The sequence below is a fragment of the Streptomyces sp. CNB091 genome (genome assembly GCF_000377965.1).
Genome location: NZ_KB899012.1, coordinates 56,158 through 113,828, shown reverse-complemented (window position 1 = coordinate 113,828; position 57,671 = coordinate 56,158). Strand labels below are relative to the sequence as shown.

Here is a 57,671-nt window from a genome sequence, read left to right as displayed (position 1 = left end):
GAAATGTCGCACACCGCCGTACTGCTCGCCGCCGCGTCCGAGGAGCAGGGACCGGGTGACACCCTCCGGATCGTGTTGCTCGTCTCGATCCTCGGAGCGGTGCTGCTCGCGTGGTTCCTGCTGCGCGGATACCGCAACGACGACAACAACGACTGAGTCGCCGTGAGCGTGCCCGGGGGGCCCGCATACGATGTGACCGACGTCTTCCTTCCGATTCACGATCGATAGGTCCTGCCGAAGATGAGCCTCACGAGCACCGCACACCAGCTGGTCACCCTCGCCTCCGAAGGCGGCGAGGGCGGCAACCACGAAAGCCTCAACCCCTACTTCGTCGGCGCCGGGGCGTTCCTCGCGCTGATGTTCCTGCTGTGGGTCACCACCCGCTTCAACCGCGACCGCTGAGTCAGAGGCGTACAGCTGTGCCAGTAGGCTCTGCACGCATGGGAGAGCAGGAAGTGCCTACCGGCCCCGGCAAACGCCGCATCGGCGTGATGGGCGGGACATTCGACCCGATCCACCATGGACACCTGGTGGCGGCCAGTGAAGTGGCCGCCCAGTTCCATCTCGACGAGGTCGTCTTCGTCCCGACCGGGCAGCCGTGGCAGAAGAGCCACAAGAAGGTCTCCCCGGCCGAGGACCGCTATCTGATGACGGTCATCGCCACCGCGTCCAACCCGCAGTTCTCCGTCAGCCGGAGTGACATCGACCGTGGCGGACCGACGTACACCATCGATACGCTGCGGGATCTGCGCGAGGTCCACGGCGACGCGGACCTCTTCTTCATCACCGGCGCCGACGCGTTGTCCCAGATCCTCACCTGGCGCGACGCGGAGGAGCTGTTCTCGCTCTCCCACTTCATCGGTGTGACCCGCCCGGGTCACGTGCTCACGGACGACGGGCTGCCCGAGGGCGGTGTCTCCCTCGTGGAGGTGCCCGCGCTGGCGATCTCGTCCACGGACTGCCGTGAGAGGGTCGCGCAGGGGGAGCCGGTCTGGTACCTGGTGCCGGACGGCGTGGTCCGCTACATCGACAAGCGCCAGCTGTACCGCGGCGAATGAGCCACGGAGAGGGGCACCGGTGAACGACCCGCAGAACCCGTACGACCCGTACTACCAAGAGCCGCAGATCATCGGCTACGACGCGTACGGGCAGCCGGTCTACCAGCAGCAGGGGCAACAGCAGTACGACCAGCAGGGCCAGTACGACCAGCAGGGTCAGCAGGGTCAGGGTTACGACCCCTACGCCGCTCAGCCGGGTCAGGGACACCAGGCCCAGGACGCCGGCTACGGCTACGACGCGTACGGCAACCCCCAGCAGCAGCCCCGGAGTGACGACCCCTACGCAGCCCCGCATCCGGGACAGGCGCCTCAGCCGCCCCGGACGCAGCAGGGCCAGGGCACGGACCAGGGGTACGGCTACGGCTCCTACACCGACTACGGGTACGCCACCGGGCAGCAGCCCGCCGCGGTCGACACCGGTCAGCACTGGAGCATCCCGCAGCAGGGCGTGGCCCCCGCACCGGAACAGGCCCCGCAGCAGCCTCCCGCTCGGCATCCGCAGCCGTCACAGCATTCGCAGCAGTCACAGCATTCGCAGCAGTCACAGCAGTCACAGCAGTCACAGCAGTCACAGCAGTCACAGCAGTCACAGCGGTCGGCGGAAGACGCGGCGGAGCCGGACGCGGAGCCCGCGCTTCCGGGGCAGCGCAAGCCCGCCCCCGACTACCGCACCGAGCAGTTCTCGTTCATCGAGGAGCCCGACGAGGACTCCGAAGACGTCATCGACTGGCTGAAGTTCACCGAGAGCCGCAGCGAGCGGCGCGAGGAGGCGCGGCGCAAGGGCCGCAACCGGATGGTCGCCCTGATCGTCGTCGCCGTTCTCGTCGTCGTCGGCGGGGCCGGCTATCTCTGGTCCGCCGACATGATCCCGGGCCTGTCCGGGGCGGAAAAGAAGAAGGCCGTGGCCGCCGGCGCCCAGCAGCGCGACATGATGGTGGTGCACCTGCACGACACGAAGAGGGGCGGCACCTCGACGGCGCTGCTCGTCGACAACGCCACCACCAGACAGGGCACCACCGTCCTGCTGCCGAACTCCCTCGCCGTAGCCTCCGACGACGGAACCACCACCACACTCGGCAAGTCCGTCGAGGACGACGGCAGGACCGGCACCCGGGAGGCGATCGACACCCTCCTGGGCACCCGGATCACCGGCACCTGGCGGCTGGACACCCCGTACCTGGAGAACCTCGTCGAGCTGGTCGGCAACATCGAGGTCGACACCGACACCGATGTGCCGGGCGCGAAGAAGGGCGAATCGCCCCTGGTGAACAAGGGCGAGGGCCAGACGCTCAGCGGCGCGATGGCCGTCGCGTACGCCACCTACCGTGCGCCGGGGGAGCCCGAGGTCAAGCAGCTGACGCGGTTCGGCGAGGTCATGCGGGCCACGCTGCGCAAGATCTCCGAGGATCCCAAGGCCGCGACCGTCACCATCGAGACGCTGCTCCAGGTCCTGGACCCGTCGCTGCCCGAGAAGGACCTCGGGGCCTCGCTCGCCAAGCTGGCCTCGCGTGCCAAGGTCGGCGACTACAAGACGGCCCTGCTGCCGGTCCAGGAGGACGGCACGCTCACCGAGGCGGACACCCGTGACGTCGTCAAGGACATCCTCGGCGGCACGGTGAAGGCCCCCGAGGCGGGAGCTCCGCTCCGGGTCGCCGTCCGCAACGCCACCGGTAACGAGAAGGCCGCGGAAGCCGCCCGGATCCAGCTGGTCAACGGCGGTTACGCCTTCGTGGACAGCGGCAAGGCAGGGTCCGAGACGTCGTCCGTCGTGCTCTACCGGTCCGCCGAGGACAAGGAGAAGGCCGTCGAGGTGGCCAAGACCCTGGGCCTCTCCGCGGGTGACGTGAAGAAGGGCGAGCCGGCCGCCAACGCCGACGTGTCCGCGGTCCTCGGACAGGACTACGAGGTCCCGTAACCCGCCCGGGACCACCGGTCGGCGCTCCGGCGCCGGCCGGTGGCCGCGTCCGAACTCAACCAGGAAACGCAGTTCCGTTCGGTCAGGAAACGCAGTTCGGTGCGGCCGGGAAACGGAGTGAGGCCCGGCCGGGAAACCCGGTGAGGCCCGGCCGGGAAACGCAGTAAGGCTCTGTCGGCGGTCCGTGAGACCCTAGAGGTTGCATCCGACCGCCGACGAAAGCCTGCATGTGACCGCCACGGACCGCTCCATCGAGCTCATCAACGCCGCCGCTCAGGCGGCCGCCGACCGGCTCGCGCACGACATCATCGCCTACGACGTCAGCGATGTGCTGTCGATCACCGACGCCTTCCTGCTCGCCTCGGCCCCCAACGACCGCCAGGTCAAGTCGATCGTCGACGAGATCGAGGAGCAGCTCCAGAAGGAGCTCGGCGTCAAGCCGGTGCGCCGCGAGGGCGACCGCGACGCCCGCTGGATCCTCCTCGACTACGTCGACATCGTCATCCACGTCCAGCACAGCGAGGAGCGCGTCTTCTACGCTCTGGAGCGCCTGTGGAAGGACTGCCCGGAGATCGCCCTCCCCGAGGACGCGGTCAAGACCCGTGGCAAGGCCGAGGAGCACGCACAGCTCAACGGCGGCACGGAAGGTGATCAGAGCTGAACGGCAGCAGCAGCGGCACGGGCCGCCGAATCGTTCTCTGGCGGCACGGCCAGACGGCGTGGAACCTGGAGCGCCGTTTCCAGGGCTCCACGGACATCGAGCTCACCGAGGCCGGCGTCGGGCAGGCCCGCCGCGCCGCCCGGCTGCTCGCCTCGCTGAAGCCGGACGTCATCGTCGCCTCCGACCTGCGACGGGCGGCGGCCACAGCTGCCGAGCTCTCCGCCGTCAGCGGCCTCTCCGTCGCCCACGACGCCGCACTCCGTGAGACGTACGCCGGTGCCTGGCAGGGGCTGACCCACCAGGAGATCATCGAGCGCTTCGGTGATCAGTACGCGGCGTGGAAGCGCGGAGAGCCCGTGCGTCGCGGCGGCGGCGAGCTGGAGACCGAGGTCGCCGACCGGGCGGCGCCGGTCGTTCTGGAGCACGCCGAGAAGCTTCCGCAGAACGGCACGCTCGTCGTGGTCAGCCACGGCGGCACGATCAGGACGACGATCGGCCGGCTGCTGGGCCTGGAGGCGCACCACTGGGAAGGGCTCGGCGGGCTGTCCAACTGCTGCTGGTCCGTCCTCGGTGAGGGTGCGCGCGGCTGGCGCCTGCTGGAACACAACGCCGGCACGCTCCCCGAGCCGGTCCTCGGCGACGACGACTAGACGCCGTCCGGAGGCAGTTGAGAGGCCGTTCGCGGGCCGTCCGCGGGCGGCGCGGGCCGGATTTCACTTTCCGGCCGGTCGCAGGCTAAAGTTCTTCTTGTTCGCAGCGCGGAAACGCAGGGAAACAACAGCGAACAGCGGGGCTATAGCTCAGTTGGTAGAGCGCCTGCATGGCATGCAGGAGGTCAGGAGTTCAATTCTCCTTAGCTCCACAATCAGGATCCCGTCCCCATCAGGGGGCGGGATCTTCTGTATAGGGAGCACCGAGCGGGCTGACCCCCTTGCGGGGCCATGGCAGAATCGGAACGCCGGAGGGGGCGACGTACCGATCGGGAGGGAGCGCGATGCCTGCGAGTCGCGAACACGTCCCCGACCAGCCTCTTGTCGCCGCCCCGTACCCCGACCCCGTACCGCTCGAAGATCGATCCCGCCTCGGCTGCCCGTCCTGCGGTTCGTCCCATGTGGCCCAGGTTCTGGGTGACAACGGAGGGGTCTCCTACGTGTGCACGGCCTGCGGCCACAGCTGGAGCTGACTGATGGGTGCACACAGGCGTAAGTGCGACTGGTGCGGCAGCGGTACGCCCATCGTCAGGGACATGGACCCGGTCAACGCGGAGTACCAGTACTGGTGCGAGGAATGCGCGCGGGCGCTGATCATAAAAGGCGACCCCATCGAGACCTACCGGGAACTGGAGGGGGAGCCGATCTACGGGCGGCTCCTGGAGGAGCACTGCACCCTCAAGCGCTTCTACTCCTTCGCGACCGCCTGACCTCGCGGCCGCCTGACCTGCGGCTGACGATCCACTGTTCGGGATGATTCGGGCGTATCGGTGCGGACCGGAAACGATTTGGTGAAGCACCGGGGGGACCGTGTAATGTTCTCGATGTCGCCAGGGGAAACCGGGCGGCACACAGCAAGGGGCTATAGCTCAGTTGGTAGAGCGCCTGCATGGCATGCAGGAGGTCAGGAGTTCAATTCTCCTTAGCTCCACAAGATCGACAGTGAAGAAGCGGGCCACCCGGATCGGGTGGGCCGCTTCTCTGTCCGCTTCTCTGTCCGCTTCTCTGTCCGGTTCTCTTCTCCGGATCACGTATGTCCGGAGATCGGCCTCGGCCTGAGCCGGCCGCGTCCCCTGCCCAGCGCCCGCCGGCCCGTGACCGCGTTCCCTCCGCCGGGGCGGACGCCCCGGAAGCCGTACTCCCCGCTCCCTTCCGAACCCGTGCGGTACCCTGACGCCATGCGTGCCGTACGCCTTCTGCTTAGCGAGCCGCGCTGAACAGTCCCGACCGGTGAGAACGCCTGGTCGGAGTCAGCGCGGCGTCCCCTCCTGTGCGAGGGGATTTTTCGTTTCCCGGCAGATGACGATCGATGGAGCTTTGAGGATCATGAGCGAGACGAATTCCGCAGCCGAGACGGCCGCGCCGCACCGCTACACGGCGGCGATGGCCGCCGACATCGAGGCACGCTGGCAGGACTTCTGGGACTCCGAGGGGACGTACGAGGCGCCGAACCCCACCGGTGACCTGGCGGGCGACCCGGAGCTGGCCGCCAAGCCGAAGAAGTTCATCATGGACATGTTCCCGTACCCCTCGGGTGCGGGGCTGCACGTCGGACACCCGCTGGGCTACATCGCCACCGATGTCTACGCCCGCCACCAGCGGATGACCGGCCACAACGTGCTGCACACCCTGGGTTTCGACGCCTTCGGCCTGCCCGCCGAGCAGTACGCCGTCCAGACGGGCACCCACCCCCGGGTCTCGACCGAGGCCAACATGGAGAACATGAAGGCCCAGCTGCGCCGGCTGGGTCTGGGCCACGACAACCGCCGTTCCTTCGCGACGATCGAGGCCGAGTACTACAAGTGGACGCAGTGGATCTTCCTGCAGATCTTCAACTCCTGGTACGACACCGAGGCCGACCGGGCCCGCCCGATCGCCGAGCTGGTCGAGCAGTTCGAGAGCGGTACGCGCGCGACCCCCGACGGCCGTGAGTGGAGCGCGCTGAGCGCCACCGAGCGCGCCGACCTGCTGAGCGAGTACCGCCTGGCGTACGCCTCCGACGCCCCGGTGAACTGGTCGCCCGGGCTGGGCACCGTCCTGGCCAACGAGGAGGTCACCGCCGACGGCCGCTCCGAGCGCGGTAACTTCCCCGTCTTCAAGGCCAAGCTGCGCCAGTGGAACATGCGCATCACCTCCTACGCGGACCGGCTGCTGAACGACCTGGACGGGCTGGACTGGCCCGAGGCCATCAAGCTGCAGCAGCGCAACTGGATCGGCCGCTCCGAAGGCGCCCGGGTCGAGTTCCCGGTGGACACCGCCGGTGGCATCACCGTCTTCACCACCCGCCAGGACACCCTGTTCGGCGCGACGTACATGGTGCTGGCGCCCGAGCACGACATGGTCGAGCGGATCATCCCGGCAGCCTGGCCGGAAGGCACCCACCCGGTGTGGACCGGCGGCCACGCGAGCCCGGCCGAGGCCGTCACCGCGTACCGCAAGCAGGCCGCGGCCAAGTCCGACGTCGAGCGGCAGGCCGAGGCCAAGGACAAGACCGGCGTCTTCACCGGCGCGTACGCGACCAACCCGGTCAGCGGCGAGAAGGTCCCCGTCTTCATCGCCGACTACGTCCTGATGGGCTACGGCACCGGCGCGATCATGGCCGTACCGGCGCACGACGCGCGCGACTTCGCCTTCGCGCGCGCCTTCGAGCTGCCGATGCGCTGCGTCGTGCAGCCCTCCGACGACCGTGGAACCGACCCCTCCACGTGGGACGACGCCTTCGCCTCGTACGACGCGAAGCTGGTCAACTCCGCCAACGAGGAGGTCTCGCTGGACGGCCTGGGCGTCGTCGAGGCCAAGGCGAGGATCACCGACTGGCTGAAGGAGCACGGCGTCGGCGAGGGCACCGTCAACTTCCGGCTGCGCGACTGGCTGTTCAGCCGGCAGCGCTACTGGGGCGAGCCGTTCCCGATCGTGTACGACGAGGACGGCATCGCCCACCCGCTGCCCGAGTCGATGCTGCCGCTGGAGCTGCCCGAGGTCGAGGACTACTCCCCGCGTACCTTCGACCCGGAGGACGCGACCGCCCAGCCCGAGACCCCGCTGTCGCGCAACGCCGACTGGGTCAACGTCACGTTGGACCTGGGCGATGGCCCGAAGAAGTACCGCCGCGAGACCAACACCATGCCCAACTGGGCCGGTTCCTGCTGGTACGAGCTGCGCTACCTGGACCCGAACAACGACCGTCAGCTGGTGGACCCGGCGATCGAGCAGTACTGGATGGGCCCGCGCGAGGGGCAGCCCACCGGCGGTGTCGACCTGTACGTCGGCGGCGCCGAGCACGCCGTGCTGCACCTGCTGTACGCGCGCTTCTGGTCCAAGGTGCTGCACGACCTGGGCCACATCTCCTCCGCCGAGCCGTTCCACAAGCTGTACAACCAGGGCATGATCCAGGCGTTCGTCTACCGCGACAGCCGGGGCATCGCCGTTCCCGCCGCCGAGGTGGAGGAGCGCGACGGCGCCTTCTACCACGAGGGCGAGAAGGTCAGCCGTGTCCTGGGCAAGATGGGCAAGTCCCTGAAGAACGCGGTCACGCCGGACGAGATCTGCGCGGAGTACGGCGCGGACACGCTGCGCCTGTACGAGATGGCGATGGGCCCCCTGGACGTGTCGCGCCCCTGGGACACCCGGGCCGTGGTCGGCCAGTACCGGCTGCTGCAGCGTCTGTGGCGCAATGTGGTCGACGAGGAGACCGGTGAGATCACCGTCGTCGACACGGAGCCCGGCGAGGACACGCTGCGTGCCCTGCACAAGGCCATCGACGGGGTCGGCCAGGACATGGCGGGGATGCGGTTCAACACCGCCATCGCCAAGGTCACCGAGCTGAACAACCACCTGACGAAGGCCGGCGGCCCCCTGTCGCGCTCCGTCGCCGAGCGGCTGGTCCTGCTGATCGCCCCGCTGGCCCCGCACATCGCGGAGGAGCTGTGGCGGCGGCTGGGCCACACCGGGTCGGTCGTGCACCAGGACTTCCCGGTGGCGGACCCGGCGTACGTCGTGGACGAGACCGTCACCTGCGTCGTCCAGATCAAGGGCAAGGTGCGGGCCCGCCTGGAGATCTCGCCCGCCATCACGGACGAGGAGCTGGAGGCGCTGGCCCTGGCCGACGAGGCGGTCGTCGCGGCGCTGGGCGGGGCCGGGATCCGCAAGGTGATCGTGCGCGCGCCGAAGCTGGTGAACATCGTCCCCGCGTGACGACTGCTGTGTGACCACTGCGCTGTGTGACGACGTTCGTGTGACGACGTTCGTGTGACGGCGGCCGGGCGGTGGCGGCCGGGTGATGGCAGCCGCGTGATGGTCCCTGGACGTGGTGGGGGCCATCCCCTACGGGCAGGTTGGGGGTTCCGAAGGAACCCTCGGCCTGCCCGTTCCGTTTACGGTGGAGGGGGCGACCGGTATCGGCGGCCGCATCGAGACATCGAGGGGCATTCATGGAAGCCGCGATCACGATCCTGGCGTTGTTCTTGGTCGCGTTCGTCGCGCTGGGCGTCTACGCGACCGTGAAGGCCGTCGGCGCGGCCAAGCGAGGTGTGGACCGCACGATCACGCAGGCCCGGCGCACCGTGGAGGACACCACGCTCCGGGCCAAGAGCTTCGGGCAGACGGGTGTCGCCGGCGAGCTGGCGCAGCTCCGGCTCGCCCTGCGCACCTCGATGCGCGCCACGCAGGACGCTCTGCACGCCGGTGCCGCCGAGGACGCGTCCCTGGCCGAGTCGGTGGCACTGTTCCGGAGGCTGAGCGAGCACGGCCTCGAACTGGACGACGAGCTGAAGCGGCTGGAGCGCGAGCCGGACCGGGCGACGGTCGGCGGCCTGCTGCCCAAGCTGAGGGAACGCACGCAGCGGATCACGCACTCGGCGGAGTCGCTGCGCTGGGCGGCGCGGGACAGGGCGCGGCAGTTCGCCGACGACGACCTGGACGCGCTGAACGCGCAGATCGACATCGAGGCCGGCGCGCTGCGGCACTGGACCGTCGAGGAGCCGCCGCAGGCATCCGGCGCGGGGGCACCCGCCTCGACACCGGGCCAGGGCCCCGGGACGGACTGGCCCGAGCCGGCCGCCTCGACGGACCCCTCGGCCGGGAACAGCAGCACGGCCGACCAGGCGTGGTCCGGGCCGGCCCGCGAGGAGAGCCCGCAGGCGATCACCGCCCCGGACCCGCGGCTGCGCACGACCTACCCCTGGCAGAAGTCCACCCGGCCGGAAACGACGAACTGACGCACACGCGACGGCTCGCCCGTATCCACGACCCGGCCGGTTACGCCCCGAAGCGGCCATGAATGATCAGAGGGCCGGGGCCGGGCTGCCGCACTCCCACCACGCCAGGTAACCTCCGGCTCATGTCCCGCCATGTCGCTATCGTCACCGATTCCACGGCCTACCTGCCGCGCCCGACGATGGAACGGCACGGCATCACCGCAGTGCCGCTGACCGTCGTCCTGGGCGACCGGGCGCTGGAGGAGGGCACGGAGATCTCGGCGCGCTCGCTCGCCCTGGCTCTGCGGAAACGCCACTCCGTGACCACGTCCCGCCCCAGCCCCGAGGTCTTCGCCGCGGCCTACCGGGCGGCGGCCGAGGGCGGCGCGGACGCGGTGGTGTCGCTGCATCTGTCGTCGGAGTTCTCGGGCACGTACGCCGCCGCGCTGCTCGCGGCGGCGGACGCCCCCGTTCCGGTGCGTGTGGTGGACACCGGCATGGTCGCCATGGCCCTGGGATTCTGCGCTCTGGCGGCTGCGGAGACCGCCGAGGCGGGCGGCGGCCTGGACGAGGCAGTGTCGGCCGCGGAGAAGCGGGCCGCAGGCACGTCGGCGTATTTCTATGTCGACACGCTCGACTATCTGCGCCGGGGCGGACGCATCGGTACGGCGCAGGCCCTGCTGGGATCCGCGCTGGCGGTGAAACCGATCCTGGAGCTCGACGCGGGACGGATCGAGATGCTGGAGAAGGTGCGGACGGCGTCCAAGGCCATTGCCCGCCTGGAGGAGATCGTCGCCGAGCGGGCGGGGGTGGCCCCGGTGGACATCGCCGTCCACCACCTCGCCGCCCCGGAGCGCGCGGAGCGCCTGGCCGAGCGGCTGCGCGAGCGCGTTCCCGGCCTGGTCGACCTCCACGTCAGCGAGGTCGGCGCGGTGATCGGGGCGCACACGGGGCCGGGGCTGCTCGGCGCGGTGATCTCTCTGCGGTGATCTCACCGCGCGGATCTCACCGCGCTGCTTTCCCTGCGTTGCTTTCCCTGCGCTGATCTCCTCGCGCTGAGCGGGATTTCACCCCGTGGAGTGGTCGAGTTGTCCACAACCGCCGGTCTTTCCACAGGAATCGGTGCTGCTCAGCGGGTTCGGGCGGATGTGCCTAACGTCGTGAGGCATGGCCCTTCGATCTTCTCGAGCGTCGGCTCCCGATGCTCCTTCCGTCTCTGCCCTGTCATCCGACGCATCGTCCACGTCTCCACCTCCGCCCTCGCCTGAGCCGCCCGACCCGTTGTCGGCGAGGACGCCCGCACGGGTGCGGCGTGGTTCCGGCACGCGCCCGAGTGGCCGGGCGGGCGTGGGCCCCGGTGCGCGTTCCGACGCACGCCATGGTGGGCGGCTGTCCGCGCGGGGGCGTTCCGCCCGTGCCGCGGCGGCCGCGCGTCGTCGGGCGGACGCGCTGATGGCAGGTGTCCCCGGGCCAGGGCGCGGTTCAGCGCCCGTACCGGTACGTGAGGTTGAGGCGGAGCCCGTGCCCGTACCGGCACGTGAGGCGGAGCCCGTGCCCCTATCGGCACGTGAGGCGGAGCCCGCGCCCGTACTGGTACGTGAGGCGGAGCCCGCGCCCGTGCCCGTGTCGGAAGCCCCGGGGGTGGTGCCCGGGGGTACGGCCAGGGCGGGCCGTCTCGTGTCGGCCGTTCGGGAGCGGCTGCCGTTGTGGTTGCGGCTCCGGTGCGGGATGGCGCCGCGCACGCCGGTGGTGCTCGGACTGGTGCTGCTCGCCGCCGTGGGTGTCGCGGCGTTCCACTTCTGGTCCGTACGCCCCCAGGCCGTGCGCCCGCCGGAGCCGGTCGCCGACGAAGCGGCGGCGCCCGCGCTGCCTCCGGACCCGTTATGGTCCGGGGGCACCGGACAGGCCCCCCGTCCGACCGCAGGGGCGCCACCGGGCGTGGTTGCGGGCGGGGGAGGGCAGATCGTCGTCGACGTGAGCGGCAAGGTGCGTCGGCCGGGGGTCCGCCGGCTTCCGGCGGGCTCGCGGGTGGCGGACGCGCTCGACGCGGCGGGGGGTGTGCGAGCGGGCACGGATGTGACGGGGATCAATCGGGCGCGGGTCCTGCTGGACGGTGAGCAGGTCGTCGTGGGTCTGCCGCCCGGCCCGCCGGTCCCCGGGCCGGGCGGTGGCGGGCACGCCGGGGCCGACGGGCCGGGCGGCGTGCCGGACGGGCCCGGACCCTCGGCACCGCTGAGCCTGAACACGGCGACCGCGGAGCAGTTGGAAACGCTGCCAGGGGTCGGGCCCGTGCTGGCCCAGCACATGATCGACTACCGCACGGAGAACAACGGATTCCGGTCCGTCGACGAGCTCCAGCAGGTCAACGGGATCGGCGACCGCCGCTTCGCCGAACTCCAGCCGCTCGTACGGCCATGAGCGGCCGGGAGGCCCGGCCCTACGTCCGGGGAGCGGGCGATGCCGCAGGCAGTTCGGCGTGTGCGCCGGGAGTTCCGGGAACGCCGGGTGATCCGGGAACGCCGGGTGATTCGGGTGCGCCGAGCGTTTCGGGTGCGCCGGGTGATTCGGGAACGCCGGGTGGGGCCGGGGCGCGAGCGGATGGGCCCGCGGACCTGCGGCTCGTTCCGCCCGCCTTGGCGGTCTGGGCGGCTGCGGCGTCGACGCTGGGGCTGCCGGGGCGGTGGGTGGCCGCCGTGGCCGCCGCCTGTCTGGTTCCGGCGGTCGTTCTGCTGCTGGTGGCCTCGCGCACCTCGCGGGAGGGGCGGGGGAGGCCCGCCGGACGGTCCCGGGCCGTCGCCGCCGGGGGAGCCGTCCTGCTGTGTGCGGCGGCGGGCGCGGCCGTGGCCGGACTCCACGGGGCCGATGTGCGGCGCGGTCCGGTCCCCGGGCTGGCGGAGGAGTACGCGCGGATCGACGCCGACGTACGGGTGACCTCGGATCCCCGGACGACCCGCCCGGCGGTCCGGGGCAACCACAGCGCCCCGACCCTTCTCCTGATCGACGCCGAGGTCATGGAGGTGCGGACGCCGGACGGCTCGGGCACCCGGGTCCGGACACCGGTGCTGCTCATGGTCGCTGCGGGCGACCACCGGGCGGACTGGCAGAAGCTGCTGCCGTCCACCCGGCTCCGGCTCGGCGGCAGGCTCTCGCCCCCCGCCCATGAGGGCGAACACCTGGCAGCGGTCCTCCGGGTGGACGACGAGGGGGCGCCTCGGATCACCGGTCCGCCGACGCGGGTCCAGCGCATGGCAGGGGAACTGCGCGCCGGGTTGCGCGAGGCGACGGACGATCTGGACGCGGACGCCCGTGCGCTGTTGCCGGGGCTGGTGGTCGGTGACACCTCCAGGGTCCCGCCCGAACTCCACGACGCCTTCAAGGCGACCGATCTGACACACCTCCTGAGCGTTTCCGGGGCCAATCTCTCGATCCTGCTCTTCCTCCTCGTCGGGCCGCCGGGGTCGGCGCTGAGCGCGGAACGGCGCGGTCTGGCACCGATGTTGGGGATCTCCCTGCGCGGGACCGCGTTGATCGGCGGCGGGCTGACCCTCGCCTTCATCGTCGTGTGCCGCCCGGAACCGAGCGTGCTCCGCGCGGCGGCCTGCGGTCTCATCACGCTCCTCGCGATCGGAACGGGCCGCCGGAGGTCCCTGATTCCCGCCCTGGCGGCGGCTGTCGTCCTCCTGGTCCTCTACGATCCCTGGCTCGCCCGGAGCTACGGCTTCCTGCTGTCCGTGCTCGCCACCGGTGCGCTGCTGACCCTCGCACCACGGTGGAGCGCCGCTCTGCGGGCGCGGCGGGTGCCGGGGAGGCTCGCCGAGGTGCTGGCCGCTGCGGCGGCGGCGCAGGCCGTGTGCGCACCCGTGGTGGTGGTCCTGGCCTCACGGGTCAGCCTGGTGGCGGTCCCGTGCAACCTGCTGGCGGAGTTCGCCGTGGCACCGGCGACCGTGCTCGGGTTCGCGGCCCTGGCCGTCGCCCCGGTCTCCCCTTTGGTGGCCGAACTGCTGGCCGGGATCGCCGGCTGGCCGGTCGGGTGGATCGCCACGGTCGCCCGCACGGGGGCGGGGCTCCCCGGAGCGGAGGCCCAGTGGCCCGGAGGGTGGTCCGGCGCGGCGCTGCTGGCCGGCCTCACGGTGGCGGCCGTGTTCCTGGCGCCGAGGCTGGCCCGGCGCCCGTGGATCTGCGCGGCCACCGGGCTGCTCCTCGTGCTGGCGGTGCTGAGGCCGGTTCCGCTGACCCGGATCATGACCGGATGGCCGCCGCCCGACTGGGCGTTCGCCCTCTGCGACGTGGGGCAGGGCGACGCGATGGTGCTCATGGCGGGGGAGGGCACGGGGGTGGTCGTCGACGCCGGACCCGACCCCCGTGCGGTCGACCGGTGTCTGCGTGACCTCGCGGTGACCCGTGTCCCCCTCGTGGTCCTCACCCACTTCCACGCCGACCATGTGCGCGGGCTGCCTGGCGTGCTCCGGGGCAGGGCGGTGGGCGCGATCCAGACGACGAGCCTCGAAGAGCCGCCGGAGCAGGCCGCGTTCGTACGGCGGACAGCGGCTGCGGCGCGGATCCCGACGATGCGGGCCGTGGCGGGTGAGCACCGCCGGGCGGGCCCGGTCGACTGGCGGGTCCTCTGGCCGCGCCAAGGGCCCGGGGGAGCGGGGACGCTGGTGCGGGAGCCGAACGACTCCAGCGTCACGCTGCGCGTACGGGCGGCCGGCGGGCTGACCCTGCTGCTCCTCGGGGACCTCGAACCCCCGGCCCAGCGGGAGTTGCTGCGCGGCCGGGAGGTTTCCGGTCCCGTGGACGTCCTCAAGGTGGCCCACCACGGCTCGGCCTTCCAGGACACCGGGCTGCTCCACGGCGTACGGCCGAGGCTGGCGCTCATCTCCTGCGGCGCGGACAACCCGTACGGACACCCCTCGGCCCGTACGGTGGCCGCCCTCAGGGAGGTCGGGGCCCGGGTCCTGCGCACCGACACCGACGGTCCGATCGCCGTGACGGGCACCGGGAAGGCGCTGCGGGCGGTGGGCCGGTCATGACATGGCGCGGGTCAGACCAGCCACGCTCCGGCGAGCATCAGGTCGCGGTCGGCCAGTTCGTTCACCTCGCGCCAGGCGCGCACGGTGTGGGGGGTGATGTGCAGAAACACCCAGACGGGGGTGCGCGGGTCCCATCGGAGCTTCGCGGCGAAGGCTTCCCTTGCCGCAGAGGGAAGGTCCGCCCCCTCCAGGACCCTCGCCCCGCCCTCGATCAGCACCACGTCGCGCGTGGGGCCGAGGGTGATGCGGATCGGACCGTCGGGAGTCACGTTGACGGCGGTGGGATTGGTCCGCCGGGTGGCCATGACCAGGGTGCCGGTGACGTCGTCCCAGAGGAACGACAGCGGGACCAGAGTGGGAACGCCGTCCGCGGAGGCTGTCGCCACCCACGCGTCCTCGTCCTGTCGCAGACGGACCAGGGTGTCCTGCTTGCGCTGCTCCCGGCTGCGCGCGGGATCATGTTCGGTCATGCCCGTCAGGCTAGACCGCGATCACCGTGCCACGCCTCGGGCAACGGGCCTCGGTCAGGAGTCCTAGGCCCTGTCGTGGGCCCTGTCGTGGGACCGGTGGTCCGTGGGGCGGGAGCGGGCGCAGACTGGGCCCATGACCTCGCAGACACCCACGACGTCCGGCGCCTCCGTCCCGGGACCCGACAGCAACGACGTCGGCATCACCCCCGCTGCCGTCGACGCCTATCTCACCCGGATCGGCGCGGACCGTCCGGCGCGGGCCGACATCGCAGCGCTGCGCGATCTGCAGCACCGACATCTGCTCGCCGTGCCCTTCGAGAATCTCTCGGTCCATCTGGGCGAGGACATCGTGTTGGAGGAACGGGCCCTCATGGCCAAGGTGACCGGCGGTCGCGGAGGCTTCTGCTACGAACTGAACGGCGCGTTCGGAGCGTTGCTGCGGGCCCTCGGCTTCCGGGTGACCCTCCTCCAGGCCCGGGTCTTCGGCGACGGCGGCCGCCTGGGCATTCCGTACGACCACATGGCGCTGCGGGTGGAGACCGAGGACGGTACGGGGCCCTGGCTGGCGGATGTCGGGTTCGGCGACAACGCGCTGTGGCCGCTGGCGCTCGACGACCGGGCGGAGCAGGAGGACCCCCGGGGCGTGTTCCGGCTCCGTCAGGCGCCGCAAGGGGATCTGGACCTGCTGCGCGGAGGCTCACGGCAGTTCCGGCTCGACCTGAGGCCGCGGACGCTGCCGGAGTTCCGGGGAGGGGCCTGGTACCACCGCACCTCGCCGGACTCGCACTTCACCCGGTCCCTGGTGTGCTCCCGGTACACGGAGACCGGGAGGGTGACGCTGAGCGGGCGGACCCTGGTCACCACGGTCGGCGGGGATCAGCACCGTACGGATCTGGCCACGGACGAGGAGGTGCTCGCCGCCTACCGGGATCACTTCGGGGTGCGGCTCTCCCGTGTCCCCCAGCTCCGGGAGACGTTCGTGGCGCCGGGGCCCGCCGCCGACCGGTGACACGCGAAACGCTGCGGACGGATGCCACGGACGGACACCAGGGACGGATGCCACGGACTGATACGGAGGGACGGATGCCACGGACGGATGCCGAGGGCGAACGCAGCGGGCGACTGATCCACACCGCGGAACTTGGCATGCGGGCCTTCGGTGACACCTGCGTGCAACTCGACGCAGCTCATCGCACTGCGTCATACGTCCGTACACCTCATTACACCTTGTGGAAGCTTCGTACAAGACCCTCCGAGACCCTCCGTTTGCCTCGAACGCCGCAATAGTGATCGAATGCGTATTCGTCGGCGGGCCACTGATCCGACAAGGACGTCCACATGTCAGGGGCCCGAAGCGTGCAGCGCCCCTGGGGGTACGTAGAGATGTTCGGCCGTTGGCTGGGAAACAGAGGCCAGGCGGGTCGGCGCGGTGGGTCCCTCGCCGGATTCCAGGTGCCCCGTACCGCGGGCGTGCTCAACTGCCGGGTGCTGGACCCGGTCAACGAACCGGTTCAGCAGGCCGAGTTCGTCGTGACCGACAGCACGGGCCGCAAGGTGATCGGCGGTGAGACGGACCCCTTCGGCAGTGTTCTCGCCACGGTCCCGGCGGGTGACTACCGGCTGGCGATCACGGCCGAGGGCTTCACCCCGTTCCACGGAGCGGTGACGGTGACCGAGGGCGCGCACGCCACTCTGGGCGATGTGACCCTCCAGGTGGCGCAGCCGCCGCAGCTGCCCGAACCCGGCGACTGGGACATCGAGCCGAACCACTCGCAGATCGGTTTCACCGCCCGGCACATCGGGCTGGCACGCATCCACGGCAGGTTCAACACCTTCGCCGGGGCGGTCCGGATCGCCGACCGCATGGAGGACTCCGCCATGCACGTGATCATCGACGCGGCCTCGATCGACACCAATGTGCAGATGCGCGACGACCACCTGCGCTCCGGCGACTTCCTCGACGTCGGCCGCTACCCGACGCTGGAGTTCTACAGCGAGCGCTTCGTCCACCGGGGCGGCAGCCGGTGGGGTGTCACCGGGGCGCTGACCCTGCACGGCGTCAGCCGTACCGTGACGCTGGACACGCAGTACCTCGGGATCGGCAACGGCCTGGAGGGCGAGACGCGCGCCGCCTGCCGGGCCACCACCGAACTGCACCGTGAGGACTTCACCCTCACCTGGCAGACCATGCTGGCACGCGGGATCGCCGTGGTGGGGCCGAGCATCGTGATCGACCTGGACATCCAGATCGTGCCCAAGGGCTGAGCGGGCCGGACCGTTCCCGAAGGCCGATCCGGCCGGGCGTCACGGCTTCTCCAGCCAGCCCTCGTACTCCTCCGCGAACGCGTCGAGCGCGGCCGGGTCCAGGCGTCCGGCCGCGTCCTCCACGACCACCAGCCACTGGGCGTCCTCGGCGTCGTCCTCGCCGGCCAGCGCGTCCCGTACGAGCTGAGGCTCCTCGGTGACCCCGAAGCGGTCCGCCAGCTCCCCGGCCACCTCCTCCGCGGCGTCGCGGTCGGGCAGCACCAGTACATGTCTCACATCGCTCACCCGGCCATTCTCCGGTACGGGCGTTCGCGCCCCGCGCACCGGCCCCGCGCCCCGACAGCCCGGGGCCGTCCGGGCTGTCAGTGGGGCGTGGGATGCTGGATCGCGATGGCCACCAGGAAGAATTCCACCGACGATCCGCTCGCGCCCCTCACCCTCGCCGTGGGCCAGGAGGACCTCCTCCTGGACCGTGCGGTGCAGCAGGTGGTGGTGGCCGCCCGCGCTGCCGACGCCGACACGGACGTACGTGATCTGGCGTCCGACCAGTTGCAGCCCGGCACGCTCGCCGAGCTCACCAGCCCCTCGCTCTTCGCCGAGCGCAAGGTCGTGATCGTGCGCAACGCGCAGGACCTCTCGGCCGACACGATCAAGGACGTCAAGGCGTATCTCGGCGCGCCGGTCGAGGAGATCACGCTCGTCCTGCTGCACGCGGGCGGCGCCAAGGGCAAGGGGCTGCTGGACGCGGCGCGCAAGGCCGGGGCGCGGGAGGTCGCCTGCCCGAAGACCACCAAGCCCGCCGAGCGGCTCTCCTTCGTACGGTCGGAGTTCCGGGCGCACGGGCGGTCCGCGACACCGGAGGCCTGCCAGGCGCTGGTCGACTCCATCGGCAGCGATCTGCGGGAGCTGGCGAGTGCGGTGTCCCAGCTGATCGCGGACGTCGAGGGCACGATCGACGAAGCGGTCGTCGGGCGCTATTACACCGGGCGGGCGGAAGCCTCGTCGTTCACCGTCGCCGACCGGGCGGTCGAGGGGCGCGCGGCGGAGGCGCTGGAGGCACTGCGATGGTCGCTGTCGACCGGGGTCCCGCCCGTCCTGATCACCAGTGCGTTGGCGCAGGGGGTACGGGCGATCGGGAAGCTGTCCTCGGCCCGGGGCGGCCGGCCGGCCGATCTGGCCCGGGAGCTGGGTATGCCGCCGTGGAAGATCGACCGGGTGCGGCAACAGATGCGGGGGTGGACGCCGGACGGGGTCGCTTCGGCCCTTCGGGCCGTGGCTGCGGCGGACGCGGGGGTGAAGGGCGGGGGGGACGACCCCGAGTACGCCCTGGAGAAGGCCGTCGTCGCTGTTGCGCGGGCCGCGCGGGCTGGGCGGTAGGCCTCTCGGGGTGGAGTGGGGTGGGGTGGGGGCGGTTCGCCGTGGGGTTCGCCGCGGCGTGCGGGGCCTTTGTCAGTAGCGGTTCCGTCCTCAAGCGCCGGACGGGCTGGGTTTGCCTCGGCACCGTGCTGGGAGCGTGCGGGGCCATGTGCGATCGCCGGGTCCGTCCTCAAGCGCCGGACGGGCTGGATGTGCCCCGGCGGCGCGCTGGATGTGACCCCGGACCGGGCTACGTGGGCCACCATGCGCGCTGGGCGGGCCCCCGGGCGGGCACTGGATGTCGCCTCACGTGCGGAAGCCCCGGTCCTCGATCTGGGGAGATCGGGGGCCGGGGCTTCCGGGTCACACTTGGGTGCGCCGCACCCGCGTGGCGAACGCAGGTTCGGTGTGCGGCGCGGGGTGCCGGTCAGGGGCGGGAGAGAGGGCCCGTCTGGTCCGTTCCGGCGGTCACATCAGTGAGCTTCGGGAAGAAGCTCAGGCCTGCAGGGCGGCAACCTTGGACGCCAGCGCCGACTTCTTGTTGGCGGCGGCGTTCTTGTGGATGACACCCTTCGAGACAGCCTTGTCGAGCTGACGGGAAGCGTCGCGGACGGCCGTGGTGGCCTTCTCGACGTCACCGGCAACGGCGGCCTCGCGGGCCTTGCGGATCGCGGTCTTGAGCGACGACTTGACGGCCTTGTTGCGCAGGCGCGCCTTCTCGTTGGTCTTGTTCCGCTTGATCTGGGACTTGATGTTCGCCACGAATAGAGCCTTTTCAGGTTCGTTGGATCTTCCAGGTGAGCCGCGCCGCTCGTGAGAGCCACGAGGCACAGCTGTCCACGGTAGCAGTCACCCTCCGACCGGCCCAAACCGGTCGCTGTCCCGCAGGCGTGGGACGATGGAGCCTACGTATCGATCCGACCGACCCGACATCGACCCGAGACACGGCGTTCGGCGTCTCAAGAATCAGGACCCTGCGTGCCCGCGACTCCTTCCAACGTGCCCGAGCCGAGCCGTACCGACCCGGCGCTGATCCGCAATTTCTGCATCATCGCGCACATCGACCACGGCAAGTCGACCCTCGCCGACCGGATGCTTCAGCTGACCGGAGTGGTCGACCAGCGGCAGATGCGTGCTCAGTACCTCGACCGGATGGACATCGAGCGCGAGCGCGGCATCACCATCAAGTCCCAGGCGGTCCGGCTGCCCTGGGCCCCCAACACGGGTGAGGACACGGGCACCACCCACGTCCTCAACATGATCGACACCCCGGGCCACGTGGACTTCACCTACGAGGTCTCCCGTTCGCTCGCGGCCTGCGAGGGCACGGTGCTGCTGGTCGACGCCGCGCAGGGCATCGAGGCCCAGACGCTGGCCAACCTCTATCTCGCGATGGAGAACGACCTCACCATCGTCCCGGTGCTCAACAAGATCGACCTCCCGGCCGCGCAGCCGGAGAAGTTCTCCGAGGAGCTGGCCAACCTCATCGGCTGCCAGCCCGAGGACGTGCTCAAGGTCTCCGCGAAGACGGGCGTCGGCGTGGACGCGCTGCTCGACCGGGTCGTGCGGGACGTGCCGGCCCCGGTCGGCGTCGCGGACGCCCCCGCCCGCGCGATGATCTTCGACTCGGTCTACGACGCGTACCGCGGTGTCGTCACCTATGTCCGTGTCATCGACGGGCAGCTCAACAAGCGCGAGCGCATCCGGATGATGTCCACCGGCGCCACCCACGAGCTGCTGGAGATCGGGGTGTCGTCCCCGGAGATGACCCCGGCCGACGGCATCGGCGTGGGCGAGGTCGGCTACATCATCACCGGGGTGAAGGACGTCCGGCAGTCCAAGGTCGGTGACACGATCACCTCGCTGCACAACGGGGCGACCGAGGCGCTGGGCGGCTACAAGGAGCCCAAGCCGATGGTGTTCTCGGGGCTCTATCCGCTGGACGGGTCGGACTACCCGGACCTGCGCGAGGCGCTGGACAAGCTCCAGCTCAACGACGCCGCCCTGGTCTACGAGCCGGAGACCTCCGCCGCGCTCGGCTTCGGCTTCCGCGTCGGCTTCCTCGGCCTGCTCCACCTGGACGTGGTCCGGGAGCGGCTGGAGCGCGAGTTCGGCCTCGACCTGATCGCCACCGCCCCCAACGTGGTCTACCGCGTCGAGATGGAGGACGGCACCGAGCACGTCGTCACCAACCCGAGCGAGTTCCCCGAGGGCAAGATCGACAAGGTGCACGAGCCGGTCGTCCGCGCCACGGTGCTGGCCCCGAGCGAGTTCATCGGCGCGATCATGGAGCTGTGCCAGAACCGGCGCGGCACCCTGCTCGGCATGGACTACCTCTCCGAGGACCGGGTCGAGATCCGCTACACCCTGCCGCTCGCGGAGATCGTCTTCGACTTCTTCGACCAGCTGAAGTCGAAGACCCGGGGTTACGCCTCCCTCGACTACGAGCCCACCGGCGAGCAGTCGGCCCAGCTCGTCAAGGTCGACATCCTGCTGCACGGCGACAAGGTGGACGCGTTCTCCGCGGTCACCCACAAGGACAAGGCGTACGCGTACGGCGTACGGCTCGTCGCCAAGCTGCAGAAGCTCATCCCCCGGCAGAACTTCGAGGTGCCGATCCAGGCGGCCATCGGCGCCCGGGTCATCGCCCGGGAGACCGTCCGCGCCATCCGCAAGGACGTCCTCGCCAAGTGCTACGGCGGTGACATCTCCCGTAAGCGGAAGCTGCTGGAGAAGCAGAAGGAGGGCAAGAAGCGGATGAAGATGGTCGGCAACGTGGAGGTTCCGCAGGACGCCTTCATCTCCGTCCTGTCGACGGACGAGTCCGCGGGTGAGAGCAAGGGCAAGAAGTAGTCCGCTCTCCAAGGGCCCTCATGCCGCAGCAGTACCGGCGTGGGGGCCCTTTCGTTATGAAAGCCGCGGTCCGTTGCCTCTTACGTGGCGGACACGCGCGCTCTACTCTGATCACGACTCGATGGTTACTGGTCAGTTAAACAAGCCCGACCAAGCAGGTTGCGCAGAAGCACGGGAGCAGTAGGCAGTAGGCGGTGGGCAGGAGCACCACGGCAGCCAGCCGCCGTATCAAAGAAGCCGGTCGTAGCAATGCCGCAGGCCCGGAGGACGTCGTGAGCGACACACAGACCTTGATCGATAACCGGCCGCCCTCCGTGGCGGCCCTCTTCATCGACCGCGTGGCGGCGACCCCGGACGGGGAGGCGTACCGCTATCCGGTGCCGTCGGCCTCGGGCGCGGGTCCCGACGACTGGAAGTCGCTGAGCTGGGGCCAGGCCTCGGAGCGGGTCTACGCGATCGCCGCCGGGCTGATCGCCCTCGGCGTGCGGCCGGAGGAGCGGGTGGCCCTCTCCTCGGCCACCCGGGTGGAATGGATCCTCATCGACCTCGGGGTGATGTGCGCGGGCGCCGCGACGACCACCATCTACCCGTCCACGAACGCCGAGGAGTCCGCCTTCATCCTGGCCGACTCCGAGAGCCGGATCCTCATCGCGGAGAACGCCGAGCAGCTGGCCAAGGCGCGGGAGAGCCGCGCGGACCTGCCGAACCTCGCCCATGTCGTGGTCATCGACCCGGCCGGCGTCGAGCCCGCCGATGACGACCCCGAGGGCTGGATCATCACCCTCGCCGAGCTGGAGGCCCAGGGCGACGAGCTCCTCGCCAAGACCCCGGACGCGGTCACCGAGCGGGTCGCCGCGATCACCGCCGACCAGCTCGCCACGCTCATCTACACCTCGGGCACCACCGGCCGCCCCAAGGGCGTACGGCTGCCGCACGACAACTGGTCGTACATGGCCAAGGCCACCGTCTCGACCGGGCTGATCAACGCCGACGACGTGCAGTACCTCTGGCTGCCGCTGGCCCACGTCTTCGGCAAGGTCCTCACCTCCGGCCAGATCGAGGTCGGCCACGTCACCGCCGTCGACGGCCGTATCGACAAGATCATCGAGAACCTGCCGGTCGTCCAGCCGACCTACATGGCCGCCGTCCCCCGGATCTTCGAGAAGGTCTACAACGGGGTCGCCTCCAAGGCCCGCGCGGGCGGCGGAGCCAAGTACAAGATCTTCCAGTGGGCCGCCGGAGTCGCCCGCGAGTACGCCAAGGTCTCCCAGGACAACTTCCGCCGCACCGGCAAGGCGTCCGTCCCCTTCGCGCTCGGCGCCAAGCACAAGGTCGCCGACGCCCTCGTCTTCTCCAAGATCCGTGAGGCCTTCGGCGGCCGGCTGCGCGCCTGCGTCTCCGGCTCCGCCGCCCTCGCCCCGGACATCGGCTACTTCTTCGCGGGCGCCGGCGTCCACATCCTGGAGGGCTACGGCCTCACCGAGACCAGCGCCGCCTCCTTCGTCAACCCGGGCGAGGCCTACCGCACCGGCACCGTCGGCAAGCCGCTCCCCGGCACCGAGGTGCGCATCGCCGAGGACGGCGAGATCCTGCTGCGCGGCCCCGGTGTCATGGAGGGCTACCACAACCTGCCCGACAAGACCGAAGAGGTCCTGGAGTCGGACGGCTGGATCCACACCGGGGACATCGGCGAGCTGTCGGTCGACGGCTACCTGCGCATCACCGACCGCAAGAAGGACCTGATCAAGACGTCCGGCGGCAAGTACGTCGCCCCGGCGGAGGTCGAGGGCCAGTTCAAGGCGGTCTGCCCGTTCGTCTCCAACATCCTGGTGCACGGCGCGGACCGTAACTTCTGCACCGCGCTCATCGCGCTCGACGGCCCCACCCTCCTGGGCTGGGCCGCCGAGAACGGCCTGGAGGGCAAGTCGTACGCGGAGGTCGTCGCCGCCCCGCAGACCGTCGAGCTGATCGACGGGTACGTCAAGCGCCTCAACGAGGGACTCCAGCGCTGGCAGACCATCAAGAAGTTTCGCCTCCTGCCGCGCGACCTGGACGTCGAGCACGGCGAGCTGACCCCCAGCCTCAAGCTGAAGCGGCCGGTCGTCGAGCGGGAGTACCGGGGCCTCATCGACGAGATGTACGCGGGCTCGCGCGAGGCCTGAGCCACGGGGCCGGCGCGAGGGCTCGGCCCCGGACGGGCACTGGCGGGGCGGCCGGACACCTGAGGTGTCCGGCTGCCCCGTTCCGGCTGCCCCGTTCCGGCTGCCCGGTTCTGGCCGGCCCGCCTGGCAGGGAGTGGCGCGCCGCGGACGTCGACGTGCGCGCCGCGCCGGTCGTTCGCCGCGGGGGGCGAGGTCAGCCGCGCCTACTTCACTCGCGCCGACCTCGCAGGTGCTCGCAGGTCCGCGCCATTCAGCCGCGCCGTCCTCGCAGGTCCGCGCCGAGTTCAGCCGCGCCGACCTCGCAGGACCCTGGCGAGGACCACCACCAGCAGCCCGGCGCAGGGGATCACCAGCAGGCCGGCGCGCAGGCTGGTCGCGTCGGCGACGTAACCGACGACCGGCGGCGACAGCAGGAAGCCCAGGCGCATGAGCCAGGAGACGATCGTCAGACCCGATCCCGGTTTGAGCCCGGGCAGGGCGTCGGCTTCGTGCATCGCCGCGGGCACCAGCGTCGCCACCCCGAATCCGGCCAGGGCGAAGCCCAGGATGGTTCCGGGCAGCGTCGGCACCGCCAGGGCGAGTCCCATGCCGACCGCGGTGATCAGGCCGCCGGTCCGGGCCACGGCACGCTGACCGAAGCGGTCGACGAGGCGGTCCCCGATGATGCGCCCGATGAACTGGGCACCCACCAGGGCGATGAAGCCCCAGGCGGCGAGTGCCGCGGAGGCGTGCAGGGTGTCCGTCAGGTAGAGGGCGGCCCAGGAGTTTCCCGCGTCCTCGACGAGCGCGCCGGCCGTGGCGATCAGAACGAGCGCCGCCAGCACGTACCCGACGCGCGAGGCGCGCGAGGCGCCGGCCGCTCCCTCGGCGCTCCGCCGTTCCGGACCGGTCTCCGTCTCCTCCGGTTCGCTGTCCGGGCCGGGCAGGCAGAAGCGCCGTGCGGTCACGGCGGCGAGAACGAGGACGGTCGCCGAGATCGTGAGGTGGGCGCCGAGCGACAGGCCCAGCGACATCGCTCCGGCGGCCATCAGCCCTCCGGTGACGGCGCCGATGGACCAGATCGCGTGGAACGAGTTCAGGATGGAACGCCCGTAGAGCCGCTGCACCCGTAGACCGTGCGCGTTCTGTGCGACATCCGTCAGTGCGTCCATGGCTCCGGCCAGGAACAAGGCGCCCGCGAACAGCGCGGGCGACGGGGCGAGGCCGGCGGCCAGGATCCCCATCGCCGTCAGCAGGGTGCCGACGACCGCGACCCGCGCCGAGCCCGCGCGGCGGATGAGCACCCCTGCCGCGAGGCCGGCCGCGATGGCGCCCGCCGGGAACGCGGCGACCGCCAGTCCGTAGGCGCCGTTGCCGATCGCCAGATCGTCCTTGATCTGGGGATACCTCGGCAGCAGGTTGGCGAACACGGCCCCGTTGGTGAAGAACAGGACGGCTACGGCGGTCCGCGCGTTCCGCTCGGCGCGGAGAGGACGTGCCTCGATGTCGACGGTCATGCGGAGGACCCTAACCTCGGAGCGTACGAACGTACACTCTTTCGGGCGATGAATCCCGACCGATCGGTAAGTATTTCACCCGGACGACGGCGGCCACCGCCCCGCGTCCGCCCGGTGCGCGTTCGGTTAGGCTGGCCTTCCTTGGTGGGCCCGGGTGGTGACGGAGAACGCGGGCTTCGGGCCCGCGCGCGAGGTGGGGGCAGTGTGGAGAGGATCGCGCTCGCGGCCGGGGCCCTGTACGTCATCGTCCTGCTCCGCGCCGGAGGGACGTTCGCCGTCGGGTGGCTCGCGGGAGCCGGCGCCCGGCGAGGCAGGTTCGCGGGGCTGACCTCTTCGGCGAAGTTCCGGCGCGCCGAGCGCGCGATCCAGCGGTGGGGCGCGCCGGTGGTCGCCGTCTCCTTCCTGACCGTCGGGTTCCAGACCGCCGTCAACTTCCTCGCGGGCAGCATGCGCATGCCGTTGCCGCGCTACCTCCCCGCGCTGTTCGTGGGCGGAGCGGCCTGGGCGCTGATCTACGCGACCGCGGGGCTCGGCGTGCTGGAGGTCCTGGGAAGGCTCTTCGCGGAGCGGACGGCCCTCGGGGTGTCCGCCGTGGCGGTGCTTCTCCTCGTCGTGTGCGGGGTGGTGGTGTACCGCAGAAGGAGGGCGGCCCCGTCCTCCGGCGACACTGCCGCCGACGCATCGTGAATCCGGTCGGCGAAGGGCTTCCATGGCCTCGATCCGGCTCCGGCCCTCGCGGTGACGCGTTTCCGAAGCGTTGCGTTCGAGTCCGCTCGATTTTCTGCCCACTTCGGTAACTCGGTGCTTATGGATGCGGCCGGTCTGTCACTCTGTCGGTGTCGTCGGACCGTAGGAGCCGCACCATGGCGCCCATCCCCTTGCAGCGGGACATCGTGCAGCGTCCCGGCACCACCCGTGCCGGGCTCGCGCACGGCCCGCGCCTGGCCAGCCGCACCAGCCTGCCCGGCATACCGCTCGCCCCGTCCGCCGCCCGCCGGTTCGTGCGGGCCGCGCTCGCGGAGTGGACCGGGATCGGGGTCCCCGCGGCCGTGGGCTTCAGCGACCGGCTGGCCGACGACGCCGTGACCGTCACCAACGAGCTGGTCACCAATGCCGTGGTGCACGCCGGGACCACCGTCGACCTGGTGCTCAGGCTGGAGGAGGAGGGCGGCGAGGAGCCGTCCGCCGCCCTCGTCCTGGAGGTCACCGACCACCACCCGGCCCGCCCGGTGAGCGGCGACGAGCCCGGCGCGGGACCCGGACCGGCCGGGGTGAGCCCCGGGGAGCTGCCCGATCCCGCGGAGTACGGCCGTGGCCTCCAGCTCGTCGCCACCCTCGCCGACTCCTGGGGCATCACCTACCGCACCGGCCTCAAGACCGTCTGGGCCCGCCTCCCCGTCGACGACTGGAGCGCCCCGCCCGCCCCGCCCGACGGGGAGGCACTCAGACGTGGCCTGCGCGCCGCCGAGATCCTCGCCCCCGCCGCCAGACGCACCGAGCGCGACGACGCGGTCTGGGACAGCCGGGGCGCTCCGGCCTTCCTCGCGGAGGCATCCGACCTGCTCGCCGGGCAGCTCGACGAGGACCTGGTGGCCGCCATAGCCGGCCAGCTCCTGGTGCCCCGGCTGGCGGACTGGTGCGCGATCTGGCTGGAGGCCGAGGGCGGGGGACCGGCCGCCGAACCCCGGCTCGCCCGCGTCTGGCACAGCGACGAGACCGGCACCGAGCCCCTGCGCGCCGTCCTGGAGCGGGAGCCTCTGCGCCTCCCGGCCGACGTGGGCTCCGGCCCCGTCCCCGTCCCCGTGCCCTGGCCCGCCCACCCTGTCGAGGAGGACCGGAAGGAGGGCGGGGAGGGCCGGGAGAAGGAAGGAGAGGGCGGGGAGGGCCGCGAGGACCGGCAGGCCGCTCCCGCGCCGCCCCCGCACCCCGGCGGCCGGGACGGGGCCGCGCTCGCCTTCCGCATCACCGCCGGTGGCCGGGCGCTCGGCACCGTGCTCGTGGGCCGCGAGGGCGTCGCCCAGGTGCCGGAGGCCGTCGCCTCGCTGATCGAGGACTTCGTCCGCCGACTCGGCCTCGCCGTGGGCGCGGCCCGTGCCTACACCCGCCAGGCCACCATCAGCCGGATCCTCCAGCGCGGACTGCTCCCCAGCAAGGTCGCCGAGATCCCCGGCGTCACCAGCGCCCTCGTCTACGAACCGAGCGACGACGGGGTGGTCGGCGGTGACTTCTACGACATCTTCGCGTGCCCCGGCGACCGCTGGTGCTTCGTCCTCGGCGACGTCCAGGGCAGCGGCCCCGAGGCCGCCGTCGTCACCGGCCTCGCCCGCCCCTGGCTGCGGCTGCTCTCCCGGGAGGGCTTCGGCGTCGGGGAGGTCCTGGACCGGCTGAACCGGCTGCTCCTCGACGACGCCATGGAGGCCGCCGAGGCCGCCGCCCTGATGGTCGCCGCCGCCGGGGGCCAGCAGCTCCACGACGGCACCCAGTCACGTTTCCTCTCCCTGCTGTACGGGGAGGTCGTGCCGCTCCCCGACGGCGGGGTCCGCTGCACGGTGGCCAGCGCCGGGCACCCCCTGCCGCTGCTGCTGCGCCCCGACGGCTCCGTACGACCGGCCGCCGAGCCCCAGGTGCTGCTCGGGGTCGTCGAGGACGTGGCGTACGAGAGCCAGGGCTTCGACCTCGCGCCCGGGGACACCCTGCTCTGCGTCACGGACGGGGTGACCGAGCGCCGGTCGGGCCCGCTGATGTTCGACGACGGGGACGGGCTGGCCCGGGTGCTGGCCGGGTGCGCCGGGCTGCCCGCCGAGGCGACGGCCGAGCGCATCCGGCGGGCCGTCCACGAGTTCGCCGAGCAGCCCCCGGACGACGACGTGGCCCTGCTGGTCCTGCACGCGCACTGACCTGCATGCGGACTGGACGGGTCGGCACGCGAACTGACCTGCCCGCGGACTGACCGGGCCGGCGCGCGCGAAGCCACCCGGTCCGGGGAGCCACCGGGTCGGGGGAGCCACCCGGCGGGGAGCCGCCCGGTCCGGGAAGTGACCCCGTCCGGGAAGTGACCCCGTCCGAGAAGCCACCCCGTCCGAGAAGCCACCCGGTCCGGGGAGCCCACCCGGTCTGGGGAACTCCCGCGGCGAGCGACAATGGTCGGTATGCCTTCCGTACTGCCCGATGGTGAGCCCGTGCCCGACGACGGGGCGCTGCCCCGCCACGCCCTGGAAGGCGCAGCCGACCGCCCGCTCGGCTTCTACCTGCACGTCCCCTACTGCGCCACCCGCTGCGGCTACTGCGACTTCAACACCTACACCGCCACCGAGCTGCGCGGCTCCGGCGGGGCCCTGGCCTCCCGCGACAACTACGCCGCCCACCTGATCGAGGAGGTCCGCCAGGCCCGCAAGGTCCTCGGCGACGACCCCCGCCCGGTGCGCACGGTCTTCGTCGGCGGCGGCACGCCCACCCTGCTGCCCGCCGCCGACCTGGTGCGCATGCTGGCGGCGATCAGGGAGGAGTTCGGGCTCGCGGACGACGCGGAGATCACCACCGAGGCCAACCCGGAGTCCGTCGACCCGGCCTACCTCGCCGCGCTCCGCGAGGGCGGCTTCAACCGGGTCTCCTTCGGCATGCAGAGCGCCAAGCAGCACGTCCTGAAGATCCTGGACCGCACGCACACCCCCGGCCGCCCCGAGGCCTGTGTCGCCGAGGCCCGGGCGGCGGGCTTCGACCACGTCAACCTCGACCTGATCTACGGCACCCCCGGCGAGTCCGACGACGACTGGCGGGCCACCCTGGACGCCGCGATCGGCGCGGGCCCCGACCACGTCTCCGCGTACGCCCTGATCGTCGAGGAGGGCACCCAGCTCGCCCGCCGCATCCGGCGCGGCGAGATCCCGATGACCGACGACGACGCGCACGCCGACCGCTACCTCATCGCGGACGAGGCGTTCGCCGCCGCCGGCTTCGACTGGTACGAGGTCTCCAACTGGGCCACCACCGAGGCGGGCCGCTGCCTGCACAACGAGCTGTACTGGCGCGGCGCCGACTGGTGGGGCGCGGGCCCCGGCGCCCACAGCCACGTCGGCGGGGTCCGCTGGTGGAACGTGAAGCACCCCGGCGCGTACGCCCAGGCGCTCTCCGAGGGCCGCTCACCCGGCGCGGGCCGCGAGATCCTCGGCCAGGAGGACCGCCGGGTCGAGCGCATCCTGCTGGAGCTCCGGCTGCGCGAGGGCTGCCCGCTCTCCCTCCTGAAACCCGACGGCCTCGCCGCCTCCCGCCGCGCCCTGACCGACGGGCTGCTGGACCCGGAGCCGTACGGGAAGGGCCGCGCGGTCCTCACCCTGCGCGGGCGGCTCCTGGCCGACGCCGTCGTCCGCGACCTCGTCGACTGAACCGGCCGGGCCGCCTCACGGCCGGCAGTCCTTGACCGTCAGCGGGGGCGCGACCCCGGCAGGCTTGCCGCAGACCACGGTCCGATCGGCGTTCGGCTTGGGACGGACCACCTTGACGATGTTGAGGCCGTGCACGTTGTCGGAGACCGAGGACCGCGTCCGGCTGAACGAGATCGTCCCCGTCGGCATGTTGTTGAGGTCCACCGTGTGCAGGGTCGCCCAGGTCTCCGCCGCGCTCCGGCGCTTGTCGCCGCGGGCCGCCGCGTCGTACAGGGCGGCCGTCGCGCTGTAGGAGATGACGGTCTGCCCGCTGGCGAACAGGCCGTCCTCGTACGCCGCACCCCCCGACGCCAGCGCGGTGACCTCCCCCTCGGGGTGCAGCGCCCGCAGCGTGCGGTACGCGTCCCCGTAGAAACCGAGGTTCTTTCCCCGGTCCAGCGGAGCGAGCGAGCTGTGGTAAAGCGTGACGTTGGCCGCGATGGAGGTGCTGGCGTCGAACGTCCCCTTCGTCAGATCGTCCCCGGTGAACACCGTCATCCGACGGTCCGAGCACCCGGTGGTCACCGACAGGCCCCGCATCAGCGTCGGTACGTCCTCGACCCGCCCCGCGAAGTACAGCGCGTCGGGGACCCGCTCGGCCCGGCAGATGGTCGTCAGCGGGGCGTTCAGGCTCGCCCCGCCCGGCAGGTCGTACGGCACGTCCTTGCCCAGATCGAAGCCCGCGTCGTGCAGCATCTGCCGGCCCGCGTCCCGCTGCTCGGCGGTGTACCGGTCCAGGTCCCCGTTGCGGTCCTCGCGCGACAGCACGAGCGCGTGCGGACGGTCGAGGTCCTTCGCGATCTGCCGGGCGACCAGCCCCAGCGCGTGCGTCTGCTCCTCGTCCGTCGCCGCGAGGCCGAAGTAGTTGGGGAACTCCCGGGGCAGGTCGCTGCTGGAGTTCGTCGTGTTCACCACCGGCAGCCCGGCCTCGCGCAGCAGCTTCACCGCGTTGTCGCTCTCGTCGGTGTTGCGGCCGAGACCGACCACCCCGACCACCGTCGGGTCCCGCCGGGCCACCTCGATGATCTTCCGCACGGCGGTGAGCTGCCGCAGCATGTCCTCGCCGCCGTTCGCGGTCAGCACCCGCAGCTTCACCGACCGGCGCAGGGTCTTGTTCACCTCCCGCTGGTGGAGATAGACGCCGGTCAGCTCCTCCAAGCCCTTGCGGGTCTCCTCCCGCTCCTTCCCCGTGGCGGTGAGCGGACCGGCGTACACGACCGTCACGTACGTGTCGTCCGGTTCGATGTCGTCGTTCTCGTCCCGGATCGCCTGCTCGATCCGCTCGAAGGTGATGCCCTCCCCGGCCCCGTTCAGATCCAGGTCGTTGCCCCGCGCGAAGCGCACCTCGGGGGCGGTCGCCACCCCCACGCACTCCCGGTCGTCCCCCTTCCCGGCCCAGATCGCGTCCGTGTTCCGGTCGGTCAGCGGCCCGTGGCAGTACGTGTCGCGCCAGTGCCCGGCCCACAGGAACGCCCCCAGCAGACTTCCCACGACGAGCACGGCGATGCTCGCCCGCGACATCACCCACCACGCCCAGGTCCGCCGCACCCGGTGGGTGACGAGCTGCGCGTGCGCGTGCTCGTGGGTCAGCTTCTCGGTGGACAGCGGCAGCAGCAGCACCCACGCCAGGGTCGCCGCCGCCCCCGGCGACTGGCCCAGACTCAGATCGTCGACCCAGCGCTCGTAGCGGGCCCGCGCCCCGGACGAACCGGACGGCGCACCGGGCCCCGGCCGCTCCGGGGGCAGCGGCGGCGTGTGCCGCATGATCTCGGGCGCCTGGAGCGAGGCGAGCAGCAGCAGCGGATCCACCTCGCTGCGCCGCGACCGTACGCTGTTGATCGCGTTGATCAGCAGGATGCCGCCGTTGTCCTGGGTCGCCCGGGGCAGGAACACCACCGGCGGGACCGTGCGCTTGCTGCGCCGCCAGTCCAGGGAGTGCGGGCGGTAGTTGTGCCGCAGGTCCTCCAGCAGCGCCTGCACCCGCAGCTCCAGATGGAACTGGCGCGCGTACTCGTCGCCCGCGCCCGCGTCCGCCACCCGCTCCGCGACCGCCGCCGCCCGCGCCCGGATCACCCGCCACGAACCGCTCGGCGACAGCCACGACCAGCCGTCCGACGGATAGCCGGTGCTGGAGGCGGCCAGGGACGAGGTGGTGGCGAACCACCGGCTGGCCCGGCGCAGCCACAGCAGCGGCGGCGCGGCCCGGCTCGCCAGGCCCACCACGGCGAGCCCGATCAGCGCGACGGCCGCCACCAGGGCCGTCAGCAGCCAGTCGATCTCCCCGAGCAACACGCTGAGCAGGGCGATGAAGAGCGCGCCGACGAACGTCTCGGGCCGCACCGACTGCCGCAGCGAGGCCCACCGGGTGCCGCCGCGCGGCCGGCCGGACCGCCAGCGCAGCCGGCTCAGCTGTTCCAGGATCCGTTCCTCGCGCACCTCGGAGGTGTTCCCGTCGGACTGCTCGACCACCGTCGCGGTGGCCTGCTCGATCGCCCCGAGCAGCCGGGAGCGGGGAAAGGCGAACGTCTTGTACTGGGTGTTCTCGCGGGTCTCCCACGGCTTCTCGGAGAGCGTGCGCACCAGGTCGAGCGCCGCCTCGTACGGGGTCGCCCCCTCGCCGTCCAGCAGCCGCACCGGCACCCGGCGCAACTCGTTGGCCCGGTGCACCTGATGCACGAGCTGCTCCACCCGCGCGTCGATCTCCGGCCCGGCCCCGGCGTCCGCCGCCTGGACCACCACGAGCGGCATCACCGGCCGGTTGACCCGGTACCGGTCGATCAGCTGCTGTATCAGATGGAAGACGGCCGAGGCCGCCTCGTTGTCCGCACTGTCCCGCCAGACCTCGCGTGCCATCGGTACCCGCCCTTCCCCCGTGAGCCCTTCGGCCCGTGAACCGCCTGCCCGTTCCTCCACCTCAATAACCGATGGTGCGTGTGGGACGCAGGCATTCATAGGGATAGGTACGAGATCCTCTGCGACAGTCCTGCAACAGACCGGAATCAGGCCCGGACATCAGTCCGGAAGAGTGACGAAGTCGATCAATTCCTCTACCCGTCCCAGCAGTTGGGGTTCAAGATCCTTGTAGCTGCGGACCTTGGACAGGATGTGCTGCCAGGCCGCCCCGGTGTTCTGGGGCCATCCCAGCGCCCGGCACACGCCCGTCTTCCAGTCCTGCCCCCTCGGCACCACCGGCCACGCGTCGATCCCCACCGAGGACGGCTTCACCGCCTCCCACACGTCGATGTACGGGTGCCCCACCACCAGCACATGGTCCCCGGTCACCCGCTCGGCGATCCGGGACTCCTTGGAGCCGGGCACCAGATGGTCCACCAGCACCCCCAGCCGGGCGTCCGGCCCCGGCGCGAACTCCCCGACGATCGCCGGCAGGTCGTCCACCCCCTCCAGGTACTCCACGACCACGCCCTCGATGCGCAGATCGTCGCCCCATACCCGCTCCACCAGCTCCGCGTCGTGCCGGCCCTCCACATAGATCCGCCCGGCCCGCGCCACCCGGGCCCGCGCCCCGGGCACCGCCACCGAACCGGAGGCCGTACGGGTGGGACGCACCGGGCCGCCGGGGCCCGGGCGCACCAGCGTGACGACCCTGCCCTCCAGCAGGAAGCCGCGCGGCTCCATCGGGAACACCCGGTGCTTGCCGAAGCGGTCCTCCAGGGTCACCGTCGGGCCCTGGGCCGTCTTCTCGCAGCGGATCACCGCCCCGCAGAAGCCGGTGGAGACCTCCTCCACGACCAGATCGGGCTCGGCGGGCACCTCGGGCACGGGGGCGGACCTCTTCCACGGCGGGGTCAGGTCCGGCTGGTAGCTGCGCATGGCACGACGATATTCGCCCGAACCGCCGGCGGACGTCGGAGACCCGGCCGAGGCCGCCGGGACGCCCCGGTGACGACCCTGGAGCACCTCGGAACGTTCCTAGGAGGTGGTCCAGGGTCCTCACCGGGGTTTCACCCCTCGTCGAGGTCCACGTCGAAGCGCTCCGCCAGCGACGCCCGCTGCGCCCGCACGAACGCCGCGTCCACCACCGCCCCGTGCCCCGGCACGTACAGCGCGCTCTCGCCGCCCAGCGCCAGCAGCCGCTCCAGCGCGGCCGGCCAGCGCGAGGTGATCGCGTCCCGGCCCGCCTGCGGCTCGCCCGACTCCTCGACCAGGTCACCGCAGAACACCACCGGAGGCTCACCGCCCGTGCCCGGCACCAGCGCCGCGAGGTCATGGCCGCTGTGCCCGGGGCCCACGTTCGCCAGCAGCACCTGACGGCCGCCGCCCAGGTCCAGCGTCCAGTCGCCGCACACCTCGTGGTGCGGGACCACCAGCGTGTCCACCGACCGGGCCGCCTCGCCCTCCGGCACCCCGTGGCGCACCGCCGAGGCGCCGAGGCTCTCCGCCCCGCCGCGCAGCAGCGCCGCGACGCCCGCCGCCCCGTACACCTGGGCCCCGGCGAACGCGGCGGTGCCCAGCACATGATCGAAGTGCGGGTGGCTCAGTGCGATATGCGTCACCCTCCGCCCGAGCAGCGCCTCGGCCTGCCGCCGCAGCTCGACTCCCTCGCGCAGCGTGGCGCCGGTGTCGTACAGCAACGCGCCGTCCTCCCCGGCGACCAGCGCGGCGGTGGCGTCCCAGCCGGGGAGGCGCCGCCTGCCGATACCGTTGCCCAACCGCTCCCAGCCGAAGTCTTCCCAAGCGACGTCCATACCAGGACGCTATCGGCAACGACCTGCGCGGTCTCGGGGAGGCGTGGCCGGTCGCCCTTGCCCCCGCCCCACCCCACCCCCGTACACTGACTGCGGGGATTGCTGGCACTCGAACGCACCGAGTGCCAGACAGACACCGAGAGACACAGCTGGAGGTGTGCGCGATGCTCAGCGAACGCAGACTCGAAGTGCTGCGCGCCATCGTCCAGGACTACGTCGGCACCGAGGAGCCCGTCGGCTCCAAGGCGCTGACCGAGCGGCACCGGCTGGGGGTCTCCCCGGCCACCGTCCGCAACGACATGGCGGTGCTGGAGGACGAGGGCTTCATCGCCCAGCCGCACACGAGCGCGGGACGCATCCCGACCGACAAGGGGTACCGCCTCTTCGTCGACAAGCTCGCGGGCGTCAAGCCGCTCTCCTCGCCCGAGCGCCGGGCCATCCAGAACTTCCTCGACGGCGCGGTCGACCTCGACGACGTGGTCGGCCGGACGGTGCGGCTGCTCGCGCAGCTGACCCGGCAGGTCGCCGTCGTGCAGTACCCCTCGCTGACCCGCTCGACGGTGCGGCACGTGGAACTGCTGGCGCTCGCCCCCGCCCGGCTGATGCTCGTCCTGATCACGGACACGGGCCGGGTCGAACAGCGTATGATCGACTGCCCTGCGCCGTTCGGCGAGGCATCGCTCGCGGATCTGCGGGCCCGGCTCAACAGCCGGGTCGTCGGACGCCGCTTCGCGGATGTCCCGCAGCTGGTGCAGGAGCTGCCGGAATCCTTCGACAGCGAGGACCGGGGGACGGTTTCCACGGTCCTTTCCACCCTCCTCGAAACACTGGTCGAGGAGACGGAGGAGCGGCTGATGATCGGCGGCACCTCCAACCTCACCCGCTTCGGACACGACTTCCCGGTGATGATCCGGCCGGTGCTGGAAGCACTGGAGGAACAGGTCGTCCTGCTGAAGCTGCTCGGTGAGGCAACGGACTCCGGCATGACCGTACGGATCGGGCACGAGAACGCCCACGAGGGGCTCAACTCCACGTCCGTCGTCGCGGTCGGCTACGGTTCGGGCGACGAGGCAGTCGCCAAACTCGGCGTGGTCGGACCGACCCGCATGGACTACCCCGGAACGATGGGAGCGGTACGCGCAGTGGCACGTTACGTCGGACAGATCCTGGCGGAGTCGTAAGTGGCCACGGACTACTACGCCGTACTCGGCGTGCGCCGCGACGCATCTCAGGACGAGATCAAGAAGGCATTCCGTCGGCTCGCACGCGAGCTGCACCCGGATGTCAACCCGGACCCGAAGACCCAGGAGCGGTTCAAGGAGATCAACGCCGCCTACGAGGTGCTCTCGGACCCGCAGAAGAAGCAGGTCTACGACCTCGGCGGCGACCCCCTCTCCGCCAGTGGCGGCGGAGGCGGTGGCGCGGGCGGTTTCGGAGCCGGCGGCTTCGGCAACTTCTCCGACATCATGGACGCGTTCTTCGGCAACGCCGCGCAGCGCGGGCCCCGTTCGCGGACCCGGCGGGGCCAGGACGCCATGATCCGGCTGGAGATCGACCTCAACGAGGCGGCCTTCGGCACCACCAAGGACATCCAGGTCGACACGGCCGTCGTCTGCAACACCTGCAGCGGCGAGGGCGCGGCCCCCGGCACGTCCGCCCAGACCTGTGACATGTGTCGCGGCCGCGGCGAGGTCTCGCAGGTCACCCGGTCCTTCCTGGGCCAGGTCATGACCTCGCGGCCCTGCCCGCAGTGCCAGGGTTTCGGCACCGTCGTGCCCACCCCGTGCCCGGAGTGCGCCGGCGACGGCCGCATCCGCTCGCGGCGCACCCTGACCGTGAAGATCCCCGCGGGCGTCGACAACGGCACCCGAATCCAGCTCGCCGGCGAGGGCGAGGTCGGCCCCGGCGGCGGCCCGCCCGGCGATCTGTACGTGGAGATCCACGAGCTGCCGCACGCCGTGTTCCAGCGGCGCGGCGACGATCTGCACTGCACGGTCACCGTCCCCATGACGGCCGCGGCCCTCGGCACCAAGTGTCCGCTGGAGACCCTGGACGGCCTGGAGGACATCGACATCAGGCCCGGCACCCAGTCCGGCCAGTCCGTGCCCCTGCACGGGCGTGGCATCACGCATCTGCGCGGCGGCGGCCGGGGCGACCTGATCGTGCACGTCGAGGTGATGACCCCGTCCAAGCTCGACGCGGAACAGGAACGGCTGCTGCGGGAGCTGTCCAAGCTGCGCGGCGAGGAACGGCCCCTCGGCCAGTTCCAGCCAGGTCAGCAAGGGCTCTTCTCCCGGCTGAAGGACGCGTTCAACGGCCGCTGAACCGCTTTCCGCCTTTCACCGCACCGCCCGCCGGTCCCGAACCGGCGGGCGGTGCGGCGTACGGCGGCAGAACCGGTCACGGCGTCGGCTGGCTGATTCGGCCCTGTTGGACACGACGTGGCACGATGCGGTCATGTCCTCCGAGTTGACCGATCTCTGCCGGTATCCGATCGTGCAGGCCCCCATGGCGGGCGGCGCGTCCGGACCCCAGCTCGCCGGGGCCGTCGCCGAAGCCGGCGGGCTCGGATTCCTGGCCGCCGGGTACAAAACGGCGGACGGGATGTACAACGAGATCAAACAGCTGCGCCGGCTCACCGGCGGGCCGTTCGGCGTCAACCTCTTCATGCCGCAGCCCGCGCTCGCCGACCCCAGCGCCGTCGAGGTCTACCGCCACCAGCTCGCCGGTGAGGCCGCCTGGTACGAGACCCCGCTCGGCGACCCGGACAGCAGCGGCGACGACGGCTACGAGGCGAAGGTCGCGATCCTGCTGGAGGACCCCGTTCCGGTGGTCTCCTTCACCTTCGGCTGCCCCACCCGGGACACCTTGGACGCCTTCGCCAGGGCCGGGACGCACACCATCGTCACGGTCACCTCCGCCGAGGAGGCCCAGAGCGCCCAGTGGGCGGGCGCCGACACCGTCTGCGTCCAGGGCGTCGAGGCGGGCGGCCACCAGTCCACCCACCGCGACGACCCGCAGCTCGACCAGACCGGCACCGGGCTGCTCTCCCTCATCACCCAGGTCCGCGAGACCGTGCAGATCCCGGTCATCGCCACCGGCGGCCTGATGCGCGGCGCGCAGATCGCCGCCGTCCTCGCGGCGGGCGCGGACGCCGCCCAGCTCGGCACCGCCTTCCTGGTCTGCCCCGAGTCCGGGGCGCACCCGCTGCACAAGCAGGCCCTGACCAACCCGCTGTTCGTCCGCACCGAGCTGACCCGTGCCTTCTCCGGGCGGCCCGCCCGCGGCCTGGTCAACCGCTTCGTCCGCGAACACGGCCCCTACGCCCCCGCCGCCTACCCCCAGGTCCACTACGTCACCAGCGGGCTGCGCCTGGCCGCCGCCAAGGCCGGGGACGCCCAGGGCATGGCCCTGTGGGCCGGGCAGGGCCACCGGATGGCCCGGGAACTGCCCGTCGGCGAGCTCATCGAGCTGCTCGCCGCCGAACTGGAGGCCGCCCGGTCGGCCCTGAGCATGAGGAGCCCCCGGTGACCGCACCGGTCTTCGTCGTCGAACGGATGCCCACCGGGCCGGAGTTCGTCCTGGACGGACCCGAAGGACGGCACGCCGTCTCCGTGAAGCGGCTCCAGCCCGGCGAGGACGTCGTCCTCACCGACGGGCTCGGCCACTGGGCGGAGGGCGTCGTCCACACCGCCGAGGGCAAGGACCGGCTCACGGTCACCGGCCTCGACACCCTCCACGAGGAGCCCGCGCCCGCCCCGCGCATCACCGTCGTCCAGGCGCTCCCCAAGGGAGACCGGGGCGAGCTGGCGGTCGAGACGATGACCGAGACCGGCGTCGACGCGATCGTTCCCTGGCAGGCGGCCCGCTGCATCACCCAGTGGAAGGGCGAGCGCGGCGCCAAGGCCCTGTCGAAGTGGCGCGGCACGGCGAGGGAAGCGGGCAAACAGTCCCGCCGGGTCCGCTTCCCCGAGGTGGCCGAGGCCATGACGACCAAGCAGGTCGCCGCCCTCCTCGCCGCCGCCGACTTCGCCGGGGTCCTCCACGAGGACCGCGACCACGACAGCACCCCCCTCGCCACCGCCGAACTCCCCGCCACCGGCACGATCGTGCTCGTCGTCGGGCCCGAGGGCGGCGTCTCCCCGCAGGAGCTGGCCGCCTTCGCCGAGGCGGGCGCCCGCCCCTACCGGCTCGGCCGCAGCGTCCTGCGCACCTCCACCGCCGGGACCGCCGCGACCGCGCTGCTGCTGGGGCGTACGGGGCGCTGGGGCTGAACACGGCCCGGAGAGCCGGGGATAGCATGCCCCTGTACTGATCACCTGATACTGATCACCTGATACTGATCACCTGATACTGATCACCTGTTCACCTGTACCGACTCACCAGCGAACGAGGAGGCCCGGAGCCATGGCGGGAGAGCCGCAGTCCGACTGCCTGTTCTGCAAGATCGTCTCGGGAGACATCCCGGCGACCATCGTCCGCGAGAGCGAGACCACCGTCGCCTTCCGCGACATCAACCCGCAGGCGCCGACCCACGTCCTGGTCATCCCGAAGGCCCACTACCCGGACGCCGCCTCCCTCGCCGCCGCCGAACCGCTCGTCGCCGCGGACGTCCTGCGCGAGGCCGGGGAGGTCGCCGCCGAGGAGAAGGTCGACGGCAGCGGCTACCGGATCATCCTCAACACGGGCTCCGGCGCCGGCCAGACCGTCTTCCACGCCCACGCGCACGTCCTGGGCGGCCGCGGCCTCCAGTGGCCCCCCGGATAACGGAGCCCTCCGACCATGTCCGTACGCGAGCTGGTGGTGCTCGGCACCGCCAGCCAGGTCCCGACCCGGCACCGCAACCACAACGGCTATCTGCTGCGCTGGGACGGCGAGGGCATCCTCTTCGACCCAGGCGAGGGGACCCAGCGGCAGATGCTGCGGGCCGGGGTCGCCGCGCACGACATCGACCGGATCTGCGTCACCCACTTCCACGGCGACCACTCCCTCGGGCTCGCCGGGGTGATCCAGCGGATCAACCTCGACCAGGTGCCGCACCCGGTGACCGCGCACTACCCGGCGAGCGGGCAGCACTTCTTCGACCGGCTGCGGTACGCCACCGCCTACCGCGAGACCGTCGAACTGAACCAGGCCCCGGTCGCCGGGACCGGCGGGGTCCTCGCCACCACCCCCGCGTACACCCTGGACAGCGCGAGACTCTCGCACCCCGTCGAGTCGTACGGCTACCGCCTCACCGAGCCCGACACCCGGCGGATGCTGCCCGCACTCCTGAAGGAACACTCCATCGCCGGACCGGACGTGGGCCGCCTCCAGCGCGACGGCGTCCTCGGCGGCGTCACGCTGGAGCAGGTCTCCGAGGAGCGGCGCGGGCAGCGGTTCGCGTTCGTCATGGACACCCGGCTCTGCGACGGGGTGTACGCGCTCGCCGAGGGCTGCGACCTGCTCGTCATCGAGTCGACCTTCCTCGACGAGGACGAGAAGCTGGCCGTCGACCACGGGCACCTGACCGCCGGACAGGCCGCCCGGGTGGCGAAGGAGTCGGGCGTCCGCCACCTCGTGCTCACCCACTTCTCGCAGCGCTACAACGACCCCGAACTCTTCGAGATCCAGGCCCGTGCCGCCGGGTTCGACGGCGGACTCACCGTCGCCCAGGACCTGATGCGGGTCCCGGTCCCCACCCGCCATCACCCCTGATCCGCCACCGCCTCTGATCCGACCCCACCCCTGATCCGCCACCGCCTCTGATCCGGCCCCACCTCTGATCCACCCCCACCCCGATCCGACCCCACCCCTGTCTGCGAGACACCGTGCACCTCCCCAAGGCAGAACTCCACCTCCACATCGAAGGAACCCTCGAACCCGAGCTGGCCTTCGCCCTCGCGGAGCGCAACGAGGTGGCCCTGCCCTACGCCACCACCGACGAACTGCGCGCCGCCTACCGGTTCGAGGACCTCCAGTCCTTCCTCGACCTCTACTACGCGCTGATGGCCGTCCTGCGCACCGAGGACGACTTCGCCGAACTCGTCGACGCCTACCTCGCCCGCGCCGCCGCCCAGGGCGTCCGGCACGCCGAGATCTTCTTCGACCCGCAGGCCCACACCGCCCGGGGCGTCCCGATCGGCACCGTCATCGAGGGGATCGGCCGGGCGCTGGAGCGCAGCGAGGAGACCCACGGCGTCTCCACCCAGCTGATCATGTGCTTCCTGCGCGACCTGTCCGCCGAATCGGCCCTCGGCACCCTGGACGCGGCCAAGCCGTATCTGCACCGGATCAGCGCGATCGGCCTGGACTCCGCCGAGGTCGGCCACCCGCCCGCCAAGTTCCGCGAGGTCTACGAGGCGGCCACCGCCCTCGGCCTGCGCAAGGTGGCCCACGCGGGCGAGGAGGGCCCGCCGGAGTACATCAGGGAGGCCCTGGACGTCCTCGGCGTCGAGCGCATCGACCACGGACTGCGCTGCCTGGAGGACCCGGAGCTGGTGGAGCGGCTGGTCGCCGACCGGGTGCCGCTCACGCTCTGCCCGCTGTCGAACGTGAGGCTGCGCACGGTCGACACGCTCGCCGACCACCCCCTGCCGGCGATGCTGGCCGCCGGACTCCACTGCACGGTGAACTCCGACGACCCCGCCTACTTCGGCGGGTACGCCGGGGACAACTTCGACGCCGTCCGCGACGCGCTCGCCCTGGAGCCGGAGCAACTGCGCACCCTGGCCCGCAACTCCTTCGAGGCGGCCTTCCTCGACCACGACGAGGAGCGCAGGGCGCGCTACCTGTCCGAGGTCGAGGCGTACGCGTTCGACTGACCGGAACCACCGTCCGGACCGGCCGTCCGGATCGCGCTGCGCACCAGCCGCCCGCGCCGCAGGGCCGGCACCCGCAGCTCCGTGACGGCCTGCTCGGGTGAGCCGAGCTTCGGCACCGCGCCGGACAGGCTTCCGGTGGTGGCGGCGAGCAGGGCGGCCGGGGCGCCACCGCGACGACGCACCGAGCCGGGCACCAGCGGACGGCCGCCGGTGTGCAGCGCCACGGCGGTCACCGGGGCGGCGACCAGCAGGGTGGCCGCCCCCAGGATCAGCCCCATCGTCGGATAGCCGGCCTCCGCGGAGAGCACGCTGCCCAGCAGCGGACCGCAGGCCACCCCCACGGAGGAGGCGGAGCCCGCCAGCACCGCCCAGCGGCCGCGCACGTCCAGGGAGGCGGCAAGACCGATGAGGTAGGAGAGGACCACCGGGTAGAAGGCGTTCCACACGATCTCTCCGGTCGCGAACGACCCGAGATCCCGGGCCGATGAGCTGACCACGATGCTCGCCGCGATGACCAGGGTCCCCAGCCCGATCGGCACCGCCCGGCCGAGCCGCGCGCCGAGGATCCCCGCGCCCGTTACACCGAGCAGCCCCGCGCCGAGCGCGGCGGCGAACACCGCGCCGACGGTGACCTCGGACAGCCCCACCTGGACCGCGCCGATGCGGCTGCTCACACCCCAGAGCGCGTTCTGCGCCATCGACCAGACGAGCATGCCGCCCGCCAGGACGAGCCCGGAGCGGCGGTGCGGGAGCCGGCCGGTGACCGGGGAGGCCGACTCCTCCGCCGTCGTCGCCCCGCCGAGGCGGGCGGTCGCGGGCCAGACGAGCAGGGCGACCAGGGCGATCGCGGCGAACGGAAGCCGGTGGCCGCCGCCCAGGTGGGGGATGGTCAGGTAGAGGACGCCCGCGGTGGCGGACACGGTGAGCAGCCCGAGCGAGGACGTCCGGTGCGGGTCGCGCCGGGCGGCGATCCCGGCCGCGGCGACCGCCGTCGCCGTGCCGGAGCCGAAGCCGCCGACGACCACGCCGAGCACCACCAGCGGCACGGACGTGGCGAGTGCGGCGCCCCCGTAACCGATGGCGGCCAGCACCAGGCCGAGGCGGGCGGGGGTGCGTGCCCCGTACCGCTCGACCCGGCCCGCCAGGGAGAAGCCGGCGCCGGCCGAGCTGAGCAGCAGGGCGCTGCCGACCAGGCCGGCCTGGGCGGGGCTCAGCCCCAGCTGGGCGCTGAGCCGGCCGACGATCGTGGGGAGCAGGTAGGAGGCGAGGTAACCGGCGGTGAACACGGCCACCAGGGGCCACGCGGCACCAGGGCGCGAGGACATGGGCGTTCCTGAAGACATGCCTGAGCAGGCAGGGGGGAGGGGGAGGGGTGGAGCGGGAGCGGGGAGCGGGGCACGGCGGAGCGAGCGGCGGATGCGAAGGCAGGCGACGGCACGCGGGTACGGCAGGGGTTTACAGCGGAATGCTGAGATATGCGGCTCTCGTCGGAGAAGGTCCCCGAAGGTGCTCGCGGGGCAATTTGTATCAAGCGTCTCCGGCTCCCCGGAAGCCGCCCCGCTGTGATCTGGGCCACTTATGTGTTTATGCGGGCGAACCCCGGGTATTAGCGCATGTTTATGCAGGTCAGGCGTGCTGCGAACACATGGGCGTGGACACTGCGTTCGCCCGGGCGTATCGGGCAGACTGGCCGCACCTCACACGGTCCGGATCCGGCCGAGATCCGCCGCACGACACCGGGAGCGCACGGTGAGCACAGACACTCCGGGCATCGACCCGCTGCGGGCGCTGCGCGCCCCCCGGGACCCCGCCTGCGACGTCTTCCTGACGGGCCCGGTCTTCCTCGACATCATCTTCACCGGCCTGGACAGCGCCCCCGTGCGCGGCACCGAGTCCTGGGCGCGGGGGATGGGCTCCAGTCCCGGCGGCGTCGCCAACATGGCCACCGCCCTCGCCCGCCTCGGCCTGCACACCTCCCTCGCCGCCGCTTTCGGCGACGACCACTACGGGGAGTACTGCTGGGACGCCCTCGCACAGGGCGAGGGGATCGACCTGTCGATGTCGCACACCGTCCCCGGCTGGCACTCCCCGGTCACCGTCTCCATGGCGTACGAGGGCGAGCGCACGATGGTCTCGCACGGCCACGAGGCACCGGCTCCGACCGGAACGACCACCGGAGCCGGCGTTCCCAGGGAAGCCTCGGCGTCCACCGGAGCCGGCGCCCCCACGGGAGCCGGCGCCCCCGCCCGAACGCCCGCCCCCGCCCCCGCCCCCGCCCCGGCCTTCCCGCACTGCCCGCCGCGTGCCCGTGCGGCCGTCGCCTCGCTCACGCCGGGCCGGGGCGAGCCCTGGGTGGCCGCCGCCGCCCGCAACGGCGCGCTGATCTTCGCCGACGTCGGCTGGGACGAGACCGGCCGCTGGGACCTGGACGCCCTGCCCGACCTGGCGCACTGCGAGGCGTTCCTGCCCAACGCCGAGGAGGCGATGCGCTACACCCGCACCGACTGCCCGCGCGCCGCCGCCCACGCGCTCGCCGAACGCGTCCCGCTCGCCGTGGTCACCCTGGGAGCCGAGGGCGCGTACGCGGTGGACGGCCGCACCGGCGCCGCCGCGGCCGTGCCCGCCATCGAGGTGGAGGCGCTCGACCCCACCGGCGCCGGGGACGTCTTCGTCGCCGGCTTCGTGACCGGCACCCTCGCCGACTGGCCGCTCGCCGACCGGCTCGCCTTCGCCGGGCTCACCGCCGCCCTCTCGGTCCAGGAGTTCGGCGGCTCGCTCTCCGCCCCCGGCTGGGCCGAGGTCGCCGCCTGGTGGCAGCTGATCCGCACCTGCGCGAGCCAGGACCCCGCCGCCCTGGAGCGCTACGCCTTCCTGGACGACCTCCTGCCCGCCACGGCCCGCGCCTGGCCGCTGCGGCGCGCGGTGCCCACGATCGGCTTCCGCCAGTGACCGGCCTCCGGCCCGAGTCGCACACACGGGCGGTAAAAGCACTCCGCGTTGTCACCGCCAGGTCGTAGGCTTGGTGGTCCAGAGGTTGTCGAGCAGCGAGAACCCTGCAACGGGAGGTATGCGCAGGCCCGAGGGCCGGCCCATGACTCAGACACCCACACAGCCGCAGGCGCGTGCCCAGATCAGGATCCCGGCCGCACACCCCATGGTGATGCTCCTGGGATCGGGTGACTCGCTGTTGCGCGTGATCGAAGAGGCTTTCCCGGCGGCCGACATCCATGTCCGGGGCAACGAGATCAGTGCCACGGGCGAGGCCGCCGACGTCGCTCTCATCCAACGCCTGTTCGACGAGATGATGCTCGTGCTCCGCACCGGAGCGCCGATGACGGAGGACGCAGTGGAACGGTCGATCGCCATGCTCAGGGCGGCCGGCGGCGGGGGAGAGCCCGGGGGCGAGACGCCCGCCGAGGTGCTCACGCAGAACATCCTCTCCAACCGCGGCCGGACCATCCGCCCCAAGACGCTCAACCAGAAGCGGTACGTCGACGCGATCGACGAGCACACGATCGTGTTCGGCATCGGCCCCGCCGGCACGGGCAAGACCTACCTCGCCATGGCCAAGGCCGTCCAGGCGCTCCAGTCCAAGCAGGTCAGCCGGATCATCCTGACCCGGCCCGCGGTCGAGGCGGGGGAGCGGCTCGGCTTCCTGCCGGGCACCCTGTTCGACAAGATCGACCCGTATCTGCGCCCGCTCTACGACGCCCTGCACGACATGCTCGACCCCGACTCGATCCCGCGGCTGATGGCGGCGGGCACGATCGAGGTCGCGCCGCTGGCGTACATGAGGGGTAGAACTCTTAATGACGCGTTCATCATCCTCGACGAGGCGCAGAACACGAGCGCCGAGCAGATGAAGATGTTCCTCACCCGCCTCGGCTTCGACTCCAAGATCGTCATCACCGGTGACGTCACCCAGGTCGACCTGCCGAGCGGAACCAAGAGCGGGCTTCGGCAGGTCCAGGACATCCTGGAGGGCCTGGACGACGTGCACTTCTCCCGGCTCACCTCCCAGGATGTCGTCCGGCACAAGCTCGTCGGCCGTATCGTCGACGCGTACGAGAAGTACGACAGCCGAAACGGTCAGCAGGACGGTCAGGCGGAAGGCCGCGAAGACGGCCGACGCGACCGCCGTAAAGGGAAGTAGCCGCAGCGCACCATGTCGATCGACGTCAACAACGAGTCCGGAACCGAGGTCGACGAGCAGGCGATCCTCGACATCGCCCGCTACGCACTGGCCCGGATGCGGATCCACCCGCTGTCCGAGCTCTCGGTGATCGTGGTGGACACCGACGCCATGGAGCAGCTGCACATCCAGTGGATGGACCTCCCCGGTCCGACCGATGTCATGTCCTTCCCGATGGACGAGCTGCGTCCGCCGGCCAAGGACGACGAGGAGCCCCCGCAGGGACTCCTCGGTGACATCGTGCTCTGCCCGGAGGTCGCGAAGAAGCAGGGCGAAGAGGCCCCGACGCAGCACTCCATGGACGAGGAGCTCCAGCTCCTGACCGTCCACGGAGTGCTGCACCTGCTGGGGTACGACCACGAGGAGCCGGACGAGAAGGCCGAGATGTTCGGTCTCCAGGCCGCCATCGTGGACGGCTGGCGCGGGGAGCACGGGCTCACCGGCGCGTCCCCCGCCCCCACCGTCTCGTGAGCGCGCCCCTGATCATCGGGGCCGTGCTGCTGGTCGTCGGCGGCTGGCTGGCCGCCTGCGCGGAGGCCGGTATCGCCCGCACCTCCAGCTTCCGGGCGGACGAGGCGGTCCGGTCCGGCCGGCGCGGCAGCGCGAAGCTGGCGCAGATCGCGGCCGACCCGACCCGCTATCTCAACGTCGCCCTGCTGGTGCGGGTCGCCTGCGAGATGTCCGCCGGGGTCCTCGTCACCTACGCCTGCCTCCAGGAGCTGCCCGAGACCTGGGAGGCGCTGGCCGTCGCGATGGGCGTGATGGTGCTCGTCAGCTACGTCGCCATCGGCGTCTCCCCGCGCACCATCGGCCGCCAGCACCCGCTGAACACGGCCACGGCGTCCGCGTACGTCCTGCTGCCGCTGGCCAGGATCATGGGGCCGGTCCCGCAGCTGCTGATCCTCGTCGGCAACGCGCTGACCCCCGGCAAGGGGTTCCGCAAGGGGCCGTTCGCCAGCGAGGCCGAGCTGCGCGCCATGGTCGACCTCGCCGAGGCGGAGTCGCTCATCGAGGACGACGAGCGCCGCATGGTGCACTCGGTCTTCGAGCTGGGCGACACCCTGGTCCGCGAGGTCATGGTGCCGCGCACCGACCTCGTCTCCATCGAGCGCTACAAGACGATCCGCCAGGCCCTCACCCTCGCCCTGCGCTCCGGCTTCTCCCGGATCCCGGTCACCGGCGAGAACGAGGACGACGTCGTCGGGATCGTGTACCTCAAGGACCTGGTCCGCAAGACGCACATCAACCGCGAGTCCGAGGCCGACCCGGTCTCCACCGCGATGCGCCCCGCCGCCTTCGTCCCCGACACCAAGAACGCCGGGGACCTGCTGCGCGAGATGCAGCGGGACCGCAGCCACGTCGCGGTCGTCATCGACGAGTACGGCGGCACCGCGGGCATCGTCACCATCGAGGACATCCTGGAGGAGATCGTCGGCGAGATCACCGACGAGTACGACCGGGAGCTGCCGCCCGTCCAGGAGCTGGGGGGCGGCTGCTACCGGGTCACGGCCCGGCTCGACATCGGGGACCTCGGCGACCTCTTCGACCTCGACGAGTACGACGACGAGGACGTGGAGACCGTCGGCGGCCTGCTGGCCAAGGCGCTCGGCCGGGTTCCGATCGCCGGCGCGTCCGCGGCCGTCGAGCTGCCCGACGGCCGCAGGCTCCGGCTCACCGCGGAATCCCCCGCGGGCCGCCGGAACAAGATCGTCACGGTGCTCGTGGAGCCGGAGCACCAGGAGACCGAGGAGAAGGAAGCCGAATGACACCGGAGCGGCTGCGGGCCTTCTGCCTGGAGTTCAACGCGAGCGTGGAGGAGTTCCCGTTCGGCCCGGAGATCTCCGTCTTCAAGGTGCTCGGCAAGATGTTCGCGCTCACCACGCTGGACGGGCGGCCCCTCACCGTCAACCTCAAGTGCGATCCCGACGAGGCGATCCGGCTGCGCGAGACGCACCCCGCGATCGTGCCCGGCTGGCACATGAGCAAGCGCCACTGGAACACGGTCACCGTCTCCGGCATCCCCGACCGGCTGCTGCGCGAGCTGGTCGAGGACTCCTACGACCTGGTGGTCGCCGGACTCCCGAAGGCGGAGCGGCTGCGGCTGGACCGGCCGTAGGGAACGCGTGTACGCGTACGGTGCCGGGGCGGCCGGTCCGGGCCGGCCGGACGCTCCCGGTGACCGGGGCCACCTGTGCGGGCCCGCTGGGTCCTCCGTGGCCCCGCCGGGGGTGACCTGCGCGGGCCCCCGCCCGCTTCGTATGCTCGTGCCATGACCGACACCACGGAGCTCGACGCCGAGGACCGCAAGATCGTCACCCTGGCGCGCAGCGCCCGTGCCCGCAACGGGGTGCCCGAGGGCGCGGCCGTACGGGACGAGACGGGACGTACGTATGTCGCGGGCACGGTGGCGCTGGATTCGCTGAAGCTCAGCGCCTTGCAGACCGCCGTCGCCATGGCGGTGGCCAGCGGCGCCACCTCGCTGGAGGCGGCGGCTGTCGTCTCCGCCGCCGAGACGCCCTCGGACGACGACCGGGCCGCGGTGCGGGACCTCGGCGGACCCGACACTCCGGTGCTGCTCGCGGGCCCGGACGGCACGCTGCGGATCCGCGTCACGGCGGGCTGATCCCGCCGCCGATCATGCCACTATCTGATGGGCCATCAGTCACCGCGTTTCGTCTGCATTGACTTCTTTTTCGCCCGGGTCATCAATGGCCCCCTGCCGGTACGGAAGAGCCGCCGTACCGCTTCCCGCAGGAGGGCACCAAATTCATGCGACCGACCATGCGAAGATCCACCGAACCGCGGCGCCGCTGGGCCGCCGCCCTGGGCATCACCGCACTCGTCGTCACCGGGGGAGGGCTGCTCGGGGGCCCGGCGCAGGCCGCCGCGACGGCCTCCGTCGCGGTGGACTTCCCCACCCACTGCATCCCGCCGCCCATCGCGGGCATCCCGCCCATCGACGGCACCACGACGGCGCAGATCACCGTCGACGACGCGACCCCGCAGGTCGGCGACACCGTCGCCGTGACCTACACCGTGGTCGTGCCCGCCGCCAGCAACCCGGTCGACCTGGCCCTGCCCGCCGACATCATGACGCCGACCGGGAAGGTCACCCTCGGCGGTGCGCAGAGCGGTGACGTCACCGTCGCGGGGCCCAAGAAGAACCCTCCGGTCCCCGGCAAGGGCGCCTTCCCGTCGTTCTCCATGACGGGCACGTTCACCGTCACCGCACCCGGCGCGATCACCCTGTCGCCCGGCGACTACAACATCCACACCAGCTACATCATGGAGCTGGACACCCCCTGCACGGTGACGGGCCCGCCCGCCCCCGTGTCGGAGACGGTCGTCGCCACCGGCGGCGGCCAGGTCAACGAACGGACCGTCCGGCTCTCGGCCGCCTCCGGGGCGGCGGGCGACGAGGTCACCGTCACCGGCACGAAGTTCACCCCGGGCGCGGGCATCACCGTGGCGGGCCGCGACGGCGACGCGCAGACCGGGGACACCGCCACGGCCACCGCCGACGGATCCGGGGCCTTCACCGCCCGGCTCGCCGTCAGCGACCCGGCCACCACCGGCGTCGTCGCCTACGAGGGCGGCGCCTGGGACGCGGCGAAGGGCGCCGGACCGCTGGCGTACACCGTCACCGGGGGCGGCGAGATCCCCGACGGCAGCCAGCAGCTCACCACGACCGTCCGGGCGGGCACCCTCTCCATGACCCAGGCCGGCGACAGCGTCCAGCTGTCCGGGGTCGACTTCGGCCGGGGCGGCGCCTCCACCGGCGACCTGCGCACGGTGACCGTCGAGGACTTCCGCGGCGGCCCCGCCGGCTGGTCCCTCACCGGCAAGGTCACCGACTTCAAGGGCCCGGGCGGGGCGCGGATCAGCGCCGACGCTCTCGACTGGACCCCGTCCTGCGCCACGAAGCCCGGCAGCCCGAGCACCTGCGCGGCCGGCAGCGCCGGATCGGTCGGCAGCGCCGGGGCCACCCTGGCGTCCACGCCCGACGGGGCGGCCACCGGAGGGGAGTTCGCCGTCGACGCGGGGCTCTCCCTGGACGTGCCGGCCTTCACCGGGGCCGGTTCCTACGCGGGAGTGCTGACCCTCACGCTCACCTGAGGCGCCGACCCGCACCCGAGGCCCTCGGCCTCACCCCGAGGCACTCAGCCTCACCCCGTGGGCCGGGCGCGCACCCGGCCGGCCCACTCCACCCGGACGCGACCTTGGGGGTCCCGTACCGTGCGCAAGCTCCCCGTGCTCCTCCTGACGGCCGCCCTGCTGCTCCTCGGCACGCCCGCCGCCCACCCGGCGGACAACGGCAGCTGGTCCGTCCGGCCGGCCTCCGGCCCGTCCGGCGAACGACCCTCCCTCTACCTCTTCGCCGCCCCGGGCGCGACGCTCACCGACCGGGTCACCGTCACCAACAAGACCGCGAAGCCGCTGACCCTGCGGCTGTACGCGGCCGACGCCTACAACACCCCGCGCGACGGCGGTTTCGCGGTCCGCGACCGGAGCGAGAAGCAGCGCTCCGTCGGCGCCTGGGCCCGCACCGACCGGGACACCGTCACCGTGGGCCCCAAGGCCTCGGTCACCGTGCCCCTGACCATCACCGTCCCGGAGAACGCCGAGCCCGGCGACCACCCCGGCGCCCTGATCGCCCTGGACGAACGCGTCGAGGCCACCCGCCGCGGCGCCCTGGCCGTCGGGGTCCGCAGAGCCGTCGGCGCCCGGATCCACCTGCGGGTGAACGGGCCCACCGTCCCCGCTCTCTCCGTCGAGGACATCCGGATCGAGCAGGACCGCCCCCTGGTCCCGGGTACCGGCACGAGCCGCGCCGTCATCTCGTACACCCTGCACAACCGGGGCAACGTCACCCTCGCCCCCGCCGTAGCCCTGCGCGCCGAGGGTCTCTTCGGCCGGACCCTGCTGAAACGCGGCCTGACGAAGCTGCCCGCCGAGCTGCTGCCCCGCCAGCAGGTCCGGCTGACCGAGACCTGGGACGGGGCGCCGCAGCTGGACCGGGCCGAGGTCGAACTCACCGCCACCGCGAAGGGCACCCGGGAGTCGGCGGCCGTCACGTTCGTGGCCGTGCCGTGGCTCGTCGCCGGGGTGCTGGCCGTGCTCGTCGCCGCCGGAGGGGCCCTGTGGGCACGGGCCCGCCGACGCCGTACCCGTACGGACTGAGACGCCGTACCCGTACGGACTGAGGCGGCCGTGACCGGTCTCGCGCGGCCCACTGTGCTCCGGCGCCGCCGGGATCGGGGAGAATGGTCGCCATGAGCGCTCGACCGAACCAAGAATCCGCTGCCGCGCAAGCGGAGACCACCTCCCCCCACCGGGCCGGCTTCGCCTGCTTCGTGGGCCGCCCCAACGCGGGCAAGTCCACCCTCACGAACGCTCTCGTCGGTCAGAAGGTGGCGATCACCTCCAACCGCCCCCAGACCACGCGGCACACGGTGCGCGGCATCGTGCACCGTGACGACGCGCAGCTGATCCTGGTCGACACCCCCGGCCTCCACAAGCCGCGCACCCTCCTGGGCGAGCGGCTCAACGACGTCGTGCGGACCACCTGGGCCGAGGTCGACGTCATCGGCTTCTGCCTGCCCGCCGACCAGAAGCTCGGCCCCGGCGACAAGTACATCGTCAAGGAGCTCGCGGGGATCAAGAAGACCCCCAAGATCGCCATCATCACCAAGACCGACCTGGTCGAGTCGAAGGCGCTGGCCGAACAGCTCCTCGCGATCTCCGCGCTCGCCGACGAGCTGGGCTTCGAGTGGGCCGAGATCATCCCGGTCTCGGCGGTCAAGGACCAGCAGGTGAGCCTGCTCGCCGACCTCATCGCCCCGCTGCTCCCCGTGAGCCCGCCGCTCTACCCGGAGGGCGACCTCACCGACGAGCCGGAGATGGTCATGGTCGCGGAGCTGATCCGCGAGGCGGCGCTGGAGGGCGTACGCGACGAGCTGCCGCACTCCATCGCGGTCGTCGTCGAGGAGATGCTGCCGCGCACGGACCGCCCGGCGGACAAGCCGCTGCTGGACATCCACGCCAACGTCTACATCGAGCGCCCCAGCCAGAAGGGCATCATCATCGGCCCGAAGGGCCAGCGGCTGAAGGACGTCGGCACCAAGTCCCGCAAGCACATCGAGGCACTGCTCGGCACGCCGGTCTTCCTGGACCTGCACGTGAAGGTCGCCAAGGACTGGCAGCGCGATCCCAAGCAGCTGCGGAAGCTCGGGTTCTAGCGTTCGTACGGCACGGGTGCCGATCTCACGCGCCCTCCTTGAGGACGCGTGAGATCAGCGTGCGCTGCGCCCCGGTCAGATCGGGGTCAGCGCAGTACACGGTGCGGTCGCCGACGGTGATCTCGTACCGGAAGCCGTCCGGTACGCCGGTCGGCGGGGTGTCCCGCGCGGAGTCGAGCGCCTCCTCGGCGAGCGCGTGCCACTCGGCGGCGTCCGCCCGGCCCTCGGTGTCGACCTCATGGCGGCGGGCGATGCCGGCGAAACCGCCGGTCCGGCTGACCTGAATACGCATGGGGTCCTGTCTATCGGGGGCCGTGCGGGCGCTCAACCCCGCCTGCCGGAGCGGCGGCTGTCCGCCGCCTCGTGGCCGTCTCCTCGGCGGCCGGGTCAGGCCCGGGTCGGAACGCCCACCTCCGACCAGGCCTTCAGGACCGCCTCCCGCTCCTCCGCCGCGCCGAAGCGGTCGCCCGCCGCCGCGACCGTCAGCCGGGCGAACTCCGCGAAGTCCGCGTTCGCCGTCAGCTCGCCGCCGGTCAGCACGTCGAACCAGATCTGCCCGGCACGCTCCCAGGAGTTGCCGCCGAGCGCGGTGGCCAGGAGGTGGAATGCCCGGTTGGGAATGCCGGAGTTGAGGTGGACCCCGCCGTTGTCCTCCTCCGTCTCGATGTAGTCCGCCATGGAGCCCGGCTGCGGGTCCTTGCCGAGGACGTCGTCGTCGTACGCCGTGCCCGGGGCCTTCATCGAGCGCAGCGCGTCCCCGCTGACCCGGGGCGCCAGCAGGCCGGCCCCGATCAGCCAGTCGGCCTGCTCCGCGCTCTGGCCCAGCGAGTACTGCTTCACCAGCGAGCCGAAGACGTCGGACACCGACTCGTTGAGCGCGCCCGACTGGCCCTCGTAGCGCAGGTTGGCGGTGTGCTGGGTCAGGCCGTGGGCCAGCTCGTGGGCGATCACGTCGACCGCGACGGTGAAGTCGAGGAAGATCTCGCCGTCTCCGTCCCCGAAGACCATCTGCTCGCCGTCGAAGAACGCGTTGTTGTACTCCTCGCCGTAGTGCACGGAGCCGATCAGCGGCAGCCCCTTGCCGTCGATCGAGCTGCGCCCGTACGCCGAGAGCAGCAGCTCGAAGGTGGCGCCGAGGCCGGCGTACGCGCGGTTGACGCTGGCGTCCGAGGTGGGCTTGTCGCCCTCGTCGCGGACCAGGCGGCCGGGCAGGGTGGTGCCGTTCTCGCAGTCGTACAGGGTGCGGTGGGGCTTGGTGGGGACCGCGCTCACGCCGGGGGTGCTCGGGACCGCGGCGAGGGCCGTCGTACGGCGGCGGTCGCGGCGGAGTCCGTCGGCCGCCAGGGTGCGGCGGGCCGGATCGGCGAGCCGGGCGTCGGCTGACCGGGACAGGTGGTCCAGGACATGGGGCGGAACGATGGTGCAGAAGACGGGGTGGAGACGGTGGAGATCGCTGTCGGTTCGAAGGTGCATAAAAAGACTGTGGCACTCCGTCACGGCTCTGTCACTGGTTGCGACGATGATTGACGAAATGGAGTGATGAGTCACTGTTTACTCGTCATCGATGCCCGGTCCCGCATACTGATACGGACCGACGCCACGGGCCACACTCGGTTACGATCGTCGCATCATGCGTTTCGGGCTGCTTCTCCTTAGCTGCCGCGGCGAGGGCCTGTAGTCGTAGGCCGACCCCCTCCCCGCGGAGTCTGGTGCTGCAGCGACACAGTCGGCCGACCCCCGCTGGACCGAGGAGCCCTACGCCATGACCACCGTGATTCCTGCCGGTAATCCCGTGAATCCCGACCGTGATTCCGTCGGCCGCCCCACCCCGATCACCAACGCGACGCAGTTCCAGAAGCCGTCCGGCATGCCCGTCCACAAGTACCGCGGCTACGAGACCGTGGACATCGCCGACCGCACCTGGCCCGACAACCGGATCACCGTCGCGCCCCGTTGGCTCTCCACCGATCTGCGCGACGGCAACCAGGCGCTGATCGACCCGATGTCCCCGGCGCGCAAGCGCGAGATGTTCGACCTGCTGGTCGCGATGGGCTACAAGGAGATCGAGGTCGGCTTCCCGTCCTCCGGCGAGACCGACTTCAACTTCGTACGCTCCATCATCGAAGAGGGCGCGATCCCTGATGACGTGACGATCTCCGTCCTGACGCAGGCCCGCGAGGAGCTGATCGAGCGCACCGTGGAGTCGCTGGTCGGCGCCCACCGGGCCACCGTCCACCTGTACAACGCCACCGCCCCGACCTTCCGCCGCGTCGTCTTCCGCGGCTCGCGCGAGGAGGTCAAGCAGATCGCGGTGGACGGCACCCGGCTGGTCATGGAGTACGCCGAGAAGATCCTGGGCCCGGAGACGACCTTCGGCTACCAGTACAGCCCGGAGATCTTCACCGACACCGAGCTGGACTTCGCCCTGGAGGTCTGCGAGGCGGTCTGTGACGTCTGGCAGCCGGAGGAGGGTCGCGAGATCATCCTCAACCTGCCCGCCACCGTGGAGCGTTCGACGCCCTCGACCCACGCGGACCGCTTCGAATGGATGTCCCGCAACCTGACCCGCCGCGAGTTCGTCTGCCTGTCGGTCCACCCGCACAACGACCGGGGCACCGCCGTCGCCGCCGCCGAGCTGGCCATCATGGCCGGCGCCGACCGTATCGAGGGGTGCCTCTTCGGCCAGGGCGAGCGCACCGGCAACGTCGACCTGGTCACCCTGGGCATGAACCTCTTCTCCCAGGGCGTCGACCCGCAGATCGACTTCTCGCAGATCGACGAGATCCGCCGCACCAGCGAGTACTGCAACCAGATGGAGATCCACCCGCGCCACCCCTACGCGGGCGATCTGGTCTACACCGCCTTCTCCGGCTCCCACCAGGACGCCATCAAGAAGGGCTTCGACGCCATGGAGCGGGACGCCGCCGCCCAGGGGAAGACCGTCGACGACATCGAGTGGGCCGTGCCGTACCTGCCGATCGACCCGAAGGACGTCGGCCGCTCCTACGAGGCCGTCATCCGGGTCAACTCGCAGTCCGGCAAGGGCGGTATCGCCTACGTCCTGAAGAACGACCACAAGCTGGACCTGCCGCGCCGGATGCAGATCGAGTTCTCCCGGATCATTCAGGCCAAGACCGACGCCGAGGGCGGCGAGGTCACCCCGGGCCAGATCTGGACCACCTTCCAGGACGAGTACCTGCCGAACGCGGAGAACGCTGTGGCTCGATGGGGCCGCGTCCAGCTCCGCTCCGGCCAGACCACCACCGACACCGACGGCCGGGACACCCTGACCGTCGAGGCCACCGTCGACGGCGCGGACACCGTGCTGAGCGGTACGGGCAACGGCCCGATCTCCGCGTTCTTCGAAGCGCTGCAGGCCATCGGCATCGACGCCCGGCTGCTGGACTACACCGAGCACACGATGAGCGAGGGCGCCAGCGCCCAGGCCGCCTCGTACATCGAGTGCGCGATCGACGGCAAGGTCCTCTGGGGCATCGGCATCGACGCCAACACCACCCGCGCCTCGCTCAAGGCGGTCGTCTCGGCGGTCAACCGCGCGGCCCGCTGACCCGGTCGGCCCTTTCGCGTACCCCACGTCGTACGGACGTCCGGTTCGACCCCGTACGACGGCATTGACGGACCCCGACCGCCCGCTCCGGGTGGTCGGGGTTCGGCCATATCCGGGGGTTGTGACGTCCCAGAGGCTGACGCCGCCTCGCGTGTGTGGCTAACATCACGTCCAACACACGGCAATGTTGCCGGAGCGTCACGGAGGTGTGCGACGTGCGGTCAGCCAAAGGACAACGCGCTCTGAGGCCGGTCCTCTGCGGCGTTCGCACCATCTGGGACGCCGTCGGCGACGGCGCCTTCTTCTGCCCCGGCTGCGGGGGAGACCGCAACTACCGCCGGCTCACCGGTCGCCGCCGCCTCACCGTCCTCGGCGTCCCGCTGGTCGGCAGGGGCGAGACCGAGCCCGTCGTCGAGTGCGCCGCCTGCCTCGCCCACTACGCCCCCGAGGCGCTGGACCACCCCACCACGACCCGGTTCTCGGCGATGCTCCGCGAGGCCGTCCACACCGTCACCCTGGCCGTCCTCGCCGCCGGGGGCACCACCTCCCGCACGGTCCTGGAGGCCGCCGTCGCCACCGTGCGCGACGCCGGGCTCGACGACTGCACCCAGGAGCAGCTGTTCACCGTCGTCGAGGTGCTGGCCGCCGACACCGGGCAGGGCTCCGGTTCCGACCCGGCCGCCGAGGCCTGCGGCCCGACCCTCGCCATCGAGCTGCACGAGGTGCTGGCCCCGCTCGCCCCGCACCTGGCCACCGCCGGCCGCGAGTCCGTCCTCCTCCAGGGCGCCAGGATCGCGCTGGCCGACGGGCCCTACCGCACCGCCGAGCGACAGGTCCTGACCACGGTCGGCAGCGCCCTCCAGCTCCCCGCCGACGACACCGCCCGCCTGCTGGCGGCAGCCGCCCGTACGCCTTCGTAGAGCCTCCCGGCCTCCCTTCGTCGCCGGCCCGCCACGGGCCCGACCCCAGGTGGGCGACAATGGGCCCATGAGCTTGTTCCGGGACGACGGCATCGTGCTGCGTACGCAGAAACTGGGCGAGGCCGACCGGATCATCACGATCCTGACCCGCGGCCACGGCCGGGTGCGGGCCGTCGCCCGAGGGGTGCGCCGCACCAAATCCAAGTTCGGCGCCCGCCTGGAGCCCTTCTCCCACGTCGACGTGCAGTTCTTCGCGCGCGGCAGCGAGCTGGTCGGCCGCGGCCTGCCGCTCTGCACCCAGAGCGAGACGATCGCCCCCTACGGCGGCGGGATCGTCGCCGACTACGCCCGCTACACGGCGGGCACCGCGATGCTGGAGACCGCCGAGCGGTTCACCGACCACGAGGGCGAACCGGCCGTCCAGCAGTATCTGCTGCTCGTCGGCGGCCTGCGCACCCTCGCCCGGGGCGAGCACGCCCCCCACCTGATCCTGGACGCGTTCCTGCTGCGCTCGCTCGCGGTCAACGGGTACGCGCCCAGCTTCGAGGACTGCGCCAAGTGCGGACTGCCGGGTCCGAACCGGTTCTTCTCCGTCGCGGCGGGGGGCGTCATATGCGGTGACTGCCGGGTCCCCGGCAGCGTCGTACCCTCGGCACAGGCCCTGGCCCTGCTGAGCGCGCTGCTCAGCGGCGACTGGGCGACGGCGGACGCGTGCGAGGCGCGTCATGTCAGGGAGGGGAGCGGGCTGGTGTCCGCCTATCTGCACTGGCATCTGGAGCGCGGCCTGCGCTCGCTGCGGTACGTCGAGAAGTGACGCGGTGCGTCGGGCAGACGGCGCGGTGCGTCGAGAAGTGAAGCGGTACGCGGAGAAGTGACGCGGTGCGTCGGGCAGACGGCGCGGTGCGTGGAGAAGTGACACAGGGAGACTGAGAAGCTCATGGCAGTACGCGGGATCCTCGGCGGCCGTAACCGGCGCACGTACAAGACCCCCGAGCCGCACCCCACGGGCGCGACGCCTCCGAAGATCCCCGGCGAGCTGGTGCCCCAGCACGTCGCCGTCGTGATGGACGGCAACGGCCGCTGGGCGAAGGAGCGGGGTCTCCCGCGCACCGAGGGCCACAAGGTCGGTGAGGGCGTCGTCATGGACGTTCTCAAGGGCTGTATCGAGATGGGCGTGAAGAACCTCTCGCTGTACGCCTTCTCCACGGAGAACTGGAAGCGCTCGCCGGACGAGGTGAAGTTCCTGATGAACTTCAACCGCGACGTGATCCGCCGCCGCCGCGACGAGATGGACGAGCTCGGCATCCGCATCCGCTGGGTGGGCCGCATGCCCAAGCTGTGGAAGTCCGTCGTCCAGGAGCTCCAGGTCGCCCAGGAGCAGACCAAGGACAACGACAGGATGACGTTGTACTTCTGCGTCAACTACGGCGGCCGCGCCGAGATCGCGGACGCAGCGCAGCGCATCGCCCAGGACGTGGCGGCCGGGAAGCTCGACCCGTCCAAGGTCAACGAGAAGACGTTCGCGAAGTACACGTACTACCCGGACATGCCGGACGTGGACCTCTTCGTGCGCCCCAGCGGCGAGCAGCGCACCTCGAATTACCTGATCTGGCAGAGCGCGTACGCCGAGATGGTCTTCCAGGACGTT

At 71.7% G+C, this 57,671-nt stretch carries 51 protein-coding genes and 2 tRNA genes (1 of these 53 running past the window's edge); 43 read left to right on the top strand and 10 right to left on the bottom strand.

Annotated elements, in window-relative coordinates:
- Positions 1 to 3 precede the first annotated feature (3 nt).
- The 15 genes from D581_RS1000000141770 to D581_RS0132165 all read left to right on the top strand — a co-directional run bounded on the left by D581_RS1000000141770 (position 4) and on the right by D581_RS0132165 (position 14,572).
- A complete protein-coding gene (locus D581_RS1000000141770) occupies positions 4 to 156 on the top strand; it encodes a hypothetical protein (protein ID WP_018961243.1) in 153 nt (50 codons plus the stop codon).
- Between the two features lie 84 nt (positions 157 to 240).
- Positions 241 to 402 (top strand): hypothetical protein, encoded by a 162-nt coding sequence (locus D581_RS1000000141765; protein ID WP_018961242.1) that lies wholly within the window; start codon positions 241 to 243, stop codon positions 400 to 402.
- A 38-nt stretch (positions 403 to 440) separates the two neighbouring features.
- The gene (gene nadD, locus D581_RS0132220) at positions 441 to 1,058 is read left to right on the top strand and encodes a nicotinate-nucleotide adenylyltransferase (RefSeq protein ID WP_026291102.1); all 618 of its coding nucleotides are present in this window, start codon (positions 441 to 443) and stop codon (positions 1,056 to 1,058) included.
- 19 nt (positions 1,059 to 1,077) lie between these two features.
- Positions 1,078 to 2,973, top strand: coding sequence for an LCP family protein (locus D581_RS0132215; RefSeq protein ID WP_026291101.1), 1,896 nt, complete (start codon positions 1,078 to 1,080; stop codon positions 2,971 to 2,973).
- 229 nt (positions 2,974 to 3,202) lie between these two features.
- Positions 3,203 to 3,634 carry a ribosome silencing factor gene (rsfS, locus tag D581_RS0132210; RefSeq protein ID WP_018961239.1) on the top strand — a complete coding sequence of 144 codons (432 nt, stop codon included), beginning with the start codon at positions 3,203 to 3,205 and terminating at the stop codon, positions 3,632 to 3,634.
- Positions 3,631 to 4,284, top strand: coding sequence for a histidine phosphatase family protein (locus D581_RS0132205; RefSeq protein WP_026291100.1), 654 nt, complete (start codon positions 3,631 to 3,633; stop codon positions 4,282 to 4,284). Before rsfS ends, D581_RS0132205 begins: the two co-directional genes overlap by 4 nt.
- A 139-nt stretch (positions 4,285 to 4,423) precedes the next feature.
- Positions 4,424 to 4,496: transfer RNA gene (locus D581_RS0132200), tRNA-Ala, on the top strand.
- 132 nt (positions 4,497 to 4,628) lie between these two features.
- A complete protein-coding gene (locus tag D581_RS1000000140295; RefSeq protein ID WP_078625983.1) occupies positions 4,629 to 4,817 on the top strand; it encodes a hypothetical protein in 189 nt (62 codons plus the stop codon).
- Positions 4,818 to 4,820: 3 nt separating this feature from the next.
- Complete coding sequence (locus D581_RS0132195) at positions 4,821 to 5,054, top strand: hypothetical protein (protein ID WP_003969224.1); 234 nt, start codon at positions 4,821 to 4,823, stop codon at positions 5,052 to 5,054.
- Positions 5,055 to 5,202: 148 nt separating this feature from the next.
- A tRNA-Ala gene (locus D581_RS0132190) sits at positions 5,203 to 5,275 on the top strand.
- 395 nt (positions 5,276 to 5,670) lie between these two features.
- Positions 5,671 to 8,538: a leucine--tRNA ligase gene (leuS, locus tag D581_RS0132185; RefSeq protein ID WP_018961237.1), complete on the top strand. Its 2,868-nt coding sequence runs from the start codon at positions 5,671 to 5,673 to the stop codon at positions 8,536 to 8,538.
- 236 nt (positions 8,539 to 8,774) lie between these two features.
- Entirely contained in the window at positions 8,775 to 9,560 is a 786-nt protein-coding gene (locus tag D581_RS0132180; protein WP_018961236.1) for a hypothetical protein, read from the top strand.
- A 122-nt stretch (positions 9,561 to 9,682) separates the two neighbouring features.
- Complete coding sequence (locus D581_RS0132175; protein ID WP_018961235.1) at positions 9,683 to 10,528, top strand: DegV family protein; 846 nt, start codon at positions 9,683 to 9,685, stop codon at positions 10,526 to 10,528.
- A 739-nt stretch (positions 10,529 to 11,267) separates the two neighbouring features.
- Positions 11,268 to 11,957, top strand: coding sequence for a ComEA family DNA-binding protein (locus D581_RS0132170; protein WP_018961234.1), 690 nt, complete (start codon positions 11,268 to 11,270; stop codon positions 11,955 to 11,957).
- The gene (locus D581_RS0132165; protein ID WP_026291099.1) at positions 11,954 to 14,572 is read left to right on the top strand and encodes a ComEC/Rec2 family competence protein; all 2,619 of its coding nucleotides are present in this window, start codon (positions 11,954 to 11,956) and stop codon (positions 14,570 to 14,572) included. The genes D581_RS0132170 and D581_RS0132165 overlap by 4 nt, the downstream gene beginning before the upstream one ends.
- Positions 14,573 to 14,583: 11 nt before the next feature.
- On the opposite strand, the gene D581_RS0132160 is transcribed toward D581_RS0132165, so the two are convergent.
- Entirely contained in the window at positions 14,584 to 15,042 is a 459-nt protein-coding gene (locus D581_RS0132160; protein WP_018961232.1) for a pyridoxamine 5'-phosphate oxidase family protein, read from the bottom strand.
- A 133-nt stretch (positions 15,043 to 15,175) separates the two neighbouring features.
- Here D581_RS0132160 and D581_RS0132155 point away from each other — a divergent pair, with 133 nt between their 5' ends.
- A complete protein-coding gene (locus D581_RS0132155) occupies positions 15,176 to 16,051 on the top strand; it encodes an arylamine N-acetyltransferase (RefSeq protein WP_018961231.1) in 876 nt (291 codons plus the stop codon).
- Between the two features lie 374 nt (positions 16,052 to 16,425).
- On the top strand, positions 16,426 to 17,307 hold the full coding sequence (locus D581_RS0132150) for a YceI family protein (protein ID WP_032753413.1): 882 nt from the start codon (positions 16,426 to 16,428) through the stop codon (positions 17,305 to 17,307).
- Between the two features lie 39 nt (positions 17,308 to 17,346).
- Here D581_RS0132150 and D581_RS0132145 read toward each other — a convergent pair whose 3' ends face one another.
- Entirely contained in the window at positions 17,347 to 17,592 is a 246-nt protein-coding gene (locus tag D581_RS0132145; protein ID WP_026291098.1) for a hypothetical protein, read from the bottom strand.
- Positions 17,593 to 17,697: 105 nt separating this feature from the next.
- On the opposite strand from D581_RS0132145, the gene holA reads away from it, so the two are divergent.
- Entirely contained in the window at positions 17,698 to 18,684 is a 987-nt protein-coding gene (gene holA / locus D581_RS0132140; protein WP_018961228.1) for a DNA polymerase III subunit delta, read from the top strand.
- Positions 18,685 to 19,158: 474 nt separating this feature from the next.
- Here the strand turns inward: holA and rpsT are convergent, their stop codons facing one another.
- Positions 19,159 to 19,425: a 30S ribosomal protein S20 gene (gene rpsT / locus D581_RS0132135; protein ID WP_018961227.1), complete on the bottom strand. Its 267-nt coding sequence runs from the start codon at positions 19,423 to 19,425 to the stop codon at positions 19,159 to 19,161.
- Between the two features lie 216 nt (positions 19,426 to 19,641).
- Here rpsT and lepA point away from each other — a divergent pair, with 216 nt between their 5' ends.
- Together lepA and D581_RS0132125 are read left to right on the top strand one after the other, a co-directional pair.
- On the top strand, positions 19,642 to 21,516 hold the full coding sequence (gene lepA / locus D581_RS0132130; RefSeq protein WP_026291097.1) for a translation elongation factor 4: 1,875 nt from the start codon (positions 19,642 to 19,644) through the stop codon (positions 21,514 to 21,516).
- Positions 21,517 to 21,788: 272 nt separating this feature from the next.
- Positions 21,789 to 23,678, top strand: a complete 1,890-nt coding sequence (locus tag D581_RS0132125) for an AMP-dependent synthetase/ligase (protein WP_018961225.1) — start codon at positions 21,789 to 21,791, stop codon at positions 23,676 to 23,678.
- Between the two features lie 284 nt (positions 23,679 to 23,962).
- Here the strand turns inward: D581_RS0132125 and D581_RS0132120 are convergent, their stop codons facing one another.
- A complete protein-coding gene (locus D581_RS0132120; RefSeq protein ID WP_018961224.1) occupies positions 23,963 to 25,174 on the bottom strand; it encodes an MFS transporter in 1,212 nt (403 codons plus the stop codon).
- Between the two features lie 204 nt (positions 25,175 to 25,378).
- Here D581_RS0132120 and D581_RS0132115 point away from each other — a divergent pair, with 204 nt between their 5' ends.
- From D581_RS0132115 to hemW, 3 genes are all read left to right on the top strand, one after another.
- Positions 25,379 to 25,861 carry a DedA family protein gene (locus D581_RS0132115; RefSeq protein WP_018961223.1) on the top strand — a complete coding sequence of 161 codons (483 nt, stop codon included), beginning with the start codon at positions 25,379 to 25,381 and terminating at the stop codon, positions 25,859 to 25,861.
- A gap of 176 nt (positions 25,862 to 26,037) precedes the next feature.
- Entirely contained in the window at positions 26,038 to 28,071 is a 2,034-nt protein-coding gene (locus D581_RS0132110; RefSeq protein ID WP_018961222.1) for an ATP-binding SpoIIE family protein phosphatase, read from the top strand.
- Positions 28,072 to 28,314: 243 nt separating this feature from the next.
- A complete protein-coding gene (gene hemW / locus D581_RS0132105; RefSeq protein WP_018961221.1) occupies positions 28,315 to 29,556 on the top strand; it encodes a radical SAM family heme chaperone HemW in 1,242 nt (413 codons plus the stop codon).
- A 15-nt stretch (positions 29,557 to 29,571) separates the two neighbouring features.
- On the opposite strand, the gene D581_RS0132100 is transcribed toward hemW, so the two are convergent.
- The 3 genes from D581_RS0132100 to D581_RS0132090 form a co-directional block, all read right to left on the bottom strand.
- Positions 29,572 to 32,448: an ABC transporter substrate-binding protein gene (locus D581_RS0132100; protein WP_018961220.1), complete on the bottom strand. Its 2,877-nt coding sequence runs from the start codon at positions 32,446 to 32,448 to the stop codon at positions 29,572 to 29,574.
- 159 nt (positions 32,449 to 32,607) lie between these two features.
- A complete protein-coding gene (locus tag D581_RS0132095; protein ID WP_018961219.1) occupies positions 32,608 to 33,426 on the bottom strand; it encodes a DUF3097 domain-containing protein in 819 nt (272 codons plus the stop codon).
- Between the two features lie 131 nt (positions 33,427 to 33,557).
- Entirely contained in the window at positions 33,558 to 34,301 is a 744-nt protein-coding gene (locus D581_RS0132090) for an MBL fold metallo-hydrolase (RefSeq protein ID WP_018961218.1), read from the bottom strand.
- A gap of 164 nt (positions 34,302 to 34,465) precedes the next feature.
- Between D581_RS0132090 and hrcA the strand changes: the two genes are divergently transcribed.
- The 7 genes from hrcA (at position 34,466) to D581_RS0132055 (ending at position 41,104) form a co-directional block, all read left to right on the top strand.
- Positions 34,466 to 35,482 (top strand): heat-inducible transcriptional repressor HrcA, encoded by a 1,017-nt coding sequence (gene hrcA, locus D581_RS0132085; RefSeq protein WP_018961217.1) that lies wholly within the window; start codon positions 34,466 to 34,468, stop codon positions 35,480 to 35,482.
- A complete protein-coding gene (gene dnaJ, locus D581_RS0132080; protein ID WP_018961216.1) occupies positions 35,483 to 36,625 on the top strand; it encodes a molecular chaperone DnaJ in 1,143 nt (380 codons plus the stop codon). It begins immediately after the preceding gene.
- A 133-nt stretch (positions 36,626 to 36,758) separates the two neighbouring features.
- The gene (locus D581_RS0132075; protein ID WP_018961215.1) at positions 36,759 to 37,832 is read left to right on the top strand and encodes a nitronate monooxygenase; all 1,074 of its coding nucleotides are present in this window, start codon (positions 36,759 to 36,761) and stop codon (positions 37,830 to 37,832) included.
- Positions 37,829 to 38,575 carry a 16S rRNA (uracil(1498)-N(3))-methyltransferase gene (locus D581_RS0132070; RefSeq protein ID WP_018961214.1) on the top strand — a complete coding sequence of 249 codons (747 nt, stop codon included), beginning with the start codon at positions 37,829 to 37,831 and terminating at the stop codon, positions 38,573 to 38,575. The genes D581_RS0132075 and D581_RS0132070 overlap by 4 nt, the downstream gene beginning before the upstream one ends.
- 133 nt (positions 38,576 to 38,708) lie before the next feature.
- Entirely contained in the window at positions 38,709 to 39,068 is a 360-nt protein-coding gene (locus D581_RS0132065; protein ID WP_018961213.1) for a histidine triad nucleotide-binding protein, read from the top strand.
- Positions 39,069 to 39,083: 15 nt separating this feature from the next.
- Positions 39,084 to 39,998 (top strand): ribonuclease Z, encoded by a 915-nt coding sequence (locus D581_RS0132060; protein ID WP_018961212.1) that lies wholly within the window; start codon positions 39,084 to 39,086, stop codon positions 39,996 to 39,998.
- Between the two features lie 113 nt (positions 39,999 to 40,111).
- On the top strand, positions 40,112 to 41,104 hold the full coding sequence (locus D581_RS0132055; protein ID WP_018961211.1) for an adenosine deaminase: 993 nt from the start codon (positions 40,112 to 40,114) through the stop codon (positions 41,102 to 41,104).
- Here D581_RS0132055 and D581_RS0132050 read toward each other — a convergent pair.
- Positions 41,068 to 42,429, bottom strand: a complete 1,362-nt coding sequence (locus tag D581_RS0132050) for an MFS transporter (protein WP_018961210.1) — start codon at positions 42,427 to 42,429, stop codon at positions 41,068 to 41,070. The two genes, D581_RS0132055 and D581_RS0132050, sit on opposite strands and share 37 nt — an antisense overlap.
- Positions 42,430 to 42,853: 424 nt before the next feature.
- On the opposite strand from D581_RS0132050, the gene D581_RS0132045 reads away from it, so the two are divergent.
- The 9 genes from D581_RS0132045 to era all read left to right on the top strand — a co-directional run bounded on the left by D581_RS0132045 (position 42,854) and on the right by era (position 51,535).
- The gene (locus D581_RS0132045; RefSeq protein WP_018961209.1) at positions 42,854 to 44,053 is read left to right on the top strand and encodes a carbohydrate kinase family protein; all 1,200 of its coding nucleotides are present in this window, start codon (positions 42,854 to 42,856) and stop codon (positions 44,051 to 44,053) included.
- A gap of 142 nt (positions 44,054 to 44,195) precedes the next feature.
- On the top strand, positions 44,196 to 45,257 hold the full coding sequence (locus D581_RS0132040; RefSeq protein ID WP_026291096.1) for a PhoH family protein: 1,062 nt from the start codon (positions 44,196 to 44,198) through the stop codon (positions 45,255 to 45,257).
- 12 nt (positions 45,258 to 45,269) lie between these two features.
- A complete protein-coding gene (ybeY, locus tag D581_RS0132035) occupies positions 45,270 to 45,767 on the top strand; it encodes an rRNA maturation RNase YbeY (protein ID WP_003969265.1) in 498 nt (165 codons plus the stop codon).
- Complete coding sequence (locus D581_RS0132030) at positions 45,764 to 47,062, top strand: hemolysin family protein (protein ID WP_018961207.1); 1,299 nt, start codon at positions 45,764 to 45,766, stop codon at positions 47,060 to 47,062. The genes ybeY and D581_RS0132030 overlap by 4 nt, the downstream gene beginning before the upstream one ends.
- A complete protein-coding gene (locus D581_RS0132025) occupies positions 47,059 to 47,412 on the top strand; it encodes an MmcQ/YjbR family DNA-binding protein (protein ID WP_018961206.1) in 354 nt (117 codons plus the stop codon). The genes D581_RS0132030 and D581_RS0132025 overlap by 4 nt, the downstream gene beginning before the upstream one ends.
- Before the next feature lie 153 nt (positions 47,413 to 47,565).
- Positions 47,566 to 47,919, top strand: a complete 354-nt coding sequence (locus D581_RS0132020; protein ID WP_018961205.1) for a cytidine deaminase — start codon at positions 47,566 to 47,568, stop codon at positions 47,917 to 47,919.
- Between the two features lie 146 nt (positions 47,920 to 48,065).
- Positions 48,066 to 49,412: a WxL domain-containing protein gene (locus D581_RS0132015; protein WP_078625982.1), complete on the top strand. Its 1,347-nt coding sequence runs from the start codon at positions 48,066 to 48,068 to the stop codon at positions 49,410 to 49,412.
- A 120-nt stretch (positions 49,413 to 49,532) separates the two neighbouring features.
- A complete protein-coding gene (locus D581_RS0132010) occupies positions 49,533 to 50,477 on the top strand; it encodes a WxL protein peptidoglycan domain-containing protein (RefSeq protein WP_018961203.1) in 945 nt (314 codons plus the stop codon).
- A gap of 83 nt (positions 50,478 to 50,560) precedes the next feature.
- The gene (gene era / locus D581_RS0132005) at positions 50,561 to 51,535 is read left to right on the top strand and encodes a GTPase Era (RefSeq protein ID WP_018961202.1); all 975 of its coding nucleotides are present in this window, start codon (positions 50,561 to 50,563) and stop codon (positions 51,533 to 51,535) included.
- Positions 51,536 to 51,560: 25 nt separating this feature from the next.
- On the opposite strand, the gene D581_RS0132000 is transcribed toward era, so the two are convergent.
- Positions 51,561 to 51,827: a protealysin inhibitor emfourin gene (locus D581_RS0132000; protein WP_018961201.1), complete on the bottom strand. Its 267-nt coding sequence runs from the start codon at positions 51,825 to 51,827 to the stop codon at positions 51,561 to 51,563.
- A 95-nt stretch (positions 51,828 to 51,922) separates the two neighbouring features.
- Positions 51,923 to 53,008 carry a M4 family metallopeptidase gene (locus D581_RS0131995; protein ID WP_018961200.1) on the bottom strand — a complete coding sequence of 362 codons (1,086 nt, stop codon included), beginning with the start codon at positions 53,006 to 53,008 and terminating at the stop codon, positions 51,923 to 51,925.
- A 289-nt stretch (positions 53,009 to 53,297) separates the two neighbouring features.
- Here D581_RS0131995 and leuA point away from each other — a divergent pair, with 289 nt between their 5' ends.
- The 4 genes from leuA to D581_RS0131975 form a co-directional block, all read left to right on the top strand.
- Positions 53,298 to 55,103 carry a 2-isopropylmalate synthase gene (gene leuA / locus D581_RS0131990; RefSeq protein WP_018961199.1) on the top strand — a complete coding sequence of 602 codons (1,806 nt, stop codon included), beginning with the start codon at positions 53,298 to 53,300 and terminating at the stop codon, positions 55,101 to 55,103.
- 215 nt (positions 55,104 to 55,318) lie between these two features.
- A complete protein-coding gene (locus tag D581_RS0131985) occupies positions 55,319 to 56,023 on the top strand; it encodes a TerB family tellurite resistance protein (protein ID WP_018961198.1) in 705 nt (234 codons plus the stop codon).
- Between the two features lie 67 nt (positions 56,024 to 56,090).
- Complete coding sequence (gene recO, locus D581_RS0131980) at positions 56,091 to 56,837, top strand: DNA repair protein RecO (protein ID WP_018961197.1); 747 nt, start codon at positions 56,091 to 56,093, stop codon at positions 56,835 to 56,837.
- A gap of 123 nt (positions 56,838 to 56,960) precedes the next feature.
- A protein-coding gene (locus tag D581_RS0131975; RefSeq protein WP_018961196.1) for an isoprenyl transferase crosses the window boundary here: on the top strand, positions 56,961 to 57,671 show its 5' portion. Its footprint extends 135 nt past the window's final position; 711 of the gene's 846 nt are visible here — the first part of the coding sequence; the start codon lies at positions 56,961 to 56,963; its stop codon lies off the right edge, out of view.

Coding starts and splice junctions, on each gene's coding strand:
- D581_RS1000000141770 (WP_018961243.1), top strand. CDS start 4: ATGTCGCACACCGCCGTACTGCTCGCCGCCGCGTCCGAGGAGCAGGGA.
- D581_RS1000000141765 (WP_018961242.1), top strand. CDS start 241: ATGAGCCTCACGAGCACCGCACACCAGCTGGTCACCCTCGCCTCCGAA.
- nadD (WP_026291102.1), top strand. CDS start 441: ATGGGAGAGCAGGAAGTGCCTACCGGCCCCGGCAAACGCCGCATCGGC.
- D581_RS1000000140295 (WP_078625983.1), top strand. CDS start 4,629: ATGCCTGCGAGTCGCGAACACGTCCCCGACCAGCCTCTTGTCGCCGCC.
- D581_RS0132195 (WP_003969224.1), top strand. CDS start 4,821: ATGGGTGCACACAGGCGTAAGTGCGACTGGTGCGGCAGCGGTACGCCC.
- leuS (WP_018961237.1), top strand. CDS start 5,671: ATGAGCGAGACGAATTCCGCAGCCGAGACGGCCGCGCCGCACCGCTAC.
- D581_RS0132180 (WP_018961236.1), top strand. CDS start 8,775: ATGGAAGCCGCGATCACGATCCTGGCGTTGTTCTTGGTCGCGTTCGTC.
- D581_RS0132175 (WP_018961235.1), top strand. CDS start 9,683: ATGTCCCGCCATGTCGCTATCGTCACCGATTCCACGGCCTACCTGCCG.
- D581_RS0132170 (WP_018961234.1), top strand. CDS start 11,268: ATGGCGCCGCGCACGCCGGTGGTGCTCGGACTGGTGCTGCTCGCCGCC.
- D581_RS0132165 (WP_026291099.1), top strand. CDS start 11,954: ATGAGCGGCCGGGAGGCCCGGCCCTACGTCCGGGGAGCGGGCGATGCC.
- D581_RS0132160 (WP_018961232.1), bottom strand. CDS start 15,042: ATGACCGAACATGATCCCGCGCGCAGCCGGGAGCAGCGCAAGCAGGAC.
- D581_RS0132155 (WP_018961231.1), top strand. CDS start 15,176: ATGACCTCGCAGACACCCACGACGTCCGGCGCCTCCGTCCCGGGACCC.
- D581_RS0132150 (WP_032753413.1), top strand. CDS start 16,426: ATGTTCGGCCGTTGGCTGGGAAACAGAGGCCAGGCGGGTCGGCGCGGT.
- holA (WP_018961228.1), top strand. CDS start 17,698: ATGGCCACCAGGAAGAATTCCACCGACGATCCGCTCGCGCCCCTCACC.
- D581_RS0132120 (WP_018961224.1), bottom strand. CDS start 25,174: ATGACCGTCGACATCGAGGCACGTCCTCTCCGCGCCGAGCGGAACGCG.
- D581_RS0132110 (WP_018961222.1), top strand. CDS start 26,038: ATGGCGCCCATCCCCTTGCAGCGGGACATCGTGCAGCGTCCCGGCACC.
- hemW (WP_018961221.1), top strand. CDS start 28,315: ATGGTCGGTATGCCTTCCGTACTGCCCGATGGTGAGCCCGTGCCCGAC.
- D581_RS0132100 (WP_018961220.1), bottom strand. CDS start 32,448: ATGGCACGCGAGGTCTGGCGGGACAGTGCGGACAACGAGGCGGCCTCG.
- D581_RS0132095 (WP_018961219.1), bottom strand. CDS start 33,426: ATGCGCAGCTACCAGCCGGACCTGACCCCGCCGTGGAAGAGGTCCGCC.
- D581_RS0132090 (WP_018961218.1), bottom strand. CDS start 34,301: ATGGACGTCGCTTGGGAAGACTTCGGCTGGGAGCGGTTGGGCAACGGT.
- hrcA (WP_018961217.1), top strand. CDS start 34,466: ATGCTCAGCGAACGCAGACTCGAAGTGCTGCGCGCCATCGTCCAGGAC.
- D581_RS0132075 (WP_018961215.1), top strand. CDS start 36,759: ATGTCCTCCGAGTTGACCGATCTCTGCCGGTATCCGATCGTGCAGGCC.
- D581_RS0132065 (WP_018961213.1), top strand. CDS start 38,709: ATGGCGGGAGAGCCGCAGTCCGACTGCCTGTTCTGCAAGATCGTCTCG.
- D581_RS0132060 (WP_018961212.1), top strand. CDS start 39,084: ATGTCCGTACGCGAGCTGGTGGTGCTCGGCACCGCCAGCCAGGTCCCG.
- D581_RS0132050 (WP_018961210.1), bottom strand. CDS start 42,429: ATGTCCTCGCGCCCTGGTGCCGCGTGGCCCCTGGTGGCCGTGTTCACC.
- D581_RS0132040 (WP_026291096.1), top strand. CDS start 44,196: ATGACTCAGACACCCACACAGCCGCAGGCGCGTGCCCAGATCAGGATC.
- ybeY (WP_003969265.1), top strand. CDS start 45,270: ATGTCGATCGACGTCAACAACGAGTCCGGAACCGAGGTCGACGAGCAG.
- D581_RS0132025 (WP_018961206.1), top strand. CDS start 47,059: ATGACACCGGAGCGGCTGCGGGCCTTCTGCCTGGAGTTCAACGCGAGC.
- D581_RS0132020 (WP_018961205.1), top strand. CDS start 47,566: ATGACCGACACCACGGAGCTCGACGCCGAGGACCGCAAGATCGTCACC.
- D581_RS0132015 (WP_078625982.1), top strand. CDS start 48,066: ATGCGACCGACCATGCGAAGATCCACCGAACCGCGGCGCCGCTGGGCC.
- era (WP_018961202.1), top strand. CDS start 50,561: ATGGTCGCCATGAGCGCTCGACCGAACCAAGAATCCGCTGCCGCGCAA.
- D581_RS0132000 (WP_018961201.1), bottom strand. CDS start 51,827: ATGCGTATTCAGGTCAGCCGGACCGGCGGTTTCGCCGGCATCGCCCGC.
- D581_RS0131995 (WP_018961200.1), bottom strand. CDS start 53,008: ATGCACCTTCGAACCGACAGCGATCTCCACCGTCTCCACCCCGTCTTC.
- leuA (WP_018961199.1), top strand. CDS start 53,298: ATGACCACCGTGATTCCTGCCGGTAATCCCGTGAATCCCGACCGTGAT.
- recO (WP_018961197.1), top strand. CDS start 56,091: ATGAGCTTGTTCCGGGACGACGGCATCGTGCTGCGTACGCAGAAACTG.